Source organism: Paraburkholderia sp. J69-1 (assembly GCF_905220255.1).
In the GTDB taxonomy this organism is placed as follows: Bacteria; Pseudomonadota; Gammaproteobacteria; order Burkholderiales; family Burkholderiaceae; genus Paraburkholderia.
The window spans coordinates 170793-228116 of sequence record NZ_CAJMZG010000009.1; the positions used below are offsets into that span (position 1 = coordinate 170793).

At 64.8% G+C, this 57324-nt stretch carries 48 protein-coding genes (2 of these 48 running past the window's edge); 19 read left to right on the forward strand and 29 right to left on the reverse strand.

The genetic code is table 11. The annotated features are described in order from the left end of the window. From U5A67_RS18135 to U5A67_RS18180, 10 genes are all read left to right on the forward strand, one after another. On the forward strand, positions 1-493 hold the 3' portion of the coding sequence (locus tag U5A67_RS18135) for an NADH:flavin oxidoreductase (RefSeq protein ID WP_321815558.1). Its footprint begins 1571 nt before the window's first position; the window shows 493 of its 2064 coding nt (coding positions 1572-2064); the start codon falls outside the window, past its left edge; it ends in the stop codon at positions 491-493. A 3-nt stretch (positions 494-496) separates the two neighbouring features. Then, positions 497-2431: a (Fe-S)-binding protein gene (locus U5A67_RS18140; RefSeq protein WP_321815559.1), complete on the forward strand. Its 1935-nt coding sequence runs from the start codon at positions 497-499 to the stop codon at positions 2429-2431. A 4-nt stretch (positions 2432-2435) separates the two neighbouring features. Next, the gene (locus tag U5A67_RS18145; protein ID WP_321815560.1) at positions 2436-3605 is read left to right on the forward strand and encodes an electron transfer flavoprotein subunit alpha/FixB family protein; all 1170 of its coding nucleotides are present in this window, start codon (positions 2436-2438) and stop codon (positions 3603-3605) included. Further along, a complete protein-coding gene (locus U5A67_RS18150; RefSeq protein ID WP_321815561.1) occupies positions 3602-4390 on the forward strand; it encodes an electron transfer flavoprotein subunit beta/FixA family protein in 789 nt (262 codons plus the stop codon). The genes U5A67_RS18145 and U5A67_RS18150 overlap by 4 nt, the downstream gene beginning before the upstream one ends. A gap of 95 nt (positions 4391-4485) precedes the next feature. Beyond that, positions 4486-5787, forward strand: coding sequence for an aromatic ring-hydroxylating dioxygenase subunit alpha (locus U5A67_RS18155; protein ID WP_321815562.1), 1302 nt, complete (start codon positions 4486-4488; stop codon positions 5785-5787). Position 5788: 1 nt separating this feature from the next. Beyond that, positions 5789-6928: a hybrid-cluster NAD(P)-dependent oxidoreductase gene (locus tag U5A67_RS18160; RefSeq protein WP_321815563.1), complete on the forward strand. Its 1140-nt coding sequence runs from the start codon at positions 5789-5791 to the stop codon at positions 6926-6928. A gap of 124 nt (positions 6929-7052) precedes the next feature. Further along, a complete protein-coding gene (locus tag U5A67_RS18165) occupies positions 7053-7910 on the forward strand; it encodes a glycine betaine ABC transporter substrate-binding protein (protein ID WP_321815564.1) in 858 nt (285 codons plus the stop codon). 116 nt (positions 7911-8026) lie between these two features. Then, positions 8027-9199 (forward strand): quaternary amine ABC transporter ATP-binding protein, encoded by a 1173-nt coding sequence (locus tag U5A67_RS18170; RefSeq protein WP_415767868.1) that lies wholly within the window; start codon positions 8027-8029, stop codon positions 9197-9199. Continuing rightward, positions 9192-10088, forward strand: coding sequence for a choline ABC transporter permease subunit (gene choW, locus U5A67_RS18175; protein WP_205980759.1), 897 nt, complete (start codon positions 9192-9194; stop codon positions 10086-10088). The genes U5A67_RS18170 and choW overlap by 8 nt, the downstream gene beginning before the upstream one ends. Before the next feature lie 88 nt (positions 10089-10176). After that, the gene (locus U5A67_RS18180) at positions 10177-11184 is read left to right on the forward strand and encodes a GlxA family transcriptional regulator (RefSeq protein ID WP_321815720.1); all 1008 of its coding nucleotides are present in this window, start codon (positions 10177-10179) and stop codon (positions 11182-11184) included. A gap of 16 nt (positions 11185-11200) precedes the next feature. Here U5A67_RS18180 and U5A67_RS18185 read toward each other — a convergent pair whose 3' ends face one another. Further along, on the reverse strand, positions 11201-12295 hold the full coding sequence (locus tag U5A67_RS18185) for a GlxA family transcriptional regulator (RefSeq protein ID WP_321815565.1): 1095 nt from the start codon (positions 12293-12295) through the stop codon (positions 11201-11203). A 254-nt stretch (positions 12296-12549) separates the two neighbouring features. Here U5A67_RS18185 and U5A67_RS18190 point away from each other — a divergent pair, with 254 nt between their 5' ends. Continuing rightward, complete coding sequence (locus U5A67_RS18190) at positions 12550-12801, forward strand: hypothetical protein (protein ID WP_205980762.1); 252 nt, start codon at positions 12550-12552, stop codon at positions 12799-12801. Positions 12802-12841: 40 nt separating this feature from the next. Here the strand turns inward: U5A67_RS18190 and purU are convergent, their stop codons facing one another. The 3 genes from purU to U5A67_RS18205 form a co-directional block, all read right to left on the reverse strand. After that, the gene (gene purU / locus U5A67_RS18195; protein WP_321815566.1) at positions 12842-13732 is read right to left on the reverse strand and encodes a formyltetrahydrofolate deformylase; all 891 of its coding nucleotides are present in this window, start codon (positions 13730-13732) and stop codon (positions 12842-12844) included. Between the two features lie 226 nt (positions 13733-13958). After that, positions 13959-17897: an ATP-binding protein gene (locus U5A67_RS18200; RefSeq protein ID WP_321815567.1), complete on the reverse strand. Its 3939-nt coding sequence runs from the start codon at positions 17895-17897 to the stop codon at positions 13959-13961. Positions 17898-18022: 125 nt separating this feature from the next. Continuing rightward, positions 18023-18547, reverse strand: a complete 525-nt coding sequence (locus U5A67_RS18205; RefSeq protein WP_321815568.1) for a hypothetical protein — start codon at positions 18545-18547, stop codon at positions 18023-18025. Positions 18548-18729: 182 nt separating this feature from the next. Between U5A67_RS18205 and U5A67_RS18210 the strand changes: the two genes are divergently transcribed. Beyond that, positions 18730-18933 (forward strand): hypothetical protein, encoded by a 204-nt coding sequence (locus U5A67_RS18210; protein ID WP_321815569.1) that lies wholly within the window; start codon positions 18730-18732, stop codon positions 18931-18933. Between the two features lie 139 nt (positions 18934-19072). Here the strand turns inward: U5A67_RS18210 and U5A67_RS18215 are convergent, their stop codons facing one another. Genes U5A67_RS18215 through U5A67_RS18230 form a run of 4 tightly spaced genes read right to left on the reverse strand, consistent with a single transcriptional unit; the run spans position 19073 to position 25321 of the window. Continuing rightward, positions 19073-20224 carry a hybrid sensor histidine kinase/response regulator gene (locus tag U5A67_RS18215; protein WP_321815570.1) on the reverse strand — a complete coding sequence of 384 codons (1152 nt, stop codon included), beginning with the start codon at positions 20222-20224 and terminating at the stop codon, positions 19073-19075. 16 nt (positions 20225-20240) lie between these two features. Then, positions 20241-20870: a chemotaxis protein CheB gene (locus tag U5A67_RS18220; RefSeq protein WP_205980773.1), complete on the reverse strand. Its 630-nt coding sequence runs from the start codon at positions 20868-20870 to the stop codon at positions 20241-20243. Positions 20871-20889: 19 nt separating this feature from the next. Continuing rightward, on the reverse strand, positions 20890-21750 hold the full coding sequence (locus tag U5A67_RS18225) for a CheR family methyltransferase (protein ID WP_321815571.1): 861 nt from the start codon (positions 21748-21750) through the stop codon (positions 20890-20892). Between the two features lie 16 nt (positions 21751-21766). Further along, positions 21767-25321, reverse strand: coding sequence for a response regulator (locus U5A67_RS18230; RefSeq protein ID WP_321815572.1), 3555 nt, complete (start codon positions 25319-25321; stop codon positions 21767-21769). A gap of 269 nt (positions 25322-25590) precedes the next feature. On the opposite strand from U5A67_RS18230, the gene U5A67_RS18235 reads away from it, so the two are divergent. After that, positions 25591-27528 carry a potassium transporter Kup gene (locus tag U5A67_RS18235; RefSeq protein WP_321815573.1) on the forward strand — a complete coding sequence of 646 codons (1938 nt, stop codon included), beginning with the start codon at positions 25591-25593 and terminating at the stop codon, positions 27526-27528. 60 nt (positions 27529-27588) lie between these two features. Beyond that, positions 27589-28410: a CHAD domain-containing protein gene (locus U5A67_RS18240; RefSeq protein WP_321815574.1), complete on the forward strand. Its 822-nt coding sequence runs from the start codon at positions 27589-27591 to the stop codon at positions 28408-28410. Positions 28411-28433: 23 nt separating this feature from the next. Here U5A67_RS18240 and U5A67_RS18245 read toward each other — a convergent pair whose 3' ends face one another. From U5A67_RS18245 to U5A67_RS18255, 3 genes are read right to left on the reverse strand one after another with little or no spacing between them, the layout of a single operon-like run. After that, on the reverse strand, positions 28434-30023 hold the full coding sequence (locus U5A67_RS18245; RefSeq protein ID WP_321815575.1) for an efflux transporter outer membrane subunit: 1590 nt from the start codon (positions 30021-30023) through the stop codon (positions 28434-28436). A gap of 1 nt (position 30024) precedes the next feature. Beyond that, a complete protein-coding gene (locus U5A67_RS18250) occupies positions 30025-31617 on the reverse strand; it encodes a DHA2 family efflux MFS transporter permease subunit (protein ID WP_321815576.1) in 1593 nt (530 codons plus the stop codon). Between the two features lie 8 nt (positions 31618-31625). After that, positions 31626-32777: an HlyD family secretion protein gene (locus U5A67_RS18255; RefSeq protein ID WP_321815577.1), complete on the reverse strand. Its 1152-nt coding sequence runs from the start codon at positions 32775-32777 to the stop codon at positions 31626-31628. A 246-nt stretch (positions 32778-33023) separates the two neighbouring features. Here U5A67_RS18255 and U5A67_RS18260 point away from each other — a divergent pair, with 246 nt between their 5' ends. After that, on the forward strand, positions 33024-33332 hold the full coding sequence (locus U5A67_RS18260; RefSeq protein WP_321815578.1) for a chemotaxis protein: 309 nt from the start codon (positions 33024-33026) through the stop codon (positions 33330-33332). 58 nt (positions 33333-33390) lie between these two features. Further along, positions 33391-33792, forward strand: a complete 402-nt coding sequence (locus U5A67_RS18265) for a lysozyme inhibitor LprI family protein (RefSeq protein WP_321815579.1) — start codon at positions 33391-33393, stop codon at positions 33790-33792. Between the two features lie 29 nt (positions 33793-33821). Here the strand turns inward: U5A67_RS18265 and U5A67_RS18270 are convergent, their stop codons facing one another. From U5A67_RS18270 to U5A67_RS18305, 8 genes are all read right to left on the reverse strand, one after another. After that, positions 33822-34877: a methyl-accepting chemotaxis protein gene (locus tag U5A67_RS18270; RefSeq protein WP_205980796.1), complete on the reverse strand. Its 1056-nt coding sequence runs from the start codon at positions 34875-34877 to the stop codon at positions 33822-33824. Positions 34878-35090: 213 nt separating this feature from the next. Then, on the reverse strand, positions 35091-36941 hold the full coding sequence (locus U5A67_RS18275; protein ID WP_321815580.1) for an alpha/beta hydrolase family protein: 1851 nt from the start codon (positions 36939-36941) through the stop codon (positions 35091-35093). Continuing rightward, entirely contained in the window at positions 36907-38058 is a 1152-nt protein-coding gene (pqqE, locus tag U5A67_RS18280; protein WP_241023118.1) for a pyrroloquinoline quinone biosynthesis protein PqqE, read from the reverse strand. Before pqqE ends, U5A67_RS18275 begins: the two co-directional genes overlap by 35 nt. Beyond that, positions 38051-38329: a pyrroloquinoline quinone biosynthesis peptide chaperone PqqD gene (gene pqqD / locus U5A67_RS18285; protein WP_205980798.1), complete on the reverse strand. Its 279-nt coding sequence runs from the start codon at positions 38327-38329 to the stop codon at positions 38051-38053. The genes pqqE and pqqD overlap by 8 nt, the downstream gene beginning before the upstream one ends. Beyond that, positions 38326-39078 carry a pyrroloquinoline-quinone synthase PqqC gene (pqqC, locus tag U5A67_RS18290; RefSeq protein ID WP_321815581.1) on the reverse strand — a complete coding sequence of 251 codons (753 nt, stop codon included), beginning with the start codon at positions 39076-39078 and terminating at the stop codon, positions 38326-38328. Before pqqC ends, pqqD begins: the two co-directional genes overlap by 4 nt. A 105-nt stretch (positions 39079-39183) precedes the next feature. Beyond that, entirely contained in the window at positions 39184-40095 is a 912-nt protein-coding gene (gene pqqB / locus U5A67_RS18295) for a pyrroloquinoline quinone biosynthesis protein PqqB (protein WP_321815582.1), read from the reverse strand. A 95-nt stretch (positions 40096-40190) separates the two neighbouring features. Then, on the reverse strand, positions 40191-40262 hold the full coding sequence (pqqA, locus tag U5A67_RS18300; protein ID WP_084162062.1) for a pyrroloquinoline quinone precursor peptide PqqA: 72 nt from the start codon (positions 40260-40262) through the stop codon (positions 40191-40193). A 356-nt stretch (positions 40263-40618) separates the two neighbouring features. Further along, positions 40619-41926 (reverse strand): citrate synthase family protein, encoded by a 1308-nt coding sequence (locus U5A67_RS18305; protein WP_321815583.1) that lies wholly within the window; start codon positions 41924-41926, stop codon positions 40619-40621. Between the two features lie 263 nt (positions 41927-42189). Here U5A67_RS18305 and U5A67_RS18310 point away from each other — a divergent pair, with 263 nt between their 5' ends. After that, positions 42190-42480, forward strand: a complete 291-nt coding sequence (locus tag U5A67_RS18310; protein ID WP_205980802.1) for a DUF4148 domain-containing protein — start codon at positions 42190-42192, stop codon at positions 42478-42480. Between the two features lie 83 nt (positions 42481-42563). On the opposite strand, the gene U5A67_RS18315 is transcribed toward U5A67_RS18310, so the two are convergent. The 3 genes from U5A67_RS18315 to U5A67_RS18325 form a co-directional block, all read right to left on the reverse strand. Continuing rightward, on the reverse strand, positions 42564-43742 hold the full coding sequence (locus tag U5A67_RS18315; protein WP_321815584.1) for a porin: 1179 nt from the start codon (positions 43740-43742) through the stop codon (positions 42564-42566). Positions 43743-43912: 170 nt separating this feature from the next. After that, positions 43913-46345, reverse strand: coding sequence for a membrane-bound PQQ-dependent dehydrogenase, glucose/quinate/shikimate family (locus U5A67_RS18320; RefSeq protein ID WP_321815585.1), 2433 nt, complete (start codon positions 46343-46345; stop codon positions 43913-43915). Positions 46346-46675: 330 nt separating this feature from the next. Continuing rightward, positions 46676-47341 carry a TetR/AcrR family transcriptional regulator gene (locus U5A67_RS18325; protein ID WP_321815586.1) on the reverse strand — a complete coding sequence of 222 codons (666 nt, stop codon included), beginning with the start codon at positions 47339-47341 and terminating at the stop codon, positions 46676-46678. A 156-nt stretch (positions 47342-47497) separates the two neighbouring features. Between U5A67_RS18325 and U5A67_RS18330 the strand changes: the two genes are divergently transcribed. Next, positions 47498-48790: an NAD(P)/FAD-dependent oxidoreductase gene (locus U5A67_RS18330; RefSeq protein ID WP_321815587.1), complete on the forward strand. Its 1293-nt coding sequence runs from the start codon at positions 47498-47500 to the stop codon at positions 48788-48790. Between the two features lie 91 nt (positions 48791-48881). Here the strand turns inward: U5A67_RS18330 and U5A67_RS18335 are convergent, their stop codons facing one another. The 5 genes from U5A67_RS18335 to U5A67_RS18355 all read right to left on the reverse strand — a co-directional run bounded on the left by U5A67_RS18335 (position 48882) and on the right by U5A67_RS18355 (position 55564). Then, positions 48882-49853 carry a LysR family transcriptional regulator gene (locus U5A67_RS18335; RefSeq protein ID WP_321815588.1) on the reverse strand — a complete coding sequence of 324 codons (972 nt, stop codon included), beginning with the start codon at positions 49851-49853 and terminating at the stop codon, positions 48882-48884. A gap of 256 nt (positions 49854-50109) precedes the next feature. Then, positions 50110-51042 (reverse strand): hypothetical protein, encoded by a 933-nt coding sequence (locus U5A67_RS18340; protein ID WP_321815589.1) that lies wholly within the window; start codon positions 51040-51042, stop codon positions 50110-50112. Positions 51043-51304: 262 nt separating this feature from the next. Continuing rightward, positions 51305-52918 (reverse strand): MDR family MFS transporter, encoded by a 1614-nt coding sequence (locus tag U5A67_RS18345; RefSeq protein WP_321815590.1) that lies wholly within the window; start codon positions 52916-52918, stop codon positions 51305-51307. Continuing rightward, a complete protein-coding gene (locus tag U5A67_RS18350) occupies positions 52915-54048 on the reverse strand; it encodes an HlyD family secretion protein (protein ID WP_321815591.1) in 1134 nt (377 codons plus the stop codon). Before U5A67_RS18350 ends, U5A67_RS18345 begins: the two co-directional genes overlap by 4 nt. Before the next feature lie 49 nt (positions 54049-54097). Then, entirely contained in the window at positions 54098-55564 is a 1467-nt protein-coding gene (locus U5A67_RS18355) for a TolC family protein (RefSeq protein ID WP_321815592.1), read from the reverse strand. 94 nt (positions 55565-55658) lie between these two features. On the opposite strand from U5A67_RS18355, the gene U5A67_RS18360 reads away from it, so the two are divergent. Next, positions 55659-56432: a helix-turn-helix transcriptional regulator gene (locus U5A67_RS18360; protein ID WP_321815593.1), complete on the forward strand. Its 774-nt coding sequence runs from the start codon at positions 55659-55661 to the stop codon at positions 56430-56432. On the opposite strand, the gene U5A67_RS18365 is transcribed toward U5A67_RS18360, so the two are convergent. Both U5A67_RS18365 and U5A67_RS18370 read right to left on the reverse strand, forming a co-directional pair. After that, positions 56429-57154, reverse strand: a complete 726-nt coding sequence (locus U5A67_RS18365) for a pirin family protein (RefSeq protein ID WP_321815594.1) — start codon at positions 57152-57154, stop codon at positions 56429-56431. The two genes, U5A67_RS18360 and U5A67_RS18365, sit on opposite strands and share 4 nt — an antisense overlap. Before the next feature lie 61 nt (positions 57155-57215). After that, a protein-coding gene (locus U5A67_RS18370) for an SDR family NAD(P)-dependent oxidoreductase (protein WP_321815595.1) crosses the window boundary here: on the reverse strand, positions 57216-57324 show its 3' portion. Its footprint extends 656 nt past the window's final position; only the last 109 of its 765 coding nucleotides appear in the window; its start codon lies beyond the right edge, outside the window — the gene reads right to left on this strand; the stop codon is at positions 57216-57218.

Here is a 57324-nt window from a genome sequence, read left to right on the forward strand (position 1 = left end):
CACGCATGCAGGCGCGGGTGTCGCCGATTTCATCTCGAGCCGCGGCTCGAATGCGGAGATCGTCACGCCCGACGTGAAAGTGGCCGACGACGTGGGCGGCACGACCTTCCCGATTTTCTATCGCCGCCTTTACGCGCAGGGCGTGATTCACACGCCGAACTACTGGCTCGACCGCGTGTACGAGGAAGACGGCAAGAAAATCGCCGTGCTGCGTAACGAGTACACGGAGGAGCAGGAAGAGCGCGCCGTCGATCAGGTGGTGATCGAGAACGGCAGCACGCCCAACGACGCGCTGTACTGGAAGCTCAAGCCGGAATCGCTCAATCGCGGTCAGGTGGATGTGCACAAGCTCTTTGCGGCCGAACCGCAGCCGTGCCTGTCCGAAGAACTCGGCAATGGCCGCTTCCTGCTGTTCCGTGTGGGCGACTGCATTTCCATGCACAACATTCACGGCGCGATCTACGATGCGCTGCGTCTCGTCAAGGACTTCTGAGCCATGAAGCCTGCCTACCTCATCACCGCGTTGCTGTGGCTTTCGATGGCGGGCCTTGCGTTCGCTGTCGCGAAGCGCGCCGCTTACTGGCGTCTCGGGCGTGCAGTGGCGCCCAGCGCTTACGGGAAATTCGGTGTCGGCAATCTGTTCAGTATCCCGAAGCGTTATTTCGTCGATCTGCATCATGTGGTGGCACGTGACCCGTATATCGCGAAGACGCACGTGGCCACCGCGGGCGGCGCGATTGGCGCGCTCGTGCTGGTGTTCGTCAACTACGGTCTCGCGATCTATTCGCCCTGGCTCGACAAGCTGATTCTGCTGGCCGCGCTGGCGATGCTGGTGGGCGCGGTGTTCGTGTGGCGTCGCCGTCATGCGAAGCAGGTGCCCGCACGTCTGTCGCGCGGGCCGTGGAATACGCTGCCGTGGATGCTGGGCGCGTTCGCGCTGGGCATTGCCCTGTACACGGCGGTGCCTGCGGGCGCGATGTCGGGCGCGTTTGCGCTGATCTGCGCGCTGCTGATCGTGATCGGCGCTTACACCATGACCTTCGGCGCGGCGCAGGGCGGGCCGATGAAGCACGCGGTCGCCGGTTTGCTGCATCTGGCGTTTCATCCGCGCCAGGAGCGTTTTTCTGCGAATCGCACCGACTGGACCGGCGAAGGCCGCGCCACGCCGCCCACGGCGCTCAAGCTGCCCGACATCGAGCAGCAGGAATACGGCGTCGCCAGGCCGGTGGAATTCCGCTGGAACCAGTTGCTAAGCTTCGACGCCTGCGTGCAGTGCGGCAAGTGCGAAGCCGCGTGCCCGGCCTTCGCGGCGGGCCAGCCGCTCAATCCCAAGAAGCTGATTCAGGATCTGGTCACGGGCATGGCGGGCGGCACGGATTCCGCCTACGCGGGCAGCCCGACGCCGGGCATTCCCGTCGGCCGTCACAGCGGTCAGCCCGATGGCCCGATCGTCGCCGGTCTGATCGAGGCGCAGACGCTGTGGTCCTGCACCACCTGCCGCGCCTGCGTGCAGGAGTGCCCGATGCTGATCGAGCACGTGGACGCTATCGTCGATATGCGCCGCAACCAGACGCTCGTGCACGGCAGCGTGCCCGGCAAGGGCCCGGAAGTGCTCGCCAATCTGCGCGAGACCGGCACGATGGGCGGGCACGACATGGCCGCGCGTTACGACTGGTCCGTCGATCTGGATGCGCCCGTCGCGCAGCCCGGCAAGCCGGTCGATATCCTGCTGGTGGCCGGTGAAGGCGCCTTCGACATGCGTTATCAGCGCACGCTGCGCGCGCTCGTCAAGGTGCTCAACAAGGCGGGCGTCGATTACGCCGTGCTGGGCGCGACCGAAAGCGATACGGGCGACGTGGCCCGCCGTCTGGGCGACGAAGCGACCTTCCGCCAGATGGCGCAGCAGATGATGGGCACGCTCGGCACGCTGCAATTCGGCCGCATCGTCACCGCCGATCCGCACGTCATGCACAGCCTGCGCAACGAATATCGCGCACTTGGCGCGCGCTACGACGTGCTGCATCACACCACGCTGCTCGCCGAGCTTGCCGATAAAGGCCGGATCGCGCCGAAAGCGCTCGAAGCGCTGCGCGAGAAGCGCACGACGTATCACGATCCCTGCTATCTGGGCCGCTACAACGGCGAAACCGAAGCGCCGCGCAAGCTGCTCAAGAGCATCGGTATTCGCGTGGTGGAGATGGAGCGCAACGGCATGCGCGGACGCTGCTGCGGCGGCGGAGGCGGCGCGCCGCTGACCGATATCCCCGGCAAGCAGCGCATTCCCGATATCCGTATCGCCGACGCGCGCGCCGTGGGCGCAGACGTCGTAGCGGTCGGCTGTCCCAATTGCACGGCGATGCTCGAAGGCGTCGTGGGCCCGCGCCCCGAAGTCCTCGACGTGGCCGAACTCGTCGCCGCCGCGCTGGAGTGAGCCGATGAACGCCATCAAACGAATCGATCCGCGCCGGCCTTTCATCATTACCGTCGATGGGCTGCGGCGCATCACCCTGGGCGAAGCCGGTAGCGCCGACCTGAACGCCTTGCAACGCGCCTCGCACGGCCACGGCGCAACGGCGGCGAAGCCGCGCCGCGAAGTGCGCGAGCGCAAGCACGTGCTGCTGGTGGTTGCGCATAGCGAACGCGGCGCGCTAGACGATCACGCTTGTCAGACGATTGCCGCCGCGGCCTTGCTCGCCGATGCGCAAACCGAAGTCGCGCTGCTCGCTTTCGGCGAAGTGAAGGACGATGTGGCTGCGCTCGGCGTGGACAAGCTGATCGAATTGCCGGGTTTCGAGCGCCGGGCCTTTGCGCCCGAAAGCGAATTGCGCGCGCTGCAGGCTTGCGCGGCGGCGCTGGCGCCCAGACACGTGCTGCTGCCCGACAACGCAACCGGCGATGGCGATCTGGGCCGTCGCTATGCGGCGGCGGCCGGCGCCAGCGTGGCCACGCATGTGGTGGAAATCGACGCGCAGCATGTGGGCGTTTATGAGCAGGCCAAACGCGCTTTCGCCACGCGCGCATTGCCCGAGGTGATGTTGCACGCGCCCAATGCGGTGGAAGCGAAGCTGCCGTTCGTGGGCGCTGGCGAGCGGCTGGCGGGCGATTTCATTCGTCCGGCCAGTGCGATTGCGCAGGCATATCGCGATCTCGGTCTGGAGGAGATCGACGCGGCGCAGGTCGCGCTGGAAGAGGCCGATTTCATCGTCTCGGCGGGTAACGGCGTGAGCGATGTGGCGGCGTTCGAGAAACTCGCGGGGGTATTCGGCGCGGCGATCGGCGCGAGCCGCGTCGCGGTCGATAACGGCCATTTCGCGCGCGACAAGCAGGTGGGTGCGACCGGCAAGACCGTGGAAGCGAGCGTCTATATCGCCTTCGGCATTTCCGGCGCCGTGCAGCATTTGCAGGGTATCAAGGACTGCCGCCACGTGATTGCCGTGAATACGGACGCCAGCGCGCCCATCGCCAAACGCGCGAATCTCACCGTGGTGGGCGATGCGCAGGCGACCATCGCCGCCTTGATCGCGCAGGTGCAGTCCGCCCGCGCGGCGCGTGCACGCGGCGAAGTCGAGACCGAAGAACGCAAGCCCGCAGGAGTGGCCGCATGAACGCCAAGGTAAAACTGCAACGTATCGCCGTGCTGGTTTCGACGGGGCGTCATCCCGTGAGCGGCACGCCGCGCTATAGCCGCAACGACGCGGCCGCGCTCGAACTCGGCCGCAAGCTTGCGCAGCGCCACGGCGCGCAACTCGATGTGATCCACGCGGGGGACCCGGCCGATCCGGCCTTGCCCGACTATCTCGCGCTGGGCGCGCCGCAGGTGGACGTGCTGCCGTGCACGCCGGAAGACGACGCCGCCCAGGCGCTCGCCGCGCGCGTGCGCGATCACAATCTCGTGCTGACCGGCACGCGTGCGGAAGGCGCGTACGACAGCGGCATGCTGCCGTACCGCGTGGCGGCGCTGCTGGGCCGCGCGCTGGTGGGCGCGGCGGTCGATCTCGAAGTCGAGGACGGCAATGCGCGCGTGCGCCAGTTCCTGCCCAAAGGTCTGCGCCGCCGCGTGGAGGCCGCGCTGCCAGCCGTGGTGGCCGTGCATCCGCTCGCCGAGGTGCAGCCCGCTTACGCCTACGCGCGTCTGCGCGCCGGTTCGGTGCAGCGTGCCAGCGCGGGCGCACGCGTTCCCAACGCCGATGCCGCCGCCTGGCAATCCGGCCCCGTCACGCGCAAGCCGGTGAAATTCGCCGCTGCCGAACGCCGCTCGGGCCACGCCCGCATGCTGGGCGCGACCACCACGGAAAGCCGTGGCGGGAACGTCGTAAATGCGGGGAGTTCGGTCGAAAAAGCACAAGTGATCCTTGCGTATTTGCGCGAGCATCAACTCATCGATTACTGATTTCAGCGGGCGCCAGCCGCCCGGCCGAAGCAGATCAAGAAGCAGATCCAAAGCAAGACAGACACGCACCCAGGACGAAGAATCCGGAGCACACGATGAACGTATCGGCAGAAGTATCGGCAAATGCAGTGGCGCAGGCGCGCGCGCTGGTGGAGCGGCGCAAGGCGGGTTACAGCCTCGAAGCCCCTTTTTATCTGAGCGAGGAGATTTTCGCGCTCGATATGCAGGCGATTTTCAGGGAACACTGGATTCAGGTGGCCGTCGAGCCGGAGCTTCCCGAGCCGGGCGACTATGTGACGGTGGAGCTCGGTAAAGACTCGATCCTGATCGTGCGCGACGACGACATGCAGGTGCGCGCGTTTCACAACGTCTGCCGCCATCGCGGCGCGCGTCTGTGCAACGAGGAAAAGGGCACGGTGGGCAATATCGTCTGTCCGTACCATAGCTGGACCTATAACCTGAATGGCGATCTGATGTTCGCCGAACACATGGGCGAGCAGTTCGACCGCTGCAAACACAGCCTCAAAAGCGTCCATGTCCAAAACCTGGCAGGCCTGATCTTTGTCTGTCTCGCCGACGAACCGCCCGCCGATTTCGATCTCATGCGCGCCGCCATGGAGCCGTATCTGCTGCCGCACGATCTGGCCGGTTGCAAGGTGGCGGCGCAGGTCGACATCATCGAAAAGGGCAACTGGAAGCTGGTGATGGAGAACAATCGCGAGTGCTATCACTGCGTTGCGAACCATCCCGAACTGACGATTTCGCTCTACGAATACGGCTTCGGCTATCAACGTTCGCCCGCCAACGCGGAAGGCATGGACGCTTTCGAGCGCACCTGCGAAGAGCGCGCGCAGCAGTGGGAAAAACTCGACCTGCCTTCGGTCGAAATCGAAAAACTGCTGGACGTGACCGGCTTTCGCACGCAGCGCCTGCCGCTCGACCGTAGCGGCGAATCGCAGACGCTCGACGCCAAGGTGGCCTCGAAGAAACTGCTTGGCGAATTCCGCAACGCCGATCTGGGCGGCCTCTCGTTCTGGACGCAGCCGAATTCCTGGCATCACTTCATGAGCGACCATATTGTGTCGTTCTCGGTGATTCCGCTTTCGGCTGGCGAAACGCTGGTGCGCACGCGCTGGCTCGTGCATCAGGACGCGCGCGAAGGGATCGATTACGACGTGGCGAATCTCACGGCGGTCTGGAACGCAACCAATAACCAGGACCGCACGCTGGTGGAATATTCGCAAAGCGGCGCGGCCAGCAGCGCGTACGAGCCGGGTCCGTATTCGCCCTTTACGGAAGGGCTTGTCGAAAAATTCTCGGCCTGGTATGTGGGCCGTCTTGCCGCGGCGCTCGAGCGCAAGCGGACCATTCCCCTGCGCGTGGAAAGCGGAGTCTGACATGATGCGAGATGCGGCCCAATTCGATCCCGCGGATAGCCGCGTGACGCGCCCGGCGTTCTGGGGTGCGTTGCCGGAGAAGTGGACGAGCGATGTCGAGGAAACGCTGGAGTGCTGTCATGTGCGGCAGGAAACGCATGACGTAAAGAGTTTTTTCCTGCGCTCGCCGCAAGGCCGCACGTTCTCGTTCGAGCCCGGCCAGTTCGTGACGCTCGAACTGGATATCGACGGCGAAGCGGTGAATCGCTGCTATACGGTTTCATCGTCGCCCGCGCGGCCGCATACGATTTCGATTACCGTCAAACGCGTGCCCGGCGGCAAGGTCTCGAACTGGCTGCACGGTAACCTCATGCCCGGCGCGTCGATACGCGTCCTCGGCCCGGCGGGCGAATTCACCTGCGCGCGCCACGCCGCGCCCAAATATCTGTTTCTGTCGGCGGGATCGGGCATTACGCCCTTGATGTCGATGAGTCGCGCGTATCACGATCTGGCCGAAGATCGCGACATCGTATTCGTGCACAGCGCCCGCACGCCCGACGATGTGATCTTCGCGCGCGAACTCGAATTGATCGCCGCGAGCCATACGAGTTTCCGTACTTCTTTCGTGTGCGAGCGCGTGGGCGCGCGCACGCATTGGGCGGGCGTCACGGGCTTTCTCACGCTGCCCTTGCTCAAGCTGATCGCGCCGGATTTCATGGAGCGCGAAATCTTCACCTGCGGTCCCGCGCCTTATATGAAGGCCGTACGCGATCTGCTCGCCGAAGCGGGCTTCGCACGCGAGCGCTATCACGAAGAGAGTTTTTCGTTCGAGACGCTGGCGGACAACGATGTGCCGTTGAGTGCGCCAGAGGAAAAGAGCAATGCAGCCAATGAAACCTCCACCTTCAAGGTGACGTTCGCCAAGAGCCAGCGCGAGATCAGTTGCGGTTCGCATCAGCCGGTGCTGGCGGCGGCGCGCGAAGCGGGCGTGCGTCTGCCCGCGTCGTGCACTCAGGGTATGTGCGGCACCTGCAAGGTCAAGCTCGTCTCCGGTGAGGTGGAGATGAAGCACAACGGCGGGATTCGCCAGCGGGAAATCGATCAGGGCATGGTGCTGCTGTGCTGCAGCACGCCGCGCTCGGACCTCGTCGTCGATAAATAAATCGGCTTATGCGCACCACGTCGCGGCTGGACAAGATCGCGTCGGAAAACAACGGTATCGACCATTTGTGACGGGTGAATCTGGAGGTGTGGGGCGCTCATCGCCCGGAACTCAGGAGACTGCCGTGAAGCTGCTTGCGAAATTGTTGGGCATGGGTGTGGTGTCGGTGGCCTTGAGCGCGGCAGCGCTCGCGGACAGCAAGCCGACGCTGAAAATCGGCTACGTCGAAGGTTGGGACGACAGCGTGGCGACCTCGAACGTGGCGGCGCGCATCATCGAAAAACGCCTCGGCTATCAGGTCGAACTCGTGCCGGTGGCCGCCGGCATCATGTGGCAGGGCGTGGCGCGCGGCGATCTGGACGCTACGCTCTCCGCCTGGCTGCCGGTCACGCAGGGCGCGTACTGGGATCAGTTCAAGGGCAAGGTGGTCGATCTGGGCACCAACTTCCCGGGCGCGAAAATCGGCCTCGTGGTGCCGCAATACGTCACCGCCAAAAGTATCGACGATCTCAATGCGCAGAAGCCGGCGTTCGCGGGACGCATCGTGGGTATCGACGCTGGTGCGGGCGTGATGGCCAAGACCGATCAGGCGATCAAGCAATATGGTCTGAACTATTCGGTTATGCCCAGTTCGGGCAGCGGCATGACGGCGGAACTGGCGCGCTCGGTCAATGCCAACAAGCCGGTGATCGTCACGGGCTGGACGCCGCACTGGATGTTCGCCAAGTACAAGCTGCGCTTTCTCGACGATCCCAAGAATGTCTTCGGCGCCGCCGAGCACGTGGACAGCGTCGTGAATCCGGGGCTGAAAACCAAGGCGCCGCCGGTGATTGCGTTCCTCAAGAAGTTTCAATGGAAGCCGGGCGAGATCGACAGCGTGATGCTGGCGATCCAGAACGGCACCAAGCCTGAAGCCGCCGCGGATAGCTGGATTGCCGCGCACGGCGAACGCGTGCAGGACTGGGTGGCATCGACGCAATAAGGCCGCGCGTCAAGGTCATTCAATCAGGCATCCGAAACGTGTCGCTGCGCGCTGCGCCGGCATGGCTGTTCAGACACAGTGCGGGCCGGCGCCTGCATCACGAGGAGATGGACTCCATGAAATCCCCCAAGATCGTGGTCGACGGACTCTGCAAGGTGTTCGGGCCCAATCCCAAGCTCGCGCGCGAGATGCTGGCGCGCGGTGCGACCAAGGACGACCTGTTTCGCCAGACCGGTTATGTTCTGGGCGTCAACAATGCGAGTTTCGAAGTCCACGAAGGCGAGATTTTCGTGCTGATGGGGCTGTCCGGCTCCGGCAAATCCACGCTGATCCGTCTCATCAACCGGCTGGTCGAACCCACGGCGGGCCGCGTGGTGATCGATGGCCGCGACATTGCGGCGGTGCGTAAATCGGAACTGGTGTCGCTGCGCCGCACCGACATGAGCATGGTGTTCCAGTCCTTCGCGCTGATGCCGCAGCGCACCGTGCTGTCCAACGCGGCGTTCGGTCTGGAAGTGGCGGGCGTGAGCCGCAAGGAGCGCGAGAAGCGCGCGCTCGACGTGCTGGAGCAGGTGGGCCTTGCGGCCTTCGCACACAAGCTGCCCGCCGAACTCTCCGGCGGCATGCAGCAGCGCGTGGGCCTTGCGCGTGCGCTGGCCGTGAATCCTTCGCTGATGATCATGGACGAAGCGTTTTCCGCACTCGACCCGCTCAAGCGCAAGGAAATGCAGAACGTGCTGCTGCAACTGCAGAAGGAGCAGCGCCGCACCATCATGTTCGTTTCGCACGATCTGGAAGAGGCGCTGCGTATCGGCAGCCGCATCGCCATCATGGAAGGCGGGCGTATCGTGCAGATCGGCACACCGCGCGAGATCATCAGTCATCCTGCCGATGACTACGTGCGCGCTTTCTTCGATGGCGTGGACACCAGCCGCTACCTCACCGCGGGCGATCTGATGCAGGCCGAGCGCGTGCCGCTCGTGCACTCGCTCGACGCCACCAGCGTGGCGGCCTCGCTCAACGGCAGCGCCGATTACGCCTTCGTGCTGGACGCCGAACGCCGGATCAGCGGCTTCGTTACGCGCGACGCGATTGGCGTGGCCAAACCGCAGGTCAAGAAGATCGAATGCATCTCGCGCGGCGCGCCGCTCGAACAGGTCGTGTCGCGCGTATGCGCGAATCCGGTGGCCCTGCCGGTGGTCGACGAAGAAGGCCGCTTCTGCGGTTCGATCGACCAGGCGGCCGTCCTCAAGGTCATGATGCGCAACGGGAGTCACCACCATGTCTGAGATCATTCCGCTTGGCCGCTGGGTGGACCAGTCGGTTCACTATCTGCTCGACCACGACGCCAATACCTTCGACACCATTGGCCGGGCCATCGAGAGCTTCGCAAAACTCATCGAACAAGGTCTGCAAGGCATTCCCATGCCGATGCTGATGGCGATCTTCGTGCTCGGCGGTCTGTGGCGCGTGGGCTGGCGTTTCGCCGCATTCGCGCTGGCTTCGCTGCTGCTGATCTACGCCACGGGCTTCTGGGATCAAACCGTCGTCACGCTCGCGCTGACGCTGTCATCGACGCTGATCAGCCTCGTGCTGGGCGTGCCGCTGGGCATCTGGACCGCGAAAAGCAAGGTCGTGCAAACCGTCGTGCGGCCGATTCTCGACCTCATGCAGACCATGCCCGCCTTCGTCTACCTGATTCCGGCCGCGATGCTGTTCGGTCTGGGCCGCGTGCCGGGCATTCTGTCCACGGTGATCTTCGCCATGCCGCCCGCTGTGCGCCTCACGAGCCTGGGGATTCGCCATGTCAACCGCGAGATCGTGGAAGCGGGGCAGGCATTCGGCTGCACGCCGTGGCAACTGCTCTACAAGGTGCAGTTTCCCAATGCACTGCCGTCGATCATGCAGGGCGTGAACCAGACCATCATGATGGCGCTGTCGATGGTGATTATCGCGTCGATGGTGGGCGCGGGCGGTCTGGGTAACGATGTGCTCGCGAGTATCCAGCGCCTCGATATCGGCCTGGGTTTCGAAAGCGGTCTGTCGGTCGTGCTGCTGGCGATCATTCTGGACCGCATCACCGAGAGTTTCGGGCGCGCGCCCGGCGCCGCCAAAGCGCCGCTGTTCTCGGGCCTCAAGCAGGTGTTCCGCGTGCGTGCGGTGCCGGCCGAGGCTTGATCGATCCGTAGTGGGGCGCGCCGGCCCGGCGCGCTCGAACCGTTTCCTGCTCAGGGAGCGCAATGTGACTATCGACATGGCTGCGGGCATGGCCCACGACATCGCCGAGGCGGAACCCTCTCTTATCCCGGCATCGTCGCAAGCATCGTCTTTCAGGCATTTCGGTTTCCTTACTTTGCCGCACTTCTCGATGATCGCGTTTTCGAGCGCGGTGGAAGTGTTGCGCATGGCCAATTACGTCGGCAATGGCGAGCATTATCGCTGGTCGATTTTCTCGCTCGACGGCCAGCCTGCGCGTGCGAGCAATGGCATTACCGTGCGGCCGACACAAGCGCTCGACGTGGACAATTTGCCCGATGTGCTGATTGTCTGCGGCGGCATTCGCATTCGCGATGTCGTCGATGAACGCGTGCGCGCAGCGCTGGTGAAGATCGCGCGCAGCGGCAAGCCGCTGGGCGGTATCTGCACGGGTGCGTATGCGCTGATGTCGAGCGGGCTACTCGACGGTTATCGTTGTGCGGTGCACTGGGAAAGTCTTTCGGCGCTGCACGAGGAGTTTCCGCGCGTGCGTTTCGCCGATGAACTCTTCGTGGTCGATCGCGACCGGTTGACCTGCACGGGCGGCACCGCGCCGCTCGATCTGATGCTCGATCTCGTGAGCGCGCGATTGGGGCCGCCGCTGGCCGCGAAAGTCTCCGAGCAATTCATTCTCGAACGTATTCGCAGCGCCAGCGATCTACAGCCGATCCCCGTCGATGCGCGCGTGGGTTTTTCTCGTGCGGAACTGGTGGAAGTGGTGCGCCTGATGGAAGCGAATGTGAAAGAGCCGCTTTCGCTGGAAGAACTGGCGCGCCTCGTGCGGCTTTCGCAACGGCATTTGCAGCGCATGTTCAAGGCGTATTTGAATATCTCGCCAGCGCATTATTATCTGACGCTGCGGCTCAAACGCGCGCGTGAATTGCTGCGCACGACCGATATGTCGGTTGCGCATATCACCACGCATTGCGGCTTCAATTCGCCTTGCCATTTCAGCAAGGCGTATCGCGTGCAGTTCGGTCATGCGCCCAGTTCCGAGCGGCGGGCCGGGCGCGCTTGAAGACTCGCCAGATGACTCAATCGTGATCGACTTCCAGCGGCGTTTGCTCAACGGCCGCGCCGTTGCGCATGAAGTCGTCGAACGATTCGAGGCGCGCGTCTTCCTGGCCGCTGCGCTGCTCGCGGAACATCATCGGCGGCACGCCAAACTGTTTGCGGAATTCGCGGCCCAGATGCGAGGCATCGGAAAAACCGCAGCTCGATGCGATATCGGCGACGGTTCGATCCGAACTGGTCAGCAGCCACGCCGCCGTGCGCAGGCGCAGGCCATTGGCGAACGCGCGCGGGCTCTTGCCGGTTTCGGCCTTGAATAGCCGTTCGAGCTGACGCGGAGAAAGATTGAGTTTGCACGCCAGTTCTTCGAGCGGCACGTTGCGCCCCACATGCTGCTCCATCAGCAGGATCGCGCGCTTGACCTTGGGATGCGTCGCCGGATCGAGCCCGGGCGGATGCGGCTGCGGCGCGTTGCCTTTCTGCATTTCGCCCACCAGCAGGATGCGCAAGGCTTTCTGCACGGTTGCGTGATCGAAGTGGCGCAGCAAAATGGCGGCCGCCACGTCGATCGACGCGCGCCCGCCCGAACAGGTAATACGGCGGCGGTCGATCACGAACAGGCGATCGGCGACCAGCATATCGGCGTTGACGTTTGGAAAGCGCTCGATGAAATCCCAGTAGTGGAACCAGCTCACGCAGACGCGATGCTCGTCGAGCACGCCCGCGCGCATCAGCGTGAATGCGCCCGTGCAGATGCCCACCAGCGTGGCGCCGCCGCGTGCCGCGTTGCGGATGAAGCGCAGCGTTTCCTCGTTCGCCTGCGGGCCGGAATGCAGCAGACCGCCCACCACGACGACGTAATCGAATTCACCGGCATCCGCAAAGGTTTCCCACGGCGCGATCTGGATGCCGCAACTCGCGCGCACCGGCGCGAGCGTTTCGCCGACGATACGCCACGAGCAGCGCACGGGTTTGCTGTAATCGCCATCGTCGGCGGACAGACGCAGCATGTCCACGAAGCCCGAGAAGGCGGTGAGCGTGAAGTTCGGCAGCAGCACGATGCCGAAGCGGATGCGATCCTCGGTCTGGTCGGCGGGCGGAAGCGGTTCGGCGTGCATGTTCATGTGTCGATACAGCGGCTCAGGGAAGCGGAACGTACGCGCACGGGTTCTGGCGCAAAGGGCGATGCCCGCAGGGCAAGCGTCGCCGATCCGGCGCGCGCGCACTTGTCATTTTGCGCCATTTACCATCGCGAATGCGCACCGCGGCGCGGCGGTTCCTGCTCGATGCCGCGCGCGTTCTATCGGCGGGATGCCGGCGTGAGCGATGCTCGGGCTATCGAACCCTGCCCGCAGCCGATTACCCCGCCAGTATGCGCCCACAGACCGTCGAACTCTCCGAACGCGCTGCCTCGGGCGATGCGCAGGCCGCGCTTGCGCTGCTGGAGTTGAGCATGGCGCGCGGGCATCGGCGGATTGCCTTGCTGCGCTATCTGCATGCGCAATATCTGAGCGCGCCTTTGCAGGCGCATCATCACGACTATGTGCAGCGGATCGCGCAACGTTTGAGCGCAGAAACGCTCGCGGGCCTCGCAGCGGAGGCCCGGCGCAGACGCGGGGTTTAACGTTAGCTAATTAATGGTACGCAGGCGCGCCGTTTAGCCCTTACAGCACGACCGTCCGCGCACCGTTGATAAACACGCGATGCTCCAGCACCGCCTTGAGCGCGCGCGCGAGCGTCACGCATTCGAGATCGCGCCCCACCGCCAGCAGCCGCTCCGGGCCAAAGGAATGGTCGACGCGCTGCACTTCCTGTTCGATGATCGGGCCTTCGTCGAGATCGGCGGTCACGAAATGCGCGGTCGCGCCAATCAGCTTGACGCCGCGAGCGTGCGCCTGATGGTACGGCCGCGCGCCCTTGAAGCCGGGCAGGAACGAGTGGTGGATATTGATCGCGCGTCCGGCGAGTTTTGCGCTCGTGGCATCGGAAAGAATCTGCATGTAGCGCGCGAGCACCACCAGTTCCGCGCCGCTGCTCTCGACCAGACCCAGCAACTGCGCTTCCTGCTGGTCGCGCGTCTGCGCGTTCACGGGCAGATGATGGAACGGCAGGCGATGCTGCTGCGCGATGGATTCGAAATCCGGGTGATTCGAGACGATGCCCGCGATCTCCATCTCCAGTTCGCCCATGCGCCAGCGGAACAGCAGATCGTTCAGGCAATGTTCGAGCTTCGAGACGAGCAGCAGCACCTTGGGCCGGCGGCGCAGATCGTGAATCGCCCAGTCCATGCCGTGCTTGCGGCCGGTGGGCGCGAAGTCGTCGCGCATGGCGGCGAGGTCGAGTTTCGTTGCGGCATCCTGAGCGCCGTTTTGCGCGTCCGCGTGGAAGACGCAGCGCAGGAAGAAGCGGGCGCTTTCGGCGTCGTCGAAAACGGTCAGTTCGTCGATATAGCAGCGATGGCGGTCGAGAAAGCCCGCGACGGAGGCCACCTGGCCCGCCGCGCTCGGACAGGACAGGGTGAGGGCGTAGGCGTGATTTGCTTCGGGCGCGGACATGCGGTTCTCCTGGTGTCGTCGTGGCCGCGCGGCGGGGTGAGGGCGTCGAAGCTGCGCGGGATGACTGGCACGGTACGGGAGCCGCAGGGGCGGTGCATAGAACGTTCGCGCTATGTTGCCGGTATGGGCACGCCACGCGGTCCGGCGCGGCGTATTTACGACGATTCCGGTCGGGGCGCGACGAGTGGGTTCGGCGGCTTACTCGGGCCGCTTATTTTTGGCTGGCTTATTTGGCCCGCTTCCCCACCGCCTCCATCAACAAGCGATGCAGCGCCCGCATATCCACGGGTTTGACCAGATGAAAGTCGATCCCGGCTTCCTTCGAGCGCCGCCGGTCCTCATCCTGCCCCCAGCCCGTCAAGGCGATCAGCACGAGATCCGCGCTTTCTGGATGCGCGCGCACGCGCCGCGCCACTTCGTAACCGTCCATGCCCGGCATGCCGATATCGAGCAGCACCACATCGGGCTGCCAGGTCTCGATCATCGTCAGCGCGGCGGGTCCGTCGCGCACGATCTGCACATCGGCGCCCAGCAGTTCGAGCAGCACGCCGAGGCTATCGGCGGCGTCGCGGTTATCGTCGACGATCAGAATGCTGCGGCCGATCAGCGTATCGGCGGGCAGCGCGGGCCGTTCGTCGCGCGAATCGCCGTGCGGCGCGGCGGCCATCGGCAGGCGCACGACGAATTCGCTACCGCGCCCCGGGCCCTCGCTTCTGGCCTCGACCGTGCCGCCGTGCAACTCCACCAGACTGCGCACCAGCGTCAGGCCGATGCCGAGCCCGCCCTGGGCACGGCTATACGTGCGCTCGGCGCGCTCGCCCTGGATGAACAGGTCGAACACCTTCGGCAGCATGGCCGCCGCAATGCCCACGCCGTTATCGCGGATCGACACCACGGCTTCAAGCCCCTCGTTGCAGGACGCCGTGAGCCAGATCTGCCCGCCCGGATCGGTGTATTTCGCAGCGTTATTGAGCAGATTCGCGACGATCTGCGCGAGCCGCACCGGGTCCGCGTGGAGCGTCAGCGGCTCGGGCGGCAGGCTCACCGTGAGCTGGTGCCCGGCGGCGTCGATCTGCGCGCGGCTCGTGTCGATCGCCTGGCGCAGCACCTTGCCGAGTTCGACCGCTTCCCGGCGCAGCTCGATCTTGCCGCCCGTGATGCGCGACACCTCCATCAGATCGTCGACGAGACGCACCATATGGTCGAGCTGGCGTTCGAGCATGTCGTGGGTGCGCTGCGCGGCGGCGCTGCCGGCATCGGCGAGACGCAGGATGTGCAGGCCGTTGCGGATCGGCGCGAGCGGGTTGCGCAGTTCGTGCGCGAGCGTGGCGAGGAATTCGTCCTTGCGGCGGTCGGCTTCGCGCAGCGCCTGTTCGGCCGATTTGAGTTGCGTCACGTCCTGCACGACGACGCAGGCGCCCACCACGCGGCCCGCGCCGTCGCGCAGCGGCGCAGCGCTCGAACGCATCCAGTGCGGCTCGCCGGTGGTTTCGGTGAAACGCATCTCCAGGCCCGGCATGACGGTCTCGCCGCGCAACGCACGCGTGCCGGGCCAGTTTTCGGGCGCAACCGGGTTGCCCCGTGCGTCCCACGCGCGCCAGTAAGGGATCTGGTCGACCTGCATCGACGGAATGCCTTGCGGCATCCAGCGCTTCATCACCGTGTTGCTGAGCGTCCAGTTGCCGGACAGATCCATCACGCCGACGCCCGCCGGCAACTGCTCGATGATGGTCCGCAGGCGCTTTTCGCTGGCGCGTAGCGTGTCGTTGACCTGTTCGCGCTGGCGCGCCAGCATCAGATGCGCGTCCACGCGCGCCAGCAGTTCGCGCGCGGAAAACGGCTTGACGAGGTAATCGTCGGCGCCGGCCTGCATGCCTTCGATGCGCGCTTCCTCGCCCGCGCGCGCGGACAGCAGGATCACCGGGATCGCGCGCGTCTGCGCGTCGGCGCGCAGGGTGCGCAGCAGCGCAAAGCCGTCGAGGCCCGGCATCATCACATCGGCGAGTACCAGTGCGGGCGGCGCGCGGCGCACGCTGGCCAGCGCTGCCGCGCCGTCCTGCACGGCTTCCACGTCGTAGAGCGGCGCGAGCAGGCGCTCGACGTAGCGGCGCATATCGGCGTTGTCGTCGGCCCAGACGATGCGCGCGCGCTGGGCGGCCTGGGCGATGGCCGCCGGACGCAAGGCCGCGTGCAGTTGCACCGCGTCGATGGCGCCGGGCAGCAACGTGGGCGTAGTTGCTGGCGGCTGGGTTGATGGTTGGGTCGGCGATTGGGTCGGCGATGCCTGAGCCGCTTCGGCGGGCAGCCAGCTCAGAACTTCTTCGGCGTACTGGCGCGTGGAGGCCGGGGTTGCCGGAGCCGGCGGCATTGGCGTGACTTCTGACGGTTTGACATGCCCGGGCGCCAGATGAGCGTGGCCTTTGGGGATCGTCACCGTGAAGGTGCTGCCCACGCCCGGCGTGCTGTCGACGCTGACCGATCCGCCATGCTGTCTGACCAGTTCCAGCACCAGCGCGAGGCCGATGCCCGTGCCTTCGTGCGTGCGGGCGCGCGCGCCTTCGATACGATGAAAGCGCTCGAAGATATGCGGTAATTGCGCTTCGACGATGCCGGTGCCCGTATCGCGCACCGCGAGTTCGACCGTTTGCCCGGCATCGCGCAGTTTCACTTCGATCTCGCCGGCGAGCGTGAACTTGAAGGCGTTCGACATCAGATTGAGCACGATCTTTTCGTACATGTCGTGATCGACGTAGACCGGTTCGGCGAGCGTGGGGCAATCGACCGTCAGCTGCATGCCCGCGCTCTCGATCGCCGAGCGGAACACGCTGGCGAGGTCCGTCGTGAAGCGGGCGAGGTCGGTGGGCGCGAAGCTTGCGCGCACGCGGCCCGCTTCGATACGCGAGAAGTCGAGCAGCGAATTGACGAGCTTTTGCAGACGCAGCGCGTTGCGATGAAGCATCTCGACGCGCTCGCGCGGCCACGTCATGGCCGCCGCAGCGTTTGCCGCCATGGCGGCTTCCGACAGCGCATCTTCGAGCGGCCCGAGGATCAGCGTGAGCGGGGTGCGAAACTCGTGGCTCACGTTCGAGAAGAACGCGGTCTTGGCGAGGTCGATTTCGGCGAGCGCTTCGGCGCGGCGGCGTTCCTGCTCGTAGGCGAGCGCGTTCGCGACCGCCGATCCGGTCTGCCCGGCCACCAGATCGAGAAAGGTGCCGTAGGCGCGGTCGAGCGGGCGGCGCGGGCTCAGGCCCAGCACGATCAGCCCGCAGATGCTGGCGTCGCCGCCCCAGCGCAGCGGCAGGATGCGCGCCGCCACGGCGGCCTCCGACCACGCGCCGCCGGGCGCCGCGAGCGCGCGCGCGGTCAGATCGACATCGACTTCATGGCCGGTGTGCAGAACGTCGGCGAGCGGCCAGGCGGCGGCGTCGTGCGCGGCGGTGGCGGTGTCGAGGCCTGTCGAGGCCAGCAGTTCGAAGCGGGTGTCGCCGATATCCGCGCCCTCGCTGGCGTGGCAGCGATACACGATGGCAAACGGCACGTCGTAGCGGTTCTGCGCGAGCACGCCGGTCACGTGCTCGCAGGCGGCGACGATGCCCGTGGTGTCCGGCGCGCGCACGCCCAGCATGCGCAGCGTTTCAAGCCGCCGCGCGCTGACGACGCGCTCGGTAGTTTCGGTGCACGGGCAGAACACGCCTTCGACGGTGTGCCCGTCCGCCGCGAGGATCGGGCCATAGGTGAAGGTGACGTAGACCTCTTCGCGCGGCAGGTCGCGATCGAAGAAATACTGGCCGTCGTCGGACCAGATGGCTTTGCCTTTGCGCGTGACGCCTTCGAGCATCGGCCCGATGCTGGGCCAGATTTCGCTCCAGCAGTCGCGCCCGGACTGGCCGAGCGCGTGCGGATGCTTGCTGGTGCCGAGAAAGGGAATGTAAGCGTCGTTGTAAAGAATGCGATAGTCGCTGCCCCACCAGATCACGATGGGAAAGCGCGAACTCAGGCACAGGCTCAGCGCGGAGCGCAGGCTCGGCGACCATTGTTCGGGGCCGCCCAGCGCCGTTCCTGTCCAGTCGAGCGAGCGCACGCGCCGGGCCATTTCGCCGTGTTCCGGCAGAAAGCCGAAGCGGGCGTCAGGCTCCGAGGCGCGCGTTTTCGTGCCTTCTTTCATTGATTGTTCTCGCGATCTGTTCTTGCAGATCGCATAGCACTTAGCGCTCCCAGGGCTTCCGGCGTGCGGGCACGCCGCAGCGCGCCATGCTGGCGGATGGCGCGTAAAAGCTTGTCAGAGGCTGCTCAGAAGCCGTGCCGCACGGTCAGGGTCGCGCCGGAATCGTGCGAGTGCAGCACGGCCACGCGCGCCGTGCCCGAGAACACCCAGTCGTTGACGGTCAGCGAGAGCCGGCGCTGCGGCTGCGCGCCGAGCACGGTGTTCGAGGTCGGCAACTGGACGATGGAAATCTGCGGCGCCGTGGACGTGCCGGTATCGAGGAATTGCGCCGTGGGCTTGGCCGGAGCCGCGCCCGCGCCTGGCGCGGCGTTTTTCGTGTAGGTGTAGGTATGCCCGAGATCGGCGCTGTAGTACTGGTCCATCTGCGCGAAAAAGGGTTTGGCCTGGCTGGCCTGCGTTTGCATCTCGTAGTGGAACAGGTAGCCCTGGGGCTCGGGGATGGTGGTCGTGACGACCTCGACCGGCAGCGCCGGCGCGATATTGGCGACGGTGATCGCCTCGGGCACGTCGGACGCGGGACCGCCCGCGTACGCATAGCCGCCCAGCGTGAGCAGGACGGCACCGACCATTCTTTCGTTCAGGCACGTCATGGGCATGCCTCCTAGAAGAAGGAATCGAAACGTCACACGACCGATGATTACGTCTGAACAAGCGCTTGATGCAGTGCGCCGGTGCGGTATCGCAGGCACCCAATCATTGTAGTCAGGGAATCGATTCGTGCCATCGGAATGTGTGCGCTGTCCAGCATGTTCTGGACGACGAACGATGGCAAATGGATGAAGCAGCTATGGCGGAGCCGTCAGGTAAGGCAAAGGAAGGAAAAATGAAATCGATGACAAAACAACCTGACGGCTGCATTCGCGACGTATTTTCAGTCACGCTTTTAACAAGTGCTTATTCAAAAAGTGCGCATTATCAAACGTTATGGACTCGGAATAAAACGCAGGGTTTGTGTGGCGTGGCACACAGACAGTGAGACAGTGCACGATGGCGCACAATGGAAACGTGAATGAAGCGCAGATGAATTGCCAATGAATCGCGAATGAATTGCCAATGAAGCAAGCGGGCGAGGGCACGCGAATTGCGCCGCCCTCGCCGCGTGTTTGCGAGCCGCGTCAGAACAACGCGACGTCGCCAGGTTGCGCCCCCGGTTGCGGCAGGCGGGGTAACCGGATGGTGAACACGGTGCCTTCGGCTTCGTTCGAGATCACGTTGACGTCGCCGCCATGCGTGCGCGCGATCAGCCGCACGATATGCAGGCCAAGACCCAGTCCCGAGCCCTGACGTTCGGCGCGCGTGGCGGTGCTGAACGCGCCGAACAGCAGCGGCATCACATCGGCGGGAATCGCGCCCAGGTTGGCCACGGTCACCAGCACTTCGCCGGGCGACTCGCCGTTTGCGCGCACGCGCACGGGCGCGTGTGCCTCGCCATGCGTGAGCGCGTTGTTGACGAGATTGGCCACCGCCTGCGCCACGAGATCCGAATCCCACTGGCCGGCCAGATCGCCGTGCGCTTCGAACACGAGACGGCTATCGGCGAGCGTGGCCGTGTTCGCCGCGAACTCTTCGATCACCGCCTGACAAAGCGTGTCGAGCTGCACGTGCGAGCGCCGCAGCGGCAAGCGTCCGCCTTGCAGACGCGCGAGATTGAGCAACTGCTCGACCATGCGCGTCATGCGCCGCCCGCAATGTTCGATGCGCCGTCCAACGGCCGTGGTCTTTTCGTCGGTCGAGGCGCGCATCAGATATTCCGCCGAACTCATCACGGCCGACAACGGCGTGCGCAGATCGTGGCTGAGCACCGCCATCAGCATTTCGTTGGCTTCGAGCATTTGCCGCGTGGCCGCGAGCTGTTCGGCGAGCTGGCGCTTTTGCAGTTCGAGCTGCACGAAAATGCCCACCTTCGATTGCACGATGCGCGGCTCGATGGGCTTGTAGAGAAAGTCCACCGCGCCGGCTTCGTAGCCCTGGAAGGTGCGGATCGCGTCCTGCGAGGTGGCCGTGAGGAAGATGATCGGCACATGCGAGGTGCGCGGGCTGCCGCGGATCAGCGAGGCCAGTTCGAAGCCGCTCATGCCCGGCATGTTGACGTCGAGAATCGCGACGGCGACGTCGTGTTCGAGCAGCAGTTCGAGCGCCTCGACCCCCGAGCGGGCCACGAGCAGCCGCACTTCGGGCCGCGCGAGCAGGGCCGCGAGCGCGGTGAGGTTGTGCTCGATGTCGTCGACGATCAGCACATTGACGATGGGCATATTGATGCTGTTCATTAAGGTCAATCCAGGATCAAGCCAGATTCAGCCCCGGCCACGCGGCAAGCCGCGCGCCGAGTGTGGCAGGGGTCATCGTTTCATCGGCGGCGCCCAGCGCGATGGCCGCTTCGGGCATCTGCGGCGCGCTGGCGGTGGCGGGCGTCTGCACCCAGGCCGTGCCGCCCGCCGCGCGGATCGCTGCGAGCCCGCGCGCGCCGTCGTCGTTGGCGCCCGACAGCAGCACGCCCAGCAGGCGCGAGCCGTAGGCGTCGGCGGCGGATTCCATCAGCACGTCGATCGACGGGCGCGAATAGCGCACCGGGCCGCCGATCGACAGCGCGATGCAGGCCTGCGCGTCCACCAGCATGTGGTAGTCGGGCGGCGCGATATAGACGCGCCCGGCGACGATCGGCTCGCCCGCGTCCGGTTCGCTGACCGGCAGCGCGCAGCGGTCCGACAGGGCGCGCACGAGAAAGCTCGGCGTGGCAGGCGGCAGATGCAGCACGATCAGCACGGCCGCGCCGAAACGTGCGGGCAGCATCGGCAGGATCTGGCCGAGCACCTCCACGCCGCCCGCCGACGCGCCAATCACGACGGCGTCGAACGGGCCAGCGGCCGGTGTTGTCCCGTGTGCTGGCGGACAGGCGGTTGGTTGAGCGGACATGATGGTCTGGCTATGCAGTTCAGCGCTTCTGGTAAATGCGTTCGGCAGCACGGAACTCGTCGAAGGCTTCGTGGCGTTGCGAAAAACGCAGATTCTCCTTGCTGCCGAGTCCCAGAAAGCCGCGCCGCACCAGCGCGCGTTCGAACAGGCCGATCGCGCGGTCCTGCAGCGGGCGGTCGAAATAGATCAGCACGTTGCGGCACGACACCAGATGCGCTTCGAGAAAGACTTCGTCGGTGGCGAGGCTGTGATCGGCGAACACCACGCGTTCCTTGAGCGTGCTCGACAACCGCGCGCCGTTATAGGCCGCGTGATAGTAATCGGACAGCGTGCGCCGCCCGCCCGCCGCGAGGTAGTTCTGGCTGAAGCCCGCGAAGCGGTCGACCGGATAGATCGCCGATTCCGCGCGCTCCAGCGCCTGCGGGCTGATATCGGTGGCGTAGAAGATCGTGCGTTCGGCGAGGCCTTCCTCTTCGAACAGGATCTTCAACGACCACAACTCTTCGCCCGAACTGCAGCCCGCCACCCAGACCTTGAGCGAGGGATAGGTCTGCAGCACCGGCAACACGTGCTGGCGCAGCGCGAGGAAGTATTCCGGGTCGCGGAACATGTCGCTCACCTGGATCGTCATGTAGCCGAACAGGCGCGAAAAATCGTCGGGGTTGCGCAGCACGCGGTCCTGCAACTGGCTCAGCGACGCCACGCCGAAATCGCGCCGCGCTTCTTCGAGGCGGCGGCGCAGCGAAGGCAGCGAATAGTGCCTGAAATCGTGCTGATAGCGCAGGTAGATCGCTTCCAGCAGCAGGCGCAATTCGATGTCGAAGACGCTGGGCACCGGTTTCGCGGCGCCCTCGGGCGTAGGGAGATTCGGTTCGGTCATGGGGTTCGGTGACGCATTACTTGCGCAGCCAGACGCGGCACAGCGAGACCAGCTTGTCCACGTCGATGGGTTTGGAAACGTAGTCGTCGGCGCCCGCTTCGAGGCAGCGCTGGCGGTCGTCGGCCATCGCCTTGGCGGTCAGCGCGATCACCGGCAGACGCGCGACGTGCGCGAAACGCGGGTCGCCGCGCAGCGCGCGCATCGCGGCAAGGCCGTCCATCTCCGGCATCATCACGTCCATCAGCACGAGATCGACGCGCTCCTGGCCGCTTAGCATGTCCAGCGCTTCGCGGCCGTTGCGCGCGATCAGCAGCTTCGCGCCCAGCGGTTCGATCACGTGCGAGAGCGCGAAGATATTGCGCACGTCGTCTTCGGCCAGCAGGATGGTCTTGCCTTCGAAGGTGTCGTCGCGCTGGCGCACCGCGCGCAGCATGCGCTGCTGCTCGGGCGCGAGTTGCGATTCCACGCTATGCAGGAACAACGTGACTTCGTCGAGCAGACGTTCGGGCGAGCGCGCGCCCTTGATGATGATCGATTTCGAGTAGCGGCGCAGGCGTTGTTCGTCGTCGTCGGAGAGCATGCGGCCGGTGTAGACGATCACCGGCAGCGGCGCCACGCCCGCTTCGCCCGCGAGCGTTTCGAGCAGGTCGTAGCCGGTGCCGTCGGGCAGCGTGAGGTCGGTGACGATGCAATCGAAGGTGCCTTGCGCGATCTGCGCGTGTGCGTCCGCGAGCGTGCCCACGGCGACGATTTCCACGCCGTCGCCCACCAGCAGCGCGCGGATGCTTTCGCGCATCGCGTAGTCGTCCTCGATCACCAGCACGCGTTTGACGCGCTGTTCGAGCCGCGATTCGAGGCGGCGGATCGCCGCTTCCAGCGTGCTGCGCGCCGTGGGCTTGAGCGTGTAGCCGATCGCGCCCAGATGCAGCGCCTTGTCGGCGTGATCGGTGGCGGAGACGATATGCACGGGAATATGGCGCGTGAGCGGATCGCTCTTGAGCCATTCGAGCACCGAAAGACCCGAACGGTCGGGCAGGCCCACGTCGAGCAGCACGGCCACGGGCGCTTCGTCCTTGACCATGGCGAAGCCGGTGGCGGCGTCGGCGGCGTGCAGGAAGTCGAATTTGAGTTCGTGCACGAGGTCGCGCAGGATTTCGGCGAAAGACAGATCGTCTTCGATCACGAGAATCGCGCGGTTGCCGTGGCTGCGCTGCGCGCGGTCGTCGTCGATGGAAGCGGCATGCACGGCGAGCGCGCTGGCGGACACGATGGCCTGACCGGCGCGCGCATCGGCGTTGAGCGTGAGGGTGTCGGCGGAATCGGCCGCTGTGGCGGGCGTATTCTGCGCACGGCTCTTCACGGCAGCCACGTTCGCGAGACTGGCGATGGTCGCGGCGCTTTCTTCCTGCGCGAGCTTTGCCGCCGCCGTGCTGTCGAGCGGCAGCCAGAGCGTGAACACACTGCCCACGCCCGGCTCGCTCGCGACACCGATGCGCCCGCCCAGCAGACGCGACAGTTCACGCGAAATCGACAGTCCCAGACCGCTGCCGCCATATTGACGGCTGGTCGAGCCATCGGCCTGCTGGAACGCTTCGAAGATCATGTCCAGCTTGTCTTCGGCGATGCCGATGCCGGTGTCGCGCACGTCGAAGCGCAGGACGTTGGCATCGACCGGCGAAACCGTCAGCGACACTTCGCCTTGCGCCGTGAATTTCAGCGCGTTCGACATCAGGTTGCGCAGGATCTGCTGCACGCGCTGGCCGTCGGTGGTGAGCGCGTCCGGCACGCCGGGCAGGCGGTCGATGGTGAGCGCCACGTGTTTCTCGCGCGCGAGCGGCGCGAAGATTTCGTGCAGCGAGGCCGTCATTTCGTCGAGCTTGACGGTTTCGAGCGTGAGTTGAACCTGGCCCGCTTCGACTTTCGACAGATCAAGAATGTCGTTGATGAGCGCGAGCAGGTCGGTGTTCGATGCGTGAATCGTGGACGCGTAGCGCACCTGTTCTTCGCTGAGATTGCCGGTGCGATTCTGCTGCAACAGCTTCGCGAGAATCAGCGAGCTATTGAGCGGCGTGCGCAACTCGTGCGACATGTTGGCGAGGAATTCCGACTTGTAGCGGCTCGATTGCGCGAGGCGTTCGGCGTTGCGCGTGAGTTCGCCCTGGGCGCGTTCGAGTTCGTTCTTCTGCGTTTCGAGGCGGCGTGCGTATTCTTCGAGCTGCACGTTGGTCTGTTCGAGTTCGACCTGTTGCGCTTCCAGACGCGTCTGCGAATCCATCAGCGCGCGGCCGCGTTCTTCGAGGCCTTCGTTGGCCACGCGCAGTTCTTCCTGCTGCACCTGCAATTCGTGATTCAGTTGCTGCGCGTCGCCATAGGCGAGTTGCAGGCGCTCGCGCGAATTCGCGGCTTCGACCAGATCGCCCATCGTGCCCGCCACGCGCGTGAGGAATTCGGTATCGCGCGGCAGCAGCGCGCGCATGAAGGCGAGTTCCACCACGCCGTTGATCTGGCCGCTGGCGTCGATCGGCGAAATCAGCAGCGAGGCGGGCGTGGCCGAGCCCAAACCTGATTCCACCTTCAGATACCCGGCCGGCGCTTCGCGCAACTCGATCACGCGGCGCGAAGCGGCGGCCTGGCCCACCAGCGTCTGGCCGCTTTGCAGCATCGGCACGTTGTAGCCGCTTTCCTCGCCGAAGCCGAAGGTCGCCACGCGGCGCAGCGAGGCATCGTGCGAATCGCGCACGTAGAGCGTGGCGACGCTCGCGCTCAGATAACCGGCCAGACAGTCGAGCATCGCGCCGCCCACTTCCGCGAGCGCTTCCTTGCCCATGCCGCTTTCGGCCAGCAGACGCTGGCCCGAGCGCAGCCATACCTGTTCCGCGAGCGCTTCGGCCTGTTCGGCCTGGCTGCGCAGCGCGCCGTCGTAGGTGTTGGAGAGCGCGGTCATTTCGCGGCGGCCCAGCCACGCGAGCAGGCCGTTCACCAGCACCGTGAGCGCGAGAAAGACGGCCACGGTGATGATAGTCAGGCCGCGCGCCGCCGTCGTGCGCTCCTGGCGCAGGCGTTGTTCTTCGGCGAGAAAGTCGGCGAAATCGCGGCGGATCGCGTCGGCATTGGCCTGGCCGTTGTCGTTCTGCACCACGGCGAGCACGCTGTCGTGCGAGCGCCGCAGCCGCACGGCTTCGCTGGCGGTTTTGTCCCATTGCTGCGCGAGCGCGAGGATGCGCTTGAGGCGTTCGATCTGCGGCGGGTTATCGGCGACCAGGTTCGAAAGACTGCCCACCTGCGCTTCGAAACGCGGACGGCCCACCTCGAACGGCGCGAGCACGCGCTCGTCGCCGTCGAGCAGGAAGCCGCGCAGGCTCGATTCGCGGTCGGCCTGCACGCGCAGCAGTTCGTAGGCTTCGCCGATCACGCGCTCGGAGTGTTCCGCCCAGTTCATCGTCGAGACGAGATAGGCGATCAGCGCGACAAAAGCCACGGCGGTCGCCACGCCCGCAAGCAGCGGCAGCGCGACGTTTCTTTGAATGATGCGTTTGAAGCGCAGCGGGTCGATCGCATTCAGGGCAGGCATTTTTTTCCGATTCTTTCCGATGGTTCGTAGGCCGATATAGCCAGGGCGGGAATATCGACCGGTTTTTCACGCCATATCAACCACATGGCGCGCCCTCTATGGGGCAAAAGCAGGGCAAAAAGGGTGAAATCGATGCAGATGCAATCATACAAAAAGGAGGCGGATTGCGCGCACGCGACTTGCGGGGCAAAGAGGCCTGACCCACCGATCAGCGAGCCGTCGTCATGCTTCGTGAACGCGCAGATGTTTCGTCGCGAGTTTCGTCGCGAGTGTCGCCCGCATTGCAGGCAAAAAGCGCGGGCGACGATAAAGCCGCTGCCTCCGATACCGCGAAGCCGGGCCGCAGTGCGCTGGCGATCGGCGCATTGGGCGTGGTGTTCGGCGATATCGGCACGAGCCCGATCTACGCGCTGCGCGAAGCCGTGCTCACGGCGCACTCGCGCGCCGAACCCGTAGTTATGGGCGTGCTCTCGATGATTCTCTGGGCCGTGGCGGTGGTGGTCGTGCTCAAGTACGCGTGTTTCGTCATGCGCGCCGATAACGAAGGCGAAGGCGGCATCGTCGCGTTGACTGCGCTGGTGCGCGCCGGCTTCGCGCGCGTGGGACGCCGCGCGCCGCGCGTCTTGCTGCTGGCGGGCCTCGCAGGCGCCGCAATGTTCTACGGCGATTCGATGATTACGCCCGCGATTTCCGTTTTGTCCGCCGTGGAAGGGCTGCACGAAATCGACCCGCGTTTCGGCGCGGCGGTACTGCCGGTTTCGCTGGCGATTCTGGTCGCGCTGTTTATGTTTCAGCGGCGCGGCAGCGATGTGGTGGGGCGCACGTTCGGGCCGGTCATGGCGCTCTGGTTCCTGAGCCTCGCTGCCGTGGGCATCTATCGTATTGCGCTGTATCCGCGCGTGCTGGAGGCGGCTTCGCCGCTTTGGGCGCTCGATCTGGCGGTATCGCATCCGGGCATGGCCTTCACCGTGCTGGCCGCCGTGATCCTCGCGTTGACGGGCGCCGAAGCGCTTTACGCCGATATTGGCCACTTCGGCAAGCGCGCCATTCGTCTGGCGTTTTTCGCGGTCGTGCTGCCCGCCATCGTGCTGGGCTATTTCGGCCAGGCCGCCACGATCCTTTCCAATCCACAGGGCGCGGATCAGCCGTTCTTCCGCTCGGTGCCGCATTGGGCGCTGGTGCCTGCCGTGGGCATCGCCATGCTGGCGACCGTGATCGCCTCGCAGGCCGTGATTTCCGGGGCTTTTTCGATGACGAGCCAGGCTATCGAGCTTGGCTTTCTGCCGCGCATGCGCACGGTCGAGACCTCGCGTGCGCGGCGTGGTCAGGTTTATGTGCCTGCCGTGAACTTCACGCTGCTGGTGGCCGTGCTGTTTCTCGTGCTGTTTTTCCGCAGCTCGGCGCGGCTGACTTCCGCGTATGGGCTGGCGGTGGCGCTCACGATGCTCACCACGTCGCTGCAGATGCTGGCCGTGTGCCGCACGGTCTGGGGCTGGCCGCGTATCGTCACGGCGCTGGTGTGCGTGCCGTTGCTGCTGATCGACGGCCTGCTGCTGGCGGCGAACGTGCCCAAGATTCCGACCGGCGGCTGGTTCCCGGTATTGATCGGCATCTTGCTGTGTCTGACGATGACGACATGGAATCGTGGCCGCGAACTCGCCGCGCGTCATGCCGCCAAGGGCGAATCGCTCGACGGCTTTCTGCGCGAGGTGTGTCGCGGCGATATCGCGCGCGTGCCCGGCACGGCGGTTTATCCGGGCAATGTGCCGGGTCGCGTGCCGGCCGCGCTCGCGAGCAATGTGCGCCATAACCACGTGCTGCACGCGACGACCATCGTGTTCGCGAATGTCTCCGAATCCGCGCCACAAGCCGACGATAAAACGCGTATCGAAGTGCGCGATCTGGGCGGCGGCTGTTACGAGGTGATCGCGCATCACGGCTTTGTCGAGCGGCCCAATCTGCCGAATCTGCTGGCCATGCTCGGCGATCGTCGGGCTAATCGTCTGGACAATTGGCGTTTCGATCCTGCGCACACGACGTTCTATCTGCCGCGCGATGAAGTGCTGCACGGGCACGCGGTACACGGCATGAGCGCGTGGCGCGCGCGGCTGTTTGCGTTCATGTCGCTGCATGCTTCGTCGAGCGCGGAGTATTACGGCTTGCAGTCCGAACACGTGGTCGAACTGGGCGTGCAGGTGGCTTTGTGAGCGCGGCAAGGCACGCGCCATGCGCGCAAGCCGCGCACGGCGGCACGCAAGGAGACGACCATGAAGCCCGATAAGCGCAAGAAGATCCCACCCCGGCACGACGCGCAGGCGCGCTTCGCTAGTTACGCGAAGCCGCTCGTGGAAGAAGCGTTGCAGCGCGGCGCGCATCTGGAACGTGGCGCGGAAAATCTGCACAAGCTGCGGGTGGCCTTGCGGCGGCTGCGCACCTTGCTCTGGATCTGGCAGCCGCTGCTTGCGCGCGAGATGGCGGCGCTCGAACGCGGCTACCTCAAGCGCGTGGGCGCAGCGGCGGGCGCGGCGCGGGACTGGGATATCGTGGCAGAGCGCCTGGCGAATCTCGACGTCGACCGTGCGCGCTTGAACGCGGCGCGTAGCAGCACATTCGAAAGCGCCTGCGAGACCCTGAGCGCCGCCGATCTGCATCATGCACTGCGCGAGATGCTGCACAAGGTCAATCACGCGCTCAACACGGCGCGGCGGCGCACGTCGATCGAGCGTCTTGCCAGCGAGTGCGTGCGTGACGCCCGCCGCAGCCTGAAAAAGCGTGTGCGCCGCGCCAGCAAGGCTGAAAAAGGCGATTACGCCGCGTGGCACGACGTCCGCAAGGCGGCCAAAAAACTCCGTTATACGCTGGAGTTTCTCGCGCCGATGCTGTCGCGTCGCGATACAAAACGATTGAAGCCGCTGAAGCGTTTGCAGAAACGATTCGGAAACCTGAATGATGCGGTCACCGTCGAGCGGCTTATGCAAGATCATCGGGAGATTTTCAAGGACGATGCGAGCGCCGATCAATCGCTCGGCGTTTTGAAGCGTGAACGCAAGCAGTGTCAACGGCGCGCGGCCAGATTGATCGACGCTTGATGGCGTGCGCATGCTGCGGCGCTTCAATGCGAAGTGGCGGCGGAAGCGGCTGAAGAGGCGAGCGGGCCCGCATCGTCCCAACCGCCGCCCAGCGCCTTGTAAAGCGACACCAGATCCGTGCAGACCTGCAGCTTTTGTTGCTGGGCGCTTTGCTGTGCCGTGCTCACCTGGCGCTCAGCATCGAGCACATTGATGAACGACACGATGCCCTTGCGATAACTGTCGCGCGCGAGCCCATACGCGCGTTGCTGATCCGCGACGCTTTCGTCCAGCGAATTCAAGCGTGCCTGATCGGTGCGATAGACCACCAGCGCATTGTTCACGTCACGCAACGCGCCTAGCACGGTCTTGCGATAGTCGAGCGCGGCTTCCTGCTGCTGAAGCTTCGAGAGCCGCAGATTCGACACCAGCGCGCCGCCCTGGAAGATCGGCAGCGATACACTCGGCCCCCATGACCAGAACAGGCTCGCCCAGTGCGCGAGATCGCGCGGTGTGGTCGCGCGCGTGCCCGCCTGCGCGGAGAGCGAGATATCGGGGTAGAACTGCGCGACTGCCACGCCCACATTCGCGGTGGCCGCGTGCAAGGACGCTTCGGCGCGGCGAATATCGGGGCGGCGCCGCGCGAGTGTCGCGGGCAGGCCGACCGGCACGCTGGGCGGCGTACGGGGCAATGCGCCCGCTGGCGATAGCTCGGCGTCCAGCGCGCCCGGCGCCTGTCCCGTTAGCACGGCGAGCGCGTTGAGCGCCTGCGCGATCTGCTGGTCGTATTGCGGCAGCAACGCTTCGGTCTGCGCGCGCTGCGCCTGCGAACGTTCGACATCGAGCTGGCTTTCGAGCCCGTGTTTCGCGGCATTTTGCGCAAGTTCGACGACTTCGTGCTGCTGCTCGATCAGCGCGACGGCGGTGGCGCGCAACATCTGCGCGCCGCGTAACTGCAGATAGGTTTCGGCGACTTCGGCTTCGAGCGAGACTTGTGCGTCGTGTTGCGATTCGATGGCGGCGTCGGTTTGCGCGTTTGCAGCTTCGACCGAGCGGCGCACGCGGCCGAACAGGTCGAGTTCCCATGAAGCGTCAAAGCCCGCCTGCCAGAGACTGATTGGCTTGGTGAGTTCGTCGAGTGCGCCTTGCGCGCCGCGTTCGACAGCGGCGCCCGAGCCCGGCGCGAGCGTATTGATCGGCGAATCCGGCGCGCCGAGCGAATCGACCTTGTTATAGACGCCCGCCGATTCGAGAATGCCTTTGGCGCCGAGTTGTTCGCGTTCGTAGCTCGCGCTCGCGCGCACATTGGGCAGCCCTTGCGAGGCGGCTTGCTGAGTCTGCGCGCGGGCTTCGGCGATACGCACGACGGCAATGCGCAGATCGGGATTGCCCTGCACGGCGCGCGCGATCAGCGTATCCATAACGGGATCATGGAAGCTTTGCCACCAGCGCGGGTCGGGGTCCGATTCGACGGAGGGGTTCGAGCTGGCTTGCGTATCCGCGGGCTGCGTTTGCAGAGCGTTCCAGCTGGCAGGCGCGTTTGCTTCAGGCGGTTTGAAATCCGGCCCAACGGTGCAGGCAGACATAGCGGCTGCAAGTATGGTCATCGAAATGATATGGAGTACAAGGCGCATTTCAATGCCCTCCCGCTCCGCCCGAAGCCTTCACGGGCGAAAACAGCAGCGCGAATGGCACAAAAATCGCGCAATAAACCGCGAGTATTCCGAACACGTCGATATAGGCGAGAATCGTCGCCTGCGAAACAAAGGTTTCGTACAAGTGCCCAGTGGCCGTTTGCAGCGCCTGCGCAAGCGGCACGCCGGTGCTGTCCATCACGGTCCGCGCATTGCGCGCGAGCGTGTCCTGATAGTTCTGCGAGAACGGCGACATATGGCCGGAAAGATGTGCCATCCACGCCTGCGAGCGCTCGCGGATCAGCGCCGTCGAAACCGAAATGCCGATCGAACCGGCCACGTTGCGGAACATCGTAAAGAGCGCGGAGGCATCGTTGTTCAGCGCTCTGGGCACGGTGAGGTAGGCGAGTGTGGTTACCGGCACGAACAGGAAGCCAATCGCCATCGACTGCGCGCTGCGCAGTTTCACCAGCGTCATATAGTCGACATTGGGCGTGAGAATGCGTGCATAAATCAATGCTACGGCTAGCAGAATAAAGCCGGTCATGATGATGAGGCGCGTCTGCACATAAGGCATCAGTTTACTGATGATGGGGATTTCCATCGTTACCAGCAGCGCGCCTGGCGAGAGCACGAGGCCCGCGAGCGTGGCCGTATAACCCAGCTGCTGCTGTGCGAGTTGCGGCACGATCACGGCGCTGCCGTAAAGCACGGTGGCAAAGCCGCCGATCATCACGCAGCCGAGCGCGAAATTGCGGTCGCGCAGGCAGCGCAGGTCCACGACCGGATGCTTTGCATAGAGCAGGCGGAACACCGCGCCCACCATGCCCAGCGCGGCCAGCACCGCGAAGGTCACGATAAAGGGCGAGGAAAACCAGTCGTCGTCTTCGCCGCGATCGAGCATCACCTGAAGGCAACCCAGTCCCACCGCAATCAGCGCGATGCCGGGAAAATCGATGTTGCGCCAGTTCATGCGCTGCCTTGTTTCGCGCACGATCCACGGCGGATCTTCGACAAGTTGCATCACCGCGAAAGTTGTGAGCACGCCCACGGGCACGTTGAGCAGGAACACCCAGCGCCACGAAAAATGATCGGTGATCCATCCGCCTAACGTGGGGCCCATGATCGGCGCGACCACGATCGCGATGGCCGAAATAGAAAACGCGCGGCCGCGCTGGCTGGGATCGAAGGTATCGAGAATGATCGACTGCTGGTTCGGCTGCAGACCGCCGCCGAAAAAGCCTTGCAGCAGGCGAAAAATCACAAGCTGGGCAAGACTCGTTGCCACGCCACACAGGAACGAACAGATTGTGAACGCAACGATACACAGCAGAAAGTAGCGCTTGCGCCCGAGCACGCGGCCAAAGAACGCCGATATCGGCAGCACGATGCCGTTGGCGACCAGATACGAGGTGAGCACCCAGGTGGCTTCGTCGTAGCTTGCGGACATGGTGCCCGCGATATGCGGCAGCGCGACGTTCACGATGGTCGTATCGAGCACTTCCATGAAGGCCGCGAGCGTGACGGCAATGGCAATCAGCCACGGATTGCCAGCGGGACGCCAGTGATGTTGTGCCTGCTTTGCGTCGCTCATCGCCGCGCTCAGTGCGTCAGATAAACCGTGGGTACCACCGAAATGCCCAGCGGCAAGGGCCGGTTGGCGGGCAGGCCCGCGTCGATCACGATCTTGACCGGCACGCGCTGCACGATCTTGACGAAATTACCGGTGGCGTTTTCAGCGGGAAACGCCGAAAAACGCGAGCCGCTGCCCAGCTGGATGCTGTCCACGTGGCCGCGCAAATCGAGCTGCGGATAAGCGTCGATACTGATTTTCACCTTGTCGCCGGGGCGCATGTGGGTGAGCTGCGATTCCTTGAAATTCGCGGTGATCCACGCCTGCGGCGTGACGATCGAAAAGAGCGAGGTGCCCGCCTGCAGGAAACTGCCGAACTGCACGTTGCGGCGCGTGATCCAGCCGTCCGATGGCGCGCGCAGATCGCACCACGCCAGATTGAGTTGTGCGGTCTCCAGTTGCGCCTGGGCCTGCGCAACCTGCTGGCGGCGCTGCTCGACGGCAGCCACCGACTGGCGGATCTGCTGCGGCACGAGGCTCGCGGTTCTCAGTTGGGCTTGCGCGCTCAGCACGTCGGCGTGCGAGCTGCGTTGCTGGGCGGTGGCGGTGTCGATGTTCTGCTGCGTGGTGGCGCGCGGATCGACGCCATGCTGACGCGCGTAATCGGCCTGGGCGCGCGCGAAGTTGGCATTGGCCGTTTCGATCTGCGCACGCGCCTGTTCGTACTGCGCCGGATATTGCACGCGCGCGATATCGAGCTGCGCCTGCGCGGCCAGCAACTGCGCTTTGGCGAGGCCCAGTTGGGCGTTGGCCTGATCGACTTGTGCCTGATAGTCGCGGCGGTCGATTTCGACCATCAGATCGCCTTTGTGGACGAACACGTTGTCGTTGATATTGAGTTGCGTGACGTAGCCAGAGACCTTGGGCGCGATGGTGATGGCGTTGCCGTCGGTGTAGGCATCGTCGGTGCTGACTTCGTTGCGCGTGGCGAACCACCAGACGAATGCGCCCACCGCAATGATCAGCACGATCAGGCCGAGGATGACGAGCGGCTTTTTGCTGGGGCGTTTGCGGGCGGTTTTACCGTTCTTGTCGATGTCTTTTGCGCCACGACGCGGTTTGCCGCGATGCGCGCGCGACCATGCGCGGATGCCTCCGGCTGCGTCGCGCTGCTCAGCCATGAGTGCTTCCGCAGGCGCGCACGAATGCACACGATGCAGCCGGAAAAGGGATCGATTTCATGGGCGCTCGATTGAGGACCGGTCTCGACGATGAGCAAAAGCCCAAGGTGAGCAGCAAGCGGCGTGCCTTGACAATGGATTTCGGCGCGTGTGGGGGCAAGGCACGGCGACTGCGCAAGGAACGAGTGGATGCGCGCCCCGAGCGCGCGGATTTTGCAACGCAGCACGGTTATGCAGGAGCCCATCATGACCAGCACACTCGATCCCGACAACGACGCCGAATCGGCACAACCCTTGCCGCCGGGGCATGACGCCGAAGCGCTAGGTCCAGGCGATTCATCCGATTCCGGTAGTGACACGGTGGGCGCGAAGCGCCATGAATTCGACCGCGATTCCGATATCGACAATCACGCACTGGAAACCGGCGAAGACGAAGCGAAAAGCGATACAGACAGTCACGGCACAGGTGAACGCGCGTCTGCCGATGGTGACGAAACGCTGCGCCCCGATAGCGATGTCCTGCCCGATGAGATCAGGCATACGCCGGACTACTAATGTTTCTTTAATGATGGCATAGTCGTGGCACCCATGATCGATGCGGAGTGCTGCTTCCATGCGTCTTAACGTGCTCTGTGCGAGTGTTGTGCTGCTGGCCGTTGCATCGCCGTGCCTGGCCGCCCAGCCCGAGTGTTTAAATAATGCGCCCACGCAGCGGGCGATGGATGAATGCGTTGGCCGCACCATGCAGGCTTCCGATCAACGCCTCAACGAGACGTATCGCGCATTGCTCGCGAAAGTGGGTAAAGACGGCGGTGCGCGCTTGCGCAAGGCCCAACGCGCCTGGCTGACATGGCGCGACGCGCAATGCAGTTTCAGCACGATGGGCACGAGCGGCGGCAGTATCAATGCGTCGATGTACGGCCTGTGCATCGACGAACTGACTCAGGAGCAGACGAAACGCCTGGACGCGCAACTGCATTGCAAGGAAGGCGATCTTTCCTGCGGCGGCCAATGACACCCGGCGCGCTTTAATCGGTTACCCCTTTAATCGTGCAGCAAGGGCTTCTGGCAGATCACGCCATACCAGCCCAGACCGCGATACGTCTCATAACCCGGCGTGGCCGCAAAAGACACGACCGTGCCATCGAGCGCCTGATAGTAGCCCGTCTTTTTGCCCTCGACCTGAAGGCGAAAGCGTTCGGTGAAAATGCCTTTATCGTCGGAGGCGGCAATCACACGGAACGAAGAATCGACGATCATGCAGCGCGTGCGGCTCCATTCTTCCTCGCTCAAACGCACGCCCTTGACGACCGCACCGGCCTGCGGCGCCCAGTCGAAGAAGATCACGAGCACGCCCAGCACGCGGCCATTGGCGCGGCCGCCTTCGCGAATGGCCGTGGCGTAAGTGGCCACCTGAGCATTGCGCAGGGGGGCAAGCGTTTCGACATCGGTGGCGACATAGTCCGCGCCCGATTTCGTTTTCATCGCCGCTTTAAACCACTCGGTTTCGCCCACCTGCTGGCCGCGCACGGGATATTGCGCGTGGCGTCCGCTGGCGATCACCGCGCCGTGTTCGTCGACGACCCAGAGGTCGCGGTACACCGTGTAACTGTCCAGAATCACCGCCAGGCGCTCGGCGGCGTGGGCGGCCGTGGCTGCGGCATCGGCACTGTCGCGCGCCGCGAGACATTCCACCACCGCCGAATCCGTCGCCCACCAGCGCACATCGCAGGAGCGCTCATAGAGATTGCGGTCGATCACGTCGATCATGTTGAGCGCGAGATCGGCGCAACGCTGGCCGTCGTGCGAGCGCAGACGGTCGATCATGCTGTCGCCCAGTTGCGTGAGCGTGGAAAGCGAGCCGGCGAGATCCTTGTTCAGGGCCGTCGTGATCTCGGAGATGCGTCGCGATACGTGCTTGACCTGGTTCGCGACCACGGCGAAGCCTTTGCCCGCATCGCCGGCGCGCGCCGCTTCGATCAATGCGTTCAGCGCGAGAAAGGTGGTCTCGCGGTTGATATCGTTGATGTCGCTGATCTTGCTGGTGGCGAGGCGTTTGACTTCGTGGGTGAGATCGACAATGGCTTGCGGATTCGACATGCAGAGTTCCGTTACATGAGTGTGAACATGACGGTGCAGCATGCAAGGTTCGGGCCTGTCGATTTCCCTTCGATTGTTGCGTGCGCAAGCGATTCTGAATGATCGCAAACGTTTTGCGTGCAACGATGCGCGGCGAATCTTTCGCCGCGCGTGTCAATGCGTTTTGTTATGCACCAGATTGGTTAGCGGGTGTGCACGGTTTTGGGCGTGTCATCACAGCGCCGCTTGCCCAAGAATCCCGCAATAGAAGGCGTATTCCGCTTGCAGCGCATGCGCCTGATTCACTGCCTTGCGAAAGCCGTGACGTTCATCGGCGTAATAATGGGCTTCGGTTGCAACGCCGTTGGCCTGCAAGGCGCTCACCATGCTGCGCGTCTGGTCGGGCGTGACCACCGCGTCCAGTTCGCCCTGGAAGAAAGCCACGGGCACGCGGATGCGGTCCGCGTGCCATAGCGGCGTGCGGGCGCGATAACGTTCGGCGTCGGCCACGGCATCGCCGATCAGCCAGTCGAGATAATCGGCTTCGAACTTGTGCGTGTGCTGGCCCAAGGTGAGCGGATCGCTCACGCCGTACAGGCTCGCGCCGCCGCGGAATACCTCGCGGAAGGCGAGCGCGCAAAGCGTCGTGTAGCCGCCCGCGCTGCTGCCGCGAATGAAGGCGCGTGCGGGATCGATGCGTTGCTGCGCGGCCAGATGCGCGACCACGTTGCAGGCGTCGTCGACATCCACGACGCCCCAGCTTTCGTGCAGCGCCTGGCGATACGCGCGGCCGTAGCCGGTGCTGCCGCGATAGTTGAGATTGACGACGGCGAAACCGCGCTGCGTCCAGTACGGAATGCGCGGGTCGAAGACCGGATAGCAGGCCGAAGTCGGGCCGCCGTGAATAAAAACGACCACGGGCGGCGCGCCTGCTTCATTGCCGATTGCTTCGGGCGCGTAGAAGTAGGCGTGCGATTCGCTGTCGCCGCTCGCGAAACGCAGTCGCTCGGGCACGGGAATACGCTCGGGCGGCATCATTGGCGATACGTCGGCGAGGACCTGCACGCGGTAATCGTCGCGCCGGATCGCCAGCACGGCGGCGGGGCAGCCTGGCGAGGCCGCGAGGCAGTAGAAGTGCGCGTCGTCCGCTGCGAGGTTGCGAAAGCGGCTGTATTCGGCGGCGAGCGTGTGCAATACGCCAGCGGCGCTGCGATGGCCGAGGACGCCCCAGCCGTCGTCTGTCCATGCGGCGAGGCTCGATCCATCGTCGAGCGCGATCCAGCTGCGTCCGCCCAGTTGCCAGGGCGCCGATGCGTGATCGGCCGATGCTGCGGGCAACGCCTGAAGTGTGCCGTCCTGCTCGCGCCAAGGCTGCCAGAAGCCGCCGCGATCGCTCAGGCAATAGAGCGTGCCGTTCGCGTCGAATTGCGGCTGCTGCAGGGCGTCTTCGATATCCGCGCCGGCGATCGTGCGGGCGGGCGACCACGCGCCGTGCGCATCGCGTTCGCGGCTGCGCAGTTGTGTGGCGGTCCAGGGTTGATGCGGGCGTTGCCATTCGATCCACGCGAGGCGTGCGCCGTCGGCGCGCAGGCAGGGCGCGGCGTAAAAATCGGCACCTTCGGCGAGAACCGTGCGCGCGCCATCGGCCAGTGCAATCGACACGAGCCGATGCGTGCTGCCGTCTTCTTCCACGGCCAGCACTGCGCCTGCGTTAAAGCGCAGATCGCCGTAACGCAGGCCGGGCCGTGTGAGCGCCACGGGAGCCGGTTCGCCATCGATCGTCTGCCGATAAAGCTGCTGATCTTTTTCGTTCGCAAATACTACGGCATCCTCAGCAATGCAGAACGACCCGCCACCGTATTCATAAACGCGCCCGCGCACGCTGAAGCCATCGGGCGTGAGGCATCGTGCGGGCGATCCGCTGCACCAGTGCCACAGGCGCGTGGCGGCATCGGCGGGATCGTAGGCGGTCCAGAAGACGCCGCGCGCCGATGCCGCCAGTTCGCCGAAATCCTTGCCGGCGGCGACGGCCTGTTCGGCGCTGACGCGCTCAGGGTTTGCTGAGTTCGCGGGAGTTCCTGTCATTGCGGAAGATGAGTTGCTGGATCGGTTGCACGGGTTGCGCGGCTTCGCTGCGGGCCTGCACGATGATGCGATGTTCGGACGACTTGCTGCAAACCGGGTCCGTATTCGCCGCATCGCCGGTCAGCATGAAGGCCTGGCAGCGGCAGCCGCCGAAGTCTTTCTCTTTCTCGTCGCACGAGCGGCACGGCTCGGGCATCCAGCTATTGCCGCGGAAACGATTGAAGCCAAACGATTCGTACCAGATGTGGCGCAGATCGTGATCGCGCACGTTGGGGAATTCGATCGGCAGCATGCGCGCGCCGTGGCAGGGCAGTGCCGTGCCGTCCGGCGTGACCGTCAGGAAGATGCTGCCCCAGCCGCCCATACAGGCCTTCGGGCGCTCTTCGTAATAGTCAGGCGTCACGAAGATCAGCTTGCACGGGTTGCCGCTGGCTTCCAGTTTCTCGCGATATTCGTTGGTGATGCGTTCGGCGCGTTCGAGCTGCTCGCGGGTGGGCAGCAGCATCGCGCGGTTGAGCTTGGCCCAGCCGTAGAACTGACAGGTGGCCAGTTCGACGAAATCCGCTTCGAGCGCAATGCACAACTCGATAATGCGGTCGATATCGTCGATGTTGTAGCGATGCGTGACGAAGTTCAGCACCATCGGATAGCCATGCGCCTTCACGGCGCGCGCCATCGCGAGTTTCTGCGCGAACGCCTTGCCCGAACCGGCGAGCATGTTGTTCACTTCCTCGTCGCTCGACTGGAAGCTGATCTGGATGTGATCGAGTCCGGCGCGCTGGAAATCGGCGAGCTTCTGCTCGTTCAGGCCGATGCCCGAGGTGATCAGGTTGGTGTAATAGCCGAGCTTGCGCGCTTCGGCGATGAGGTCCGCCAGATCCTTGCGCACCAGCGGCTCGCCGCCGGAGAAGCCGATCTGCGCGGCGCCCATCTGGCGCGCTTCGGTCATTACGCGAATCCATTGCTCCGTGGTCAGTTCTTCGCCCTGGCGCGCGAAGTCGAGCGGGTTGGAGCAGTACGGGCATTGCAGCGGGCAACGGTACGTCACCTCCGCGAGCAGCCACAAGGGCAGGCCCACGGCGGGTTGAGGGGCGGCAGTGAGGCTTTCGTCAGACAAGATCGATCCAGTGCTTTTCGCGGGCGACCAGCATGAATTGCTCGACGTCTTCGCCCAGTTCGGGCACGCCCGGGAATTGCGTGTCCAGATGCGCGACGATCGCAGCGACCGTTCGCGTGCCATCGATCAGACCGCCAATCGCCGCGGCGCTGTCGTTCAGCTTGATCATGCCTTCAGGATAGAGCAGAACGTGGGCGTTCTGCGCCGGTTCGAACTGGAAGCGATAGCCACGCCGCCAGACGGGCTTGAGATTGCGGTCGAAAGTGCTCACAGTGCGATCCCCTTGTGCCAGACGCGTTCGTTCGTGACCGTATGATACGGCGGACGGTTCAGATCGTAAGCCATCGTCATCGCATCGAGCATGGTCCAGAGAATGTCGAGCTTGAATTGCAGAATCTCCAGCATGCGCTGCTGGCTTTCATACGTCGTATAGTGCTGCAGCGTGATCTGCAGGCCGTGTTCGACGTCGCGGCGCGCCTGGCCCAGACGCGAGCGGAAATATTCATAACCGCGCGGGTCGATCCACGGATAGTGCGTAGGCCAGGTATCCAGACGCGATTGATGGATTTGCGGCGCAAACAATTCGGTGAGCGAACTACTGGCGGCTTCCTGCCAGCTCGCACGGCGCGCGAAATTCACGTAAGCGTCGACCGCAAAGCGCACGCCCGGCAACACCAGTTCCTGCGAGCGCAGTTGATCGGGATCGAGGCCGACGGCTTCGCCAAGACGCAGCCACGCTTCGATACCGCCATCTTCGCCCGGCGCGCCATCGTGATCGAGCAGACGCTGAATCCACAGGCGGCGCACTTCGCGATCGGGACAGTTGGCGAGAATCGCCGCGTCCTTCATCGGAATGTTGACCTGGTAGTAGAAGCGGTTCGCGACCCACCCCTGAATCTGTTCGCGGGTCGCGCGGCCTTCGTACATCGCCACGTGATACGGGTGGTGAATGTGATAGAACGCGCCTTTGGCGCGCAAGGCCTGTTCGAATTGCTCGGGAGTGAGGGCGGGCTGGCTCATGTTTCGGTCCAATTCCAATGAAAGCTGCTGCAAGGATCGCTTCAGCAGCGTGATGCAAAGGCGGCGCGCAGCAAGCGGGGTTGTCGCCCGCGCGCCATGCCGGTGTTACAGATCGATGCTCATGCCGTCGAAGGCGACTTCGACATCGCGGCGCGCGAGTTCGGCGCGCTCCGGCGAGTCTTCGTCGAGGATCGGATTCGTGTTGTTGATGTGCGTGAGAATCTTGCGCGCGCGCGGGAATTGCTCGAGTACTTCGAGCATGCCGCCGGGGCCGCTCTGCGCGAGGTGGCCCATTTGCCGGCCCGTGCGCGTGCCCACGCCGCGGCGCTGCATTTCGTCGTCGTGCCAGAGCGTGCCGTCCACCAGCAGGCAATCGGCTTCGTGCATACGCGCGAGCAGCGCTTCGTCGACTTCACCCAGACCCGGCGCGTAGAACAGCTTGCCGCCCGTGCGCGTGTCCTCGATCACGAGGCCGATATTGTCGCCCGGATGCGGATCATGCCGATGCGGCGAATAAGGCGGCGCCGCGCTGCGCAGCGCAAACGGCGTGAAGCGCAGATTCGGGCAGGCCGGAACGGTGAAGGCTGCGCCCGAAATGATCGGGTTCCAGCGCAGGCCGCCGTTCCAGTGCGTGAGCATGGGGAACAGCGGGAAGCCGGTGTTGAGGTCTTCGTGGACCATGTCGGTGCACCAGACTTCGTGCGGGCAACCTTCGCGCAGGCTCAGCAGGCCGGTCGTGTGGTCGATCTGGCTGTCCATCAGCACGATGGCCGCGATGCCGGTGTCGCGCAGTGCGCGGCCCGGTTGCATCGGCGCAAAAGCCTGCAGTTGGGCGCGGATATCGGGCGATGCGTTGCAGAGAACCCAGGATTCGCCATCGTCGGAAACGGCGATCGACGACTGCGTGCGCGCCTTCGCGTTGAGGCGGCCGTTACGGAAGCCCGCGCAGTTCGCGCAATTGCAGTTCCACTGAGGAAAGCCGCCGCCGGCTGCGGAGCCGAGAATGTGAATATGCATGCTTGCTGAGAAAGACTGCGGAAGGCCAGAGGGGATCCGCTCAAGAGAAATAGCCCCGGCAGGCCGGGGCTACTCAGATACTGCTGACGCTGTGCTTAGCGGTTCGAAATGTACATCGTGATTTCAAAACCGAAACGCAGGTCGGTGTAAGCGGGCTTGGTCCACATGGCGGAACTCCTTGAAAAAATGGATGGGCAGGCGGACGTCCGGCAAAGCACTGACTCGGTCAAAACTACGCGGACACACCGGACAAAGGGGGAACGAGAGGCTCATGCGGGCAGGCGGAATGAACTGCACGCCCGACACGCTATGCGCCGCAATTCTCCTCGCGCGTATCGTATCAAATTTGCGCGCGGCACGACGTCGCGGCGCGCACGATCGGCCCTGAAAAACCGTGCAAAGCGCTGAAAAAGGCCACTCGAAACACTCTATTTCGTTTGCCGCAATATTTGCCGGGAAATCGTCAGGAAAGCGCACGAAAACCCGTACGAAAAATGAAACGGCCGTTTCAGCGGATCGAAAGCTAGATGATCTTGAACAGGGTGGTGAACATGTCGGGGCCGGGTTGTGTGTCGGCTTCGGTTTTGCCGCTGCGTGTGCGTTTGGGTGCGGGTTTGCGTGCGTTTGCTGGATTGCTTTGCTTATCGCTGGCGGCCGGGCGGCTGCCCGTATAAACCGCACGCGGGCGGATCAGATGCGGATTTTCGCGCTGCTCCAGCGCGTGCGCGATCCAGCCCACCGAGCGGCCCAGCGCAAACAGCCCGAACGCGGCACCCAAGGGCAGCCCTAAATGCCGCCGCACGGCAACCAGCGCGAGATCGAGCGACGGTTGCGCACCGATCAACGTACTGCCCAGCTCCATCAGCGTTTTCCATTGCGGATGATCCGGCAGCACGCGCGCGAGCAGGCAGGCGGCGCGCACATCGCCATCGGGATAAAGCGGGTGGCCGAAGCCGGGCAGGTCGTCGCCGCGTGCGAGGCGTGCGTGCAGCCGCGTTTCGGGATCGATATCGCCGAGTTCGTCCCACAGCGCTTCGCCGCGCGCCGTGGTGGCGCCGTGGCGGCCGCCAGACAATCCCGCGAGTCCGCCGATTACCACCGAGCGCAGACTTGCGTCCGTCGATGCGATGCAGCGCGCGGTAAAGCTCGAGGCATTCAGTTCGTGATCGGCGCACAGCACCAGCGCCATGCGGATCAATTCCGCGCCTGCTTCGCCGACGCCCCAGGCGCGCGCGCATTGTTCGTGGATCGGCGCGGTATCGGGTGCGGTGCGCAACAGGCAGGCGGCCAGCAGGCGCACGAGATCGCCGCAGCCTTGCTTCTCGCTCGCCGCGTTGCGCTGGCCGATGGCCGTGGGCGCGTCTTCGCTCGCCACCGCAAAGAGCGGCAGCAGCGCCTGTTCCGCGCGTTGGCCGCGATAGTGGTCGAGCAGGGTGTTGAAGATATCGGGCGCTTGCGGCGCGTGGGACGCGAAGGCGCTGTTTTTATCGCATTGCCAGAGCAGCGCGGCGATGTCTTCGAGACTGGCGTGTTTCGCCAGATCGAGCGCATCGACGCCACGATACGAGAGCCGCCCGTCTTCGATCAGCGTGATGCCCGATTCGAGCACCGGCGCGCCCCAGTCCAGCGCCGCGCGCGCCACTTCTTTCGGATTGCGTCCCCGCGCACGTTCGGCGGCGAGGCGCTCGACTTCAGCCGCGAGATAACGGCTCTCGCGCGAGGCCGGATCGCTTTCGGCGCGCAGCAGGCCACGGCTCACGTAAGCGTAGAGCGTCTGGCGCGAGACGCCCAGGCGCGTGGCCGCCTCGGTCGAAGTGAGATAGATCGGCATGGTGGTTGGTCAATGACGGTTCGCTCGCATGGCACCCAGCATAAACAAGCTCGCGGCTTCATGCCGTTGGTGCGATCCGCGCGTGCGCGTCAGGCGCTGAAATCACGCCATTGCGGCTGCAAAAACAACCGTGGCCGCGCTAAAACGCCGCAAATCGCGCCAATTAAAAAAACTTACATCTGGCCGATGATGTTGCCATACTCGCCGTCCCCTAAGCTGTCCGCACATCGTTTCGAACCCGAAAACCCTACCGGATGGCCCACATGCATGCGTCTCTGCGATACCTGGCTGCGCTGGCCGCAGCAACCGTGAGTCTGGCCGCTTTCGCCGGGCCACGCCTGACTCCGCAACAATGCGCCGATTACCCGTTCAAGCACGTCGCGGCCGGTAAGGTCACGCATGCGCAATTGATGGGCGAACTGGCCGAACTCGAAGCGCGCGGCTATAACCCCGGCGACGACAACGGCGTCTACCCGAGCGATCTGCAAGCCGCGCAAAAATCCCTGACCGCCGACTACGGCGCCGATTGCCTCAAGCTCCATCACAAGACCTGATGCTTTATCGACGGCATAAAAAAAGGGCAGCGAAATCGCTGCCCAAACTTTTGCGTGTTGCCTGAAACCGTAAAACGCGCGGCTTAGAACGCGATCGCGATACCGAACATGGCGACGAACTGATTGCCCGTCGACGACGCCGAGGTGTTCTGCGAGTCGCCGACCATCGCCACGGCATCGACGAGATCGCCCGCGCCATTCGCGCCCAGCGTCTGGCCCGAAGCGTGCTGATAGGCCTGAATGGTGTACAGCGTCGTGCGCTTCGAGAGGTGATACATCTCGCGCAGCGAAACCTGCTGATAGCGCGCGGCATCGTGAATGCCGTTCGCCGTGGACGCGCGCGTATAGCTATAGCCGCCCGACACTTCGATCGGCGTGCTCACGTGGTAGCTCACCAGCGCGCCGTAGGTATTGAACACGGCGGTATCGGTGAAGAGCGAATGGCCGCCCGGACGATACACCACGTTCGAATAGTTCACGCCGAACAGCAGATTGCCGTACGTGTACGTGGCCAGCGCCGCCGCGTGCTGAACCGTGCGCGCCGACAGATAACCGGTATTGATGGTCGAATGCGGGAACGTGGCGCTCGCGCTGGGATCGAAGCCGCCCGTGTATTCGGTGTTGTCCATGCGCAGATAGCCGAGGCCAACCGAAAGCGGGCCGCCATCGTAACGCAGTGCCGCGCTGAACATGCTGCCGCTTTTCATGCTGCCAGCCACGCCGCCAAAACCATACTGCACGCTGCCGCGCACGCCATGAATCGAAGGCGATGTGTAGGTAACCGAACTATTCGCGCGGATGTCGGTATCGAAACCGTCGATATCGCCCGGATGCGCGCCGGTTGCGCCGGTCAGGTAGGTGACCGGGCCGAGCGTGCCGGCGAGCAGATAGTAAGGCGTGTACTGGCGGCCCATCGTCAGCGTGCCCAGACGGCTGTCCTGCAGACCCACGAACGCATAGCGGTTGAACGCGAGACCGGCCGACTGCTGCGCGCCGGTGCCCGGGTCAAATCCTTCCTGCAGATCGAAAATCGCGTTGAGCGTCGAGCTGAGTTGCTCCGAGCCCTTGAAGCCAAACTTCGATGCGTACAGATTGCCGTTGCGCATGTACACGTTCGAGTGGCCGCCCTGGTTGTTCGCGTAGGTGATGGCTTCGTCCACGTTGCCGTACAGCGTCAGGCTGTTCTGCGCCATGGCCGGCTGGGAGATGGCGGCGGCGCACACGAGCAGCGAACCGCCCCAGAAAAAGTGTTCTGATTTCATCGTCAACCCTGATATCGACCCGGATGATGTCGGCCGCGCGGCCGGCGATTCCGGATTCTGAAGAATTATTTGAACTGAGTAGTTAAAAATTGCGCTGCTGATAAAGCAGCAGGGGCGCGTATGGTACGCGCCCCTGCGGGCCGGAAATCAATCTGTTCCGGCGTGATGGCTTAGTGCGTCTGCGGCAGGGCGTAAGCGATCACGTAGTCGCCGCGATCCGGCGACTGGCGTGCGCCGCCTGCCGAAATCACGATGTACTGCTTGCCGTCGATCGTGTAGCTCATCGGCGTGCCCTGGCTGCCCACCGGCAGACGGGCCTTCCAGACTTCCTTGCCGGTCGAGCTGTCGAACGCGCGCAGGTAGTAATCCTGGGTCGCGGCGAAGAACACCAGACCGCCGCCGGTCGTCAGCGAACCGCCGATGGTCGGCATGCCGATCGGCGTGGGCATGTGCATCTGCACGCCGTAGAGGCGCGTGTCCTTGACCGTGCCGAGCGGCACTTGCCACGCCACGCTGCGCGTCTTCAGGTCGATCGCCGTGAGGCTGCCGAACGGCGGCTTCTGGCACGGAATGCCCAGCGGCGAGAAGAAGCGGTCCTTCGTCACCGAGTACGGCGTGCCGCCGAGCGGCACGGCGCCCATGCCTGCGTTGACGGCTTCGTTACCGTCCGAGGTGCCGCCGCGCTGCTTTTCCTTCACCAGATGGACCCACAGGCCCAGACGCATGTCGTTCACGTAGATCATGCCGGCGTTCGGGTCGTACGACAGACCGCCCCAGTTCATGCCGCCGAGCGAACCCGGGAAGCTCAGTGCGTAATCCGTGCCCGGCGCGGTGAACAGGCCGTCGTAGCGCAGGCCGCGGAAGGTGATGCGGCACATCAGCTGGTCGATCGGCGTGACGCCCCACATGTCGGCGTCCTTGAGCACTTCAGCGCCGATCTGCGGCATGCCCACGGAAACCGGCTGCGTCTTCGCGTACGGCTCGTTGAAGATCTTCGAGGGCTTGACGGGTTGCTCGATCACCTTGGTGAGCGGCTTGCCGGTCAGGCGGTCGAGCACGAACAGCTGGCCCATCTTCGTACCGATGATGAGCGCCGGCACCTTCTTGCCGTCATCCATCGGGAAGTCGATCAGCGTCGGCTGCATCGGCACGTCGTAGTCCCAGAGGTCGTGGTGGACGGTCTGGAAGTGCCATTTTTCGGCGCCGGTGGTGGCGTCGAGCGCGAGGATCGAGCCGCCGTACTTCTCGTCGAGGTCGGTGCGCTTGACGCCCCACAGGTCGATCGCGGCGTTGCCGACCGGCATGTAGACGGTGTTCGAGGTCGCGTCGTAGGTCATCGGCGCCCACACGTTCGGCGTCGAACGCGTAAAGATCTTGCCGGGAGCCGGTGCCGCGTGATCGTCCGGATTGCCCGGATCGAACGCCCACTTCATCTTGCCGCTCATCACGTCGAAGCCGCGGATCACGCCGCCAGGCATGTCGAGCGCGACGTTGTCGGCGACGCGCCCGCCCACCACCACGGTCGTCCCCGCGACGGTCGGCGCCGAAGTCAGCTGATACAGCGGGCTCTTGGCGCTGCCGAGGCCTGCCTTCAGGTCGATGATGCCGTGATCGCCGAAGTCGTCGCAGAGCTTGCCGTTGTCGGCGTCGAGCGCGACCAGCTTCGCATCGATCGTGTTCATGTAGATACGACGACGGCAGGCGGCGGGGTCACCCGACGCTTCGATCGCCGAAACCGGCGTCGAACCGGTCACCGTGGGCTGCACGAGCGGCTTGGTGCTGTCGAAGTAGGCGAGGCCGCGGCAACGTACCCAGACCGTGGTTTTGGTCGGGAATGCGTGGCGCCATTTTTCGGTGCCGCTGGCGGCATCGACGGCGATCACGGTGTTGTGCGGCGAGCACAGGAACAGCGTCTTGCCCACCTGGAGCGGCGTTTCCTGGTCTTCCGAGCCGCCGCCGTCCGGGCTGAGCGGCGTGTCGCCGGTGTGGAACGTCCAGGCGACCTGGAGATCCTTCACGTTGTCGCGGTTGATCTGCGCAGCGCCTGCGAAGCGGTCGCCGCCGGCCGAGTGGCCGTATGCAGTCCAGTCGCCCATGCCAGCGGTGCCGGCGATCGGCGTCGTGGTTTCGGTGCCGAACTTGCCGTGCGGCACGAACATGCCGTACACGAACGCGGCGTTGAAGAGCGCCAGCACAGCGGCGATGCCGAAGGCCGCGCGGCAGGCCGGAGCCTTGCCTTCGCTCTTGCGCAGCAGGGGGATGAACAGCGCGAGCAGCATGCCGATCATCGAGAACATGAAGATACGCGCGTTGAGCTGCCAGAAGTCGAAGCCCACTTCCCACACGGCCCACAGCGCCGTGGCGATCAGGAAGACGAGGAAAATCGTGAAGGCGTTCGAGCGGCGGCGCACGAACTGCACGCCGGTGGCGCACAGCGCGAGGCCGGCCAGCAGGTAATACCAGCTGCCGCCACGGGCGATCAGCATGCCGCCGCCAATGAGGAAATAAAGGCCCAGCAGCAGGCCGACGGCCCCTACCAGGGTCAGGCCGACACGCGCGGCCTTTGGAATCTGTTTATCTGAGTCTGTTGGTTGCTTCGACATCGTTTCGTTCTCGAATGGAGGCTAAAGGCTCGCCTCGCAGTCGGCTGACCTGCGACCATTTGTAATGGGGCGCAACCGTCAAGCCTTGTGCTAGATTAACCAGTTGGTACATTTTATTAAGAAAAACGAAATCCTGCCCGCAAATTCGCAGCACTGTGGTGCAAATGACCTTTACGGAAGGCCGAATAGCGCGCGCGAAGGGGCGGAGCGGATGCAGGCGGACGCGATGCGCCGCGGCGGCAAGGCCGCCAGATCAGCTAAAAAGAAGGGGATTCGGCGAGGCGGCGGGCTTCATTCCCAAGCCCGCGCAAGGCGTCGATGCGATCGCGCTCAGGCGAGCAGCGAGAGGGTGGTTTCCAGCACCGTGCGCTTGAACTGCTCCGGGTTGTCGGGCAGCGAGGAGAACGCCCGCATCAGGTGACCGTAGCCCACGGTCTTGCTCACGCCGTTGAGCAGCACGAAAAACAGCATGTCGGCGTCCTTCACCTTGAGCACGCCCTGTTTCGCGGCATCGTCGAGCAGCGGCACCAGCACGTCGTAATAGGGCCGCATGAGTCGTTCGACGAGGAAATCCATGCGCGCGCCTTCTTCCGTCGCGGCCGTCGAGAAAAACAGGCCGATATCCGGTTCCTCGAACACCTTGTCGATATAGATTTCCATGGCGCGGTCCACCCGCGCCTTCGCGTCCAGATCGGCGTCGCGCAGGGCGCCCGTGCCTGCGATCATCGGCCGGGCATGCTCGGCGATCTGCTCGACCACGGCAGTCCACAGCGCTTCCTTCGAGCCGAAATGATGCGCGAGCAAAGCGGGATCGACGCCCGATTCGCGCGCGATCTCGCGCACGCTGGTGGCGTCGTAGCCGCGCGTGCCGAAGGTCTTGCGCGCGTTGCGCAGCAGCACATCCCGGCCGACCGAGGCGTCCTGCGCCGGCCGCCCGCGGCCGCGCCGCACCGGCGTGGGCGTTGCAGTTGCTGATGCCGTGACCTTCTCTTTCATGCCGATGAGCATTCCCGTTTTTCGATGGACGTGAGTGTACCCGAGCGCGCGCGCTCAACCGGCGGCACAGCGGCTCGCGCGGCACGGCGAAACGTTTGACATGGATCATGGCGAGGGTTTACCATCGATTTTTATTCATTGCGTGTTGAATTAAACATGACGAATCCGGTACGCATCGTAATCGTGGGTGGTGGCATCGCGGGCATCCTGCTGGCGACGAAGCTGGGTGACACGCTCGGGCGCGCGGGCAAGGCCCGCATCACGCTGATCGACAAAAGCCCGACGCACATCTGGAAGCCGATGCTGCACACGATCGCGGCCGGCACGCGCGATGTGCAACAACAGCAGGTGATCTTTCTCGCGCACGCCAGCGAGCACGGCTATAGCTACGAGCCCGGCGAAATGCTCGGGCTCGACCGCGCGCGGCGTCGCGTGCAACTGGGCGCGCTCACTTCGCCCGATGGCAGCACGGTGCTGGAGCCGCGCGAAGTCGGATACGACGTGCTGGTGCTCGCGCTGGGCAGCCGGGCGAACGATTTCGGCGTACCGGGCGTCGCGGGCAACTGCTATTTCATCGACAGCCAGAAGCAGGCGGAAACCTTCAACGAAGCCTTGCGTGCGCGCGCATTTCGCAGCGTCGCGCGCGACGAGGCGCTGCGCGTGGCGATCGTCGGCGGCGGGGCGACGGGCGTCGAGCTGGCGGCGGAACTCAGCCGTCTGCTGGAAGTGGCCAGCGCTTATGGCGATGCCTCGATCCGCGAGCGTCTGCAATTGACGCTGCTGGAGAGCGGCCCGCGCATTCTGGGCGCGTTTCCGCCGAACATTTCCGCGTCCAGCCAGCGGCAACTCGAAAAGATCGGCTTCAGCGTGAAGACCGGCACGCGCGTCACCGAGGCGACCGAAAGCGGTTTCGTCTACGACGGCGGCGCGCTCGCGCAAGCGGATCTGATGGTCTGGGCCGCCGGCGTGAAGGCGGCGGATTTCCTCAATGGCCTGGGCGGCCTCGCGACCAACCGCGCGAACCAGATCGTGGTCGGCCCGACTTTGCAATCCACGGAGGACGACCATGTGTTCGCAGTCGGCGACTGTTCCAGCCTCACGCCGGCCGGCGCCGAACGCGCACTCGCGCCCACCGCGCAGGTCGCCACGCAGCAGGCCGAATTTCTCGCGCGCCATCTGCCGGGCTGGCTCGCAGGCAAGCCGATGCCCGAGTTTGCGTTTCATGATTTTGGTTCGCTGGTCTCGCTAAGCGATTACGATGCGTTCGGCACGCTCGGGCGCTTCGGGTTCTTCCGTGGCGGCTTTATTCGCGGACGCCTCGCGCAACTGAGTCATGCGATGCTGTATCGGCGTCATCAGCAGGCTTTGCATGGTTTGCGCAAGGCAACGCTGCTGTGGACGGCTGAGCGCATCAACGGCTGGGTGCAGCCGAAAATTCGCCTCGCCTGATCGATCGACATAAAAAACCGCCGCGCACCATCGTCATGGATGGTGCGCGGCGGTTTTAATTTAATTGGTTAGCGTGACTAACTAAATGATCTTACGCGGGGCACATTGTCGAGCGCCCATAACGCGCGTGCCATAGTCCGAGTTCCTGCTCGTGCTCGGCCACGCGTCGCGGGACGGCATCGCGCAGAAACTCCACCAGCGTTCGAATCTTTGCGTCGAGGTATTGGCGCGATGCGTACAACGCAAAGACGTTGACCGGTTTGAGGCGCGCATGCGGCAGCACCTGCACCAGCGTGCCGTCGCGCAGACCTTGCAGCGCAGTTGGAATCGGCAGCATGCCGATGCCCATGCCCGCGCGGATCGCTTCGCCCAGCGCCTCGGCGATATTCACCGTGAAGGGCGCTTCGCGCGCGGGACGGAACGATTGCTCGTGACCGTCGGCGTCTTCGAAAATCCACGGCGTCGAGGGCAGATCCTGATGCGTGAGCTGCACGCAGGTATGCGCTTCGAGATCGGCGATCGAGGCGGGCGTGCCGCGTCGCGACAAATATTGCGGCGACGCGCACAGCACCGAGCGCGACAAACCCAGCCGCTGCGAAACCAGCGACGAATCCTTGAGACTTTGCGCGACTACGATCGCTACGTCGAAGCGCTCTTCGAGCAGATCGGGCGTACGCTGGGCAAGAACCAGATCGACGGAAACGCCTTCGAATTGCTGCGTGTAGCGCGCGAGCAGCGGTGTGAGGTAATGCTGGCCGAAACCTGCTGTCGCATGCACGCGCAGGCGGCCGTTGGGTTGCGCGGCGGCGCCCATGGCCTCGGCATCGGCGAGATCGACCTCGTTGAGAATGCGCTCGCAATGCTCCAGATAGCGGCGGCCCGCTTCGGTCAACGAGATCTGGCGCGTGGTGCGATTGAACAGGCGTGTCTGCAGACTGGCCTCGAGTTCCATGATCGCGCGCGACACGGCGGCGGTACTGAGGGACGCGCGCGCGGCGGCTTTGGCAAAGCCGCCGGCTTCTGCGACGCCCACGAACATCTTCATGCTGCCCAGCTTGTCCATCGGATTCGGCTTCTGTGAAGGTTCTTCGGGAACGACGGCACGCTTGTGGCGCGCACTAATATTCAACGCATGATGAAATAATTTTACTGCGACAGCCGGGCAGATGTCAAAGGCGAGGCGATCAATGCCAGAACAGGGCGATCAGGATGATGATCGGAATCGGCACGCCGAGCATATAGAGAAGAATCGAGCGCATGTCAGTCTCCTGAGAGGTTTCGTCACGTCGCGTGACGTTGGAACGATCGCTGTGGAGCGGTCAGAATTCGCGCAGGCGGCCGCCTACGGTTGCCATGTAACTCGCGGCGAACGCACCCATCAGCAGCGAGATAAACAGCCAGAGCGTGGCGTGGATGGTGGCTTTGCGGGCGGCGTCGGCGGCGGCGCGTGCGGCGCTTTCCATTGCGTTCATCTTGTCCTGCAGGCGCGTGTAGGTCGTGTTCACGCGGGCCTGTGCATCGCTGGGCGAAAGGCCCGTGCGTTGCGCGACGACCTGGGCGACATAGCGCGAGTCTTCAGGCGAAAGCGCGCCGCCCGAGGGCAGGGCGTTGAGGAAGATGCGCGCGATTTCCTGCTTTTCCGTGACGGAAGCGAGCGCCTGTTCCGGGCGCGTTTCCACCTGCGCCGATGCGCCTTCGACCGGACGCAGCATGCCGTCGATCAGATAGCCGACCGGCCAGGTTTGCCACGCGGTCTGCGCATTGCCGCGATCGACGGCGCCAAGGCCCGCTGCCGAATGTGCGCCGGTTTCGGCGATAGTCAGCGCCGCCGTGCGCCCGATGCCCGATACCGCCGAGGCCAGCAGGCCGGCCGTCACGAGCGTGGCCAGCGCCCAGGCGAGAAAGCCGTGGGCGGTGTCGCGGAAGTGGGTTTCATCGCCGCTGATGAGCGGCCAGTGGCGGCGCAGACGTCCGGCCAGATAGCCGCCGAGACCCGAGGCCATGATCTGCGAAACGCACACCCAGATGACCACGGCCGCGCCGAAGGTTTTTGCATGCGCGCCGCTGCCGGGCCACGGTGAGAGCGACGATAAACCGAGCCCCGTGCCGAGCGTGAGCAGGATCAGCGAGAACGCCGCCATACCCACGGCTCCCGCGAGTATCGCGCCCCACGAAACGGCCTCGCGAGGCAGGCCGTGTTGCGATGCCACAAGCGGCGTCTCGACGCCCGCGCCCAGTGTCGTCTGATTCATGGCTGCTCCTTTCGTGCGGTGAGGCGGTCGGCGGCATCGCCCGGGGTTTGCCGGGTGCGTGCCTGACCACTGCAGGGCACTAGAGCAGAATGCGTGCCGCGCCCTGGCCGCTGGCGCAACTGAACACTTTGATGCCGACTGCACCTTCGGCGACGAACGAGGCGGGATTTGCCGATGCAGCGTTTAGCCGATCTCTCCCGAACGAAACAAGGCCGAAGTCATGCAGGACTGCCTGAACTGATATTGGCAACCGGCTCGCCCATCATGCTCTCGCTCCGCGCAATGCAAATGCTCCGGCCACACACGCGAGCATGGCGAGACCCGCAATCAGAAACGTATCGCTGTATGCCATCAGCAACGCTTCGCGCATGACGCGCTGATTGATCAGCGCGAGCGCCGTTTCATACGTGCCGTCAACACGCCCGCGCGGCAGTCCGTCCACGCGCGGTATAGGCAGCCGTGACACCGCGCGCGCGAGCAGCACCATATGCTCCTGAAATGCCTGCGCATAAGGCGTCACCGCTTCGCCGATACGCGCCGCATGCAGCTTTTGCCGCTCGACCACCAGCTGGCTGACGAGCGCGATGCCAATCGCGCCGCCCACGTTGCGCACCATATTGAATACGCCCGATGCCGAACCCAGTTGCGCCTTGTCGATCCCGTTGACGGCCATCACCGAAAGCGCAATCACCACAAACGACTGCCCCACGCCGCGCACGATCAGCGACGGCACGATGACATTGCGCGCCGAATCGGCATCGAGATGAATGTTCATCAAACATCCTGCCGCAACCAGCAGAAAGCCAAGCGCAATCACGCTGCGCGGACTCGTGCGGCGCATCAGCGGCGGTGTGAGAAACGACATGACGAACTGCACGAGCCCATAGGGAATCATCACCATGCCGATATCGCGCGCGCTATAGCCTTGCGCCTCGGCCAGATAATTCGGCACCAGAAACACGACGCCAAACGCCACCGCGCCGAATAGAAACTGCATCAGGCTGGCAAGGCCAAAGTTATAGCCGGCAAGCAGGCGCAGATTGATAAACGGTTGCGCGCGGCGCACCTCGATCACGACGAACGCGATCAGGCCGAGCGCTGCAATACACGCAAGCAGCACGATGCCGCTCGACGCGAACCAGTCCTTGCGCTCGCCTTCTTCAAGCACGATCTGCAGCGCGCTCAGACCGATGGCCATGGTCAGGATGCCGGGCCAGTCGGCGCTGCGCAGTTTTTTCGTATCGACGGCAACCGGGCGGATCGCCCATGCAATCGCCGCGATCAGCGCCAGCGCGGGCGGAATCTGAAGATAGAAGATCCAGCGCCATGAATAGGTATCCGTGAGCCAGCCGCCCAGCGACGGCCCCGCCGCCTGCGCCACGTTATTGGCCACCGCAAAGAGCGCCATCCCGAGCGGATGACGCGACTTCGGCAATTCGGTGGCGATCAGCTGGAACGAGAGCGGAATCAGCACGCCGCCGAATGCGCCCTGCAAGGTGCGGGCGACAATCATCGTGCCGATCGTCGGCGCCAGCGAGCAGGCCAGCGAGAACGCCAGAAACCCGGATGCGCCCACCAGCAGCACCCGGCGCGCCGAAAACACCTGCACGAGCCAACCCGTGAGCGGAATCACGACGATCTCCGCGACCAGATAGGCGGTGGTGATCCACGATCCTTCTTCGAAGCTCGCGCCCAGCGAGCCGCGTATGTCGGGCAGCGAGGCGTTGGTGACGTGAACGTTCATGCCCGCCATGAAGCAGCCGAACACGCCGCCGAGCACGGCGACCCACGAGCGCAGCGAAACCGCTTCTTCGGGAGCATCGTGGGCATCGCGGGATTCGTCAGGCGCGCGCGAACGTCGGGCGACGGTGCTCATCGCCGCGCCCCTTTCGTATCCACACGCGCGATCGCCGACATGCCGGGCCGCAGCACGACATCGCGCGGCAAGGCGTCGAGCGCGATCTTCACCGGCACGCGCTGCACGATCTTCGTGAAGTTGCCGGTGGCGTTGTCCGGCGGCAGCAAGGCGAACTCGGCGCCCGAGCCCGGTGCGATACCGCTCACGCGGCCATGCAGCGCCTTGCCCGAAAACGTGTCGATGTCCAGCTCGACGGGCTCGCCCGCGCGCATCGCCGCAAGCTGCGTTTCCTTGAAGTTGGCCACCACGTAGACGGCGTGCAGCGGCACCACCGCAAGCAGCGGCGTGCCGGCCTCGACATACTGGCCCGCGCGCACGCTGCGCTGGCCGACCATGCCGTCCTGCGTCGCGACGATGCGCGTGTGTTCGAGGTCGAGTTGCGCGAGCGCCCGTTGCGCTTGCGCCGCTTCCACGCGCGCGTGAGCGGCCGCCTTCTCGGCGTCGTTCTGCGCGAGGCGCTTGCGCAACACGTCGCGTTCTTCGCGTTGGCCCTGCGCTGCTGCAATGGCGTGCGCGAGCGCGGCGCGCGCCTTGAGCGCATCGGCGTGCGCCGCTTCCCAATGCTGACCGCTCGCCGCTTCGTCGGCCAGCAAGGTGCGATAGCGATGCGCGTCCGCATCACGGCGAGCGGCTTCGGCGCGTGCTGCGTCCACATCGGCTTGCGCCTGCGCGATCGTGCTGCCCTGTTGCGCGAGTTGCGCGCCGAGCGTCTGCGCGGCCGCGCCGCTTTCCTGCACGGCCGCCTGAGCTTCCAGCAACGCGGCCTGAGCGGCCTGCACTTTCGCGCGGTAATCGCGGTCGTCGAGCGTGGCGAGCAGATCGCCGCGATGAACCGTCTGGTTATCGTCGACGAGCACGTGCGTCACATAACCCGCGATGCGCGGGCTCACGGTCACGACATCGGCGCGCACGTAGGCGTCGTCGGTCGTTTCGATAAAGCGGCCCGCCTGCCACCAGTGCCAGCCCCAGCCCGCCGCCGTCAGGGACGCCAGCAACGTCCCCGCGACGATCCACGGACGCCGCGCACGGCGCGCCGTAGTGCTGCGCCCGACATCGGCCTGAACTTCGTTATCAACAGTCGTACTCATGCAGACAGTCTTCTTGTGAAATGGGAGAAGAGAAAGGGGACTCGCGCGCTCAAGGCTGCCAGCCGCCGCCAAGCGCCTTAAAAACCGTGACCTGGTCCAGTGCGAGCCGTTGCGATGACTGCGCGAGCGCGGCGTCGTCGGCGCTCAGGCTGCGCTCGGCGTCGAGCACGCCAAGCGAATCGATCGCGCCAGCGCGGAATTCGCGTTCGGCCAGCTCGAAGGCGTGTGCGTGGCCGGCGCGCGCAGTCTCCAGCGCGTCGTGCTCGCGCCAGGCCGCGCCATAGCGGGCGAGCGCCTGTTCGGTTTCCTGCAGGGCGCGCAGCAGTTGCGCATCGAACGCGGCGCGTGCGCCGGTGTCGTCGGCACGGGCCGCGCCTAGCTGGGCGCGACTCGCCGCGAGATCCGGGAAATTCCAGCTGATGAGCGGACCCACGCTCCACGCGAGCGCATAGCGGTCGCCGATCGAAGCCGGGTGTCCGGTGGTCGAGAGCCAGTTGACGGAGCCGCCGAGTGTGATCGACGGATACAGCGCGGCCTGCGCCGCGCCCGCGCGTGCATGAGCGGCCGCCAGTTTGCGTTCGGCTTCGCGCAGATCGGGGCGGCGACGGATCAGCGCCGCGCCGTCGCCCACGGGGAAGGGCTGCGTGAGCGTGGGCGGCCGGCGGCAGCTTCGAGCGGCGGCCGGAATATCGGCGGGCGTGCGCCCAAGCAGCACGGCGAGTTCATAGAGTGCCGCGCGGTGTTCGCCGTCGAGCGAGGGAAGACGCGCACGCGCGTCGTCCGCGAAGGCGCGCGCACGCACGGACTCCATCGACGAAACCAGGCCCAGCGCCTGTTGCCGCTGCGTGAGCGTCGCGATGCGATCGGCGATTTCAAGCGAATGCTGCGCAACGTCGAGACGCTGGGCGTAGGCACAGGCGCGCACATACGCGGCCGCCGTTTCGGCGGCCACGCTCACGCGCAAGGCGTCGGAGGCGGCCTGCTGGGCTTGCGCATCCGCGTGGGCGGCGTCCACGAGATCGCGCACGCGTCCCCAGAAGTCGATTTCCCATGACAGCGCGAAACCCGGCGCCCAGCCGAAGCGCGACGGCGCGCTGCCCGTGTCGCGTGCGGCGGCCACGATCTGATCGTTCTCGTGCTTGCCGTAATCGACGCCGAATGAAGTTTGCGTCGATGGCAACTGCGCGGCATCGGCCTGCGCCAGCACCGCGCGGGCCCGCGTGACACGCGCGGCGGCAACGGCCAGTTCGCGGTTTTGTGCCAGCGCCTCGCCAATCAGCGCGTCGAGCGCCGGGTCGTCATAGAGCCGCCACCAGTGGTCGGGCGGCGCGGCGGAGCGTACCTGCGGCGTGGCGGCGGCATCGAAAGGCGCGTTCTGGGCGGGACTGGCTGACGGCGCGCGATAGGGCTCGCCGACGGAACAGGCGGCAAGCAGCGCACTGAACGCAAACGCGAGGCCTCGGGCAAAGGGTGTCGAGCAGTAGGGCGGGCAAGGGTGAGTGGGAGCGGCAGGCATCGAGCGTCATGGAATCAAACAGTCGTGCCATGTTATGTTGGCGCTCTTTATTCATCGCGCGCGCAATGAGCATTCATCGTCGCGATATGGACACATGAACGAGTTTTTTCAGGCGCTCGACGCTTCCGACAAAGTGAAGCAGATTGGCGTGCTCGCCACGGAGTCCGCCGCTGGCGACGAATTCGCGCCGCACACGCACGCTCAGGCGCAGATGATCCTGTCGATCGACGGCGTCATGATCGTGCGAACGGACGACGGCAGTTGGGTCGTGCCGCCCGGTCGCGCGGTCTGGCTGCCCGCGGGCACGCGCCACGGCATCCAGATGGCCGGCGATGTGCGCCTGCGCTCCCTTTTTGTCGCGCATGAAGTGCGTCCGAGCCTGCCGCGCGAGTGCCGGGTTATCGGTGTCAGCGGGTTGCTGCGCGAGCTGGTTCTCGCGACCAGCGGCCTGCCGGCCGACTACGACCTGAACCATCGCACGGGCCGCGTGCTGGCCTTGATCCTCGACGAAATCGAGCTTGCTCCGTCGCTCGATCTGCATGTGCCGATGCCGCACCATCCCGAACTCGCCGCGTTGTGCGCGCGGCTGATTCGCGAGCCGTCCGAGCCGGTGACGCTCGCTTCATGGGCCGTCGCCGCGAACATGAACGCGCGCACGCTCGCGCGCACCTTCAGGCGTGAAACCGGCATGACGCCGGGCGCGTGGTGGCGACATACGCGTCTGTTGCTGAGCTTGCCGCGGCTTGCAGCAGGCGTGTCGATTCTCGAACTGGCGCTGGAACACGGCTACGACAGCCCGAGTGCGTTCGCCGCCATGTTCCGCAAAGTGCTGGGCGTGCCGCCGAGTGAGTATTTGCGGCAAAACTAGTCGCGCTGGGTTGACGGTTCCAGCAGTTCGACGATCACGACATCGGTATCGCCATGCGCGATCAGATCTAGCTGCGCCTCGTCCATGATGGCGACGCCGTCGCGTGGCGCAAGCCGGACAGATCCCACGTCGAGAAGCCCGTGATCGGCGACCAGATACGCCGAGCCGCGCATCGGCAACATGTGCTTGATCGTCATGCCTTCGCGCAGTGTGGCGACGCGCACGCGTGCGTCGGCGTTAATCGGCAGGGCGCCCGCGCGCACGTCTTGCGGATCGCCGCTTGCCAGCGTCACGAAGCGGCCTTCGCGACATTCGCGCGAACACACGCGCGTTGCCCAGCGCGGCGTGCCGCCTGTCGTGCGCGGGCGCAGCCAGATCTGGAACACCCGCGCGGGCACATCTTCCTCGTTGCGCTCGGCGTGATGAATCGTTGTGCCCGCACTCATCGCCTGGACGGAGTCGGCGACCAGACGCGCGCGATTGCCCGCGTCGTCCTCGTGCGTGATCGCGCCGGAGCGCACCCACGTGACGATCTCGACGTTGCGATGCGCATGCAGGCCGAAGCCCGAACGCGGCGCGAATGTGTCGTCGTTCCAGACGTAGAGCGGCCCGAGCGGCGTATGCTCCGCGCGCCCGGTCATGCCGACGCGAAAATGCAGCCGCGCGTCGAGCCAGTCGCTCCCGATGGCGCCGAGCGTAAGAAAAGGGCGATGTCCGATCATGATGAAACTCCGTTCGGGCACACAGATGTTTTAGATCGCAGCCGTGCGCCCCGTGCCACGTTCAGATCTGCTGCTGGCCGCCATCGACGAACAGTTCGATGCCGTTCACGAAGCTCGCATCGTCCGAAGCGAGGAACAGCGCGGCGCTGGCGATTTCGTTCGGCTCGCCC

What these genes read in the sequence shown, in the direction of transcription:
- U5A67_RS18335 (WP_321815588.1), bottom strand. Translation starts at nt 49,853, where the DNA reads ATGGACAAGCTGGGCAGCATGAAGATGTTCGTGGGCGTCGCAGAAGCC.
- U5A67_RS18305 (WP_321815583.1), bottom strand. Translation starts at nt 41,926, where the DNA reads ATGCCGATCTATCTCACTTCGACCGAGGCGGCCACGCGCCTGGGCGTC.
- U5A67_RS18315 (WP_321815584.1), bottom strand. Translation starts at nt 43,742, where the DNA reads ATGAAATCAGAACACTTTTTCTGGGGCGGTTCGCTGCTCGTGTGCGCC.
- U5A67_RS18330 (WP_321815587.1), top strand. Translation starts at nt 47,498, where the DNA reads ATGACGAATCCGGTACGCATCGTAATCGTGGGTGGTGGCATCGCGGGC.
- U5A67_RS18340 (WP_321815589.1), bottom strand. Translation starts at nt 51,042, where the DNA reads ATGAATCAGACGACACTGGGCGCGGGCGTCGAGACGCCGCTTGTGGCA.
- U5A67_RS18205 (WP_321815568.1), bottom strand. Translation starts at nt 18,547, where the DNA reads ATGACGTGCCTGAACGAAAGAATGGTCGGTGCCGTCCTGCTCACGCTG.
- U5A67_RS18215 (WP_321815570.1), bottom strand. Translation starts at nt 20,224, where the DNA reads ATGAACAGCATCAATATGCCCATCGTCAATGTGCTGATCGTCGACGAC.
- U5A67_RS18150 (WP_321815561.1), top strand. Translation starts at nt 3,602, where the DNA reads ATGAACGCCAAGGTAAAACTGCAACGTATCGCCGTGCTGGTTTCGACG.
- U5A67_RS18355 (WP_321815592.1), bottom strand. Translation starts at nt 55,564, where the DNA reads ATGCCTGCCGCTCCCACTCACCCTTGCCCGCCCTACTGCTCGACACCC.
- U5A67_RS18320 (WP_321815585.1), bottom strand. Translation starts at nt 46,345, where the DNA reads ATGTCGAAGCAACCAACAGACTCAGATAAACAGATTCCAAAGGCCGCG.
- U5A67_RS18275 (WP_321815580.1), bottom strand. Translation starts at nt 36,941, where the DNA reads ATGACAGGAACTCCCGCGAACTCAGCAAACCCTGAGCGCGTCAGCGCC.
- U5A67_RS18365 (WP_321815594.1), bottom strand. Translation starts at nt 57,154, where the DNA reads ATGATCGGACATCGCCCTTTTCTTACGCTCGGCGCCATCGGGAGCGAC.
- U5A67_RS18325 (WP_321815586.1), bottom strand. Translation starts at nt 47,341, where the DNA reads ATGAAAGAGAAGGTCACGGCATCAGCAACTGCAACGCCCACGCCGGTG.
- choW (WP_205980759.1), top strand. Translation starts at nt 9,192, where the DNA reads ATGTCTGAGATCATTCCGCTTGGCCGCTGGGTGGACCAGTCGGTTCAC.
- U5A67_RS18310 (WP_205980802.1), top strand. Translation starts at nt 42,190, where the DNA reads ATGCATGCGTCTCTGCGATACCTGGCTGCGCTGGCCGCAGCAACCGTG.
- U5A67_RS18260 (WP_321815578.1), top strand. Translation starts at nt 33,024, where the DNA reads ATGACCAGCACACTCGATCCCGACAACGACGCCGAATCGGCACAACCC.
- U5A67_RS18250 (WP_321815576.1), bottom strand. Translation starts at nt 31,617, where the DNA reads ATGAGCGACGCAAAGCAGGCACAACATCACTGGCGTCCCGCTGGCAAT.
- U5A67_RS18240 (WP_321815574.1), top strand. Translation starts at nt 27,589, where the DNA reads ATGAAGCCCGATAAGCGCAAGAAGATCCCACCCCGGCACGACGCGCAG.
- U5A67_RS18185 (WP_321815565.1), bottom strand. Translation starts at nt 12,295, where the DNA reads ATGCACGCCGAACCGCTTCCGCCCGCCGACCAGACCGAGGATCGCATC.
- U5A67_RS18270 (WP_205980796.1), bottom strand. Translation starts at nt 34,877, where the DNA reads ATGTCGAATCCGCAAGCCATTGTCGATCTCACCCACGAAGTCAAACGC.
- U5A67_RS18180 (WP_321815720.1), top strand. Translation starts at nt 10,177, where the DNA reads ATGGCCCACGACATCGCCGAGGCGGAACCCTCTCTTATCCCGGCATCG.
- U5A67_RS18140 (WP_321815559.1), top strand. Translation starts at nt 497, where the DNA reads ATGAAGCCTGCCTACCTCATCACCGCGTTGCTGTGGCTTTCGATGGCG.
- U5A67_RS18210 (WP_321815569.1), top strand. Translation starts at nt 18,730, where the DNA reads ATGGATGAAGCAGCTATGGCGGAGCCGTCAGGTAAGGCAAAGGAAGGA.
- U5A67_RS18360 (WP_321815593.1), top strand. Translation starts at nt 55,659, where the DNA reads ATGAACGAGTTTTTTCAGGCGCTCGACGCTTCCGACAAAGTGAAGCAG.
- pqqB (WP_321815582.1), bottom strand. Translation starts at nt 40,095, where the DNA reads ATGCATATTCACATTCTCGGCTCCGCAGCCGGCGGCGGCTTTCCTCAG.
- U5A67_RS18200 (WP_321815567.1), bottom strand. Translation starts at nt 17,897, where the DNA reads ATGAAAGAAGGCACGAAAACGCGCGCCTCGGAGCCTGACGCCCGCTTC.
- U5A67_RS18350 (WP_321815591.1), bottom strand. Translation starts at nt 54,048, where the DNA reads ATGAGTACGACTGTTGATAACGAAGTTCAGGCCGATGTCGGGCGCAGC.
- U5A67_RS18155 (WP_321815562.1), top strand. Translation starts at nt 4,486, where the DNA reads ATGAACGTATCGGCAGAAGTATCGGCAAATGCAGTGGCGCAGGCGCGC.
- U5A67_RS18230 (WP_321815572.1), bottom strand. Translation starts at nt 25,321, where the DNA reads ATGCCTGCCCTGAATGCGATCGACCCGCTGCGCTTCAAACGCATCATT.
- purU (WP_321815566.1), bottom strand. Translation starts at nt 13,732, where the DNA reads ATGTCCGCGCCCGAAGCAAATCACGCCTACGCCCTCACCCTGTCCTGT.
- U5A67_RS18225 (WP_321815571.1), bottom strand. Translation starts at nt 21,750, where the DNA reads ATGACCGAACCGAATCTCCCTACGCCCGAGGGCGCCGCGAAACCGGTG.
- U5A67_RS18255 (WP_321815577.1), bottom strand. Translation starts at nt 32,777, where the DNA reads ATGGCTGAGCAGCGCGACGCAGCCGGAGGCATCCGCGCATGGTCGCGC.
- U5A67_RS18345 (WP_321815590.1), bottom strand. Translation starts at nt 52,918, where the DNA reads ATGAGCACCGTCGCCCGACGTTCGCGCGCGCCTGACGAATCCCGCGAT.
- U5A67_RS18245 (WP_321815575.1), bottom strand. Translation starts at nt 30,023, where the DNA reads ATGCGCCTTGTACTCCATATCATTTCGATGACCATACTTGCAGCCGCT.
- U5A67_RS18145 (WP_321815560.1), top strand. Translation starts at nt 2,436, where the DNA reads ATGAACGCCATCAAACGAATCGATCCGCGCCGGCCTTTCATCATTACC.
- U5A67_RS18265 (WP_321815579.1), top strand. Translation starts at nt 33,391, where the DNA reads ATGCGTCTTAACGTGCTCTGTGCGAGTGTTGTGCTGCTGGCCGTTGCA.
- pqqC (WP_321815581.1), bottom strand. Translation starts at nt 39,078, where the DNA reads ATGAGCCAGCCCGCCCTCACTCCCGAGCAATTCGAACAGGCCTTGCGC.
- U5A67_RS18160 (WP_321815563.1), top strand. Translation starts at nt 5,789, where the DNA reads ATGATGCGAGATGCGGCCCAATTCGATCCCGCGGATAGCCGCGTGACG.
- U5A67_RS18190 (WP_205980762.1), top strand. Translation starts at nt 12,550, where the DNA reads ATGCGCCCACAGACCGTCGAACTCTCCGAACGCGCTGCCTCGGGCGAT.
- U5A67_RS18220 (WP_205980773.1), bottom strand. Translation starts at nt 20,870, where the DNA reads ATGTCCGCTCAACCAACCGCCTGTCCGCCAGCACACGGGACAACACCG.
- U5A67_RS18170 (WP_415767868.1), top strand. Translation starts at nt 8,027, where the DNA reads ATGAAATCCCCCAAGATCGTGGTCGACGGACTCTGCAAGGTGTTCGGG.